The following is a 52,878-nucleotide window of genomic DNA, read 5'->3' as shown; positions in this document are numbered from 1 at the left end:
GTAAAGATCCCCTGTGGGAGGGGGCTTGCTCCCGATGGCGGCGTGTCAGCCAGTGTATTTCTAGCTGATGCACAGCCATCGGGGGCAAGCCCCCTCCCACATTTGGATCATCAACACGTTCGCGCTAGCGCAAGGCCCGACGCAGCACTTTGCCCACGGTGGTCTTGGGCAATTCGGTGGTGCGGAACTCCACATACTTCGGCATCTTGTAACCCGTCAGGTACTCCCGGCAATGCGCCAGGAGCTGCTCCTGGGTCAGGTTCGGGTCCTTGCGCACCACGATGATCTTGACCTTCTCCCCGGTCACGCCATCTTCCACCCCAATCGCCGCCACTTCCCCCACCCCAGGGTGTAACGCCACTACATCTTCGATTTCATTGGGGTACACGTTGAAGCCGGAGACCAGGATCATGTCCTTCTTACGATCCACCAGCCGGATGTAACCGCGCGCGTCCATCACGCCGATATCACCGGTCGACAGCCACCCCTCGGCATCCAGCACTTCGGCGGTGGCCTCCGGGCGTTTCCAGTAGCCCTGCATCACCTGCGGCCCGCGCACTTGCAGTTCGCCCGGCTCGCCGATCTCGGCCAGCGCGCCGTCTTCGCGCAGAAAGCGTACCCAGGTCGACGGTAATGGCACACCGATGCTGCCGGTGAACTCCATCTCGCGCATGCGTGCAATGTTGATCGGGCTGATGCTCACCACCGGCGAACACTCGGTCAGGCCGTAGCCCTCGATGATCGGCAGTCCGGTGACTTCCTTCCAGCGTTTGGCCACCGCCGTGTGGGTGGCCATGCCGCCCGCAATCACCATGCGCAGGTCGGAAAAGTCCCGCGCGCAAAACGCCTTGTTCTCCAGCAAACCGTTGAACAAGGTGTTGACCCCGGCAATGCCGTTGAAGCGCTCCTTGCGCAGGATCATCTGCACCCGCTTCACGTCCCTCGGGTTGGCGATGAGGATATTGCGCCCGCCCAGGCACATGAACATCAGGCAATTCACCGTCAGGGAAAAGATGTGATACAGCGGCAGCAAGGTGACGTTGGTTTCCTGTTTGTCCTGGTCCAGTTGATCCCCCACCCAGGCCTTGGCTTGCAACAGGTTGGCGATGATATTGCGGTGGCTGAGCATCACGCCCTTGGCATCGCCGGTGGTGCCGCCGGTGTATTGCAGGAAGGCCAGGTCGTCGAGGTGCATCTCCACCGGGAAGTGGTTCAGCGCCCGCCCCTGTTTCAACACCTGGTTGAACCGCACCGAGCCACGCAGGTTGAACGCCGGCACCTGCTTTTGCACGCTGCGCAGGATGAAGTTCATCGCCGCGCCCTTGAAGGTGCCGAGCAAATCACCGATGGCGGCGATCACCACGCGTTTCACGCTACTGCCGGTAATGACTTTTTCCAGGGTATGCGCGAAGTTTTCGAAGATCACCACAGTTTCGGCGCCGCTGTCCTTGAGCAAATGCTTGAGCTCATGGGCGGTGTACAGCGGGTTGACGTTGACCACCACCGCGCCGGCCAGGATCGTGCCCAGCAGGCAGATCGGGTACTGCAAGCAGTTGGGCATCATCAGCGCGACGCGGTCGCCTTTCTTGACGCCCTGCCCTTGTAGCCAGGCGGCAAAGGCAATGCCTTGCACCTGCCAGTCGGCGTAGGTCATTTCGGTGCCGATGCTGACGTAGGCCACTCGCTCGCGAAACTTCTCCAGGTGTTCCAGGAACACCTCGCGCAGCGACGGGTAGTCTTCGATACCGGCATCGATATCCGCCGGGACGCCAGGCAGGTAAGCGTTCAACCAGATCCGTTCGGTGTGTTCCAGGCTTACAGCGTTCATGGCAGTCTCCTTGTTGTTGTTTTTGATAGAGCTACTTTTCGACGATGGCGGTAATGCCCAGCCCGCCCGCCGCGCAGATGGAAATCAGGCCGCGCCCGCCGCCGTTCTCATGGATGAGCTTGGCCAGCGCCGCCAATTGCCGGCCACCGGTGGCGGCGAACGGGTGACCACAGCCGAGGGAGCCGCCGTTGACGTTCATTTTGGCGCGGTCGATGGCACCCAGCGGCGCGTCCAAGCCTAGACGGTCGCGGCAATAGTCGGCGTCTTCCCAGGCCTTGAGCGTGCACAGCACTTGGGCGGCGAAGGCTTCGTGGATCTCGAAGAAATCAAAGTCGTTGAAGCTCAGACCTTCGCGCTTGAGCATGCGCGGCACCGCGTACGCCGGGGCCATCAGCAGGCCTTCGGTGCCGTCGACGAAATTCACGGCGGCGGTTTCGCCGGTACGCAGGTAGGCCAGCACCGGCCAACCGTGTTCGGCCGCCCATTCCTCGCTGGCCAGCAACACCACCGAGGCGCCATCGGTCAGCGGCGTGGAATTGCCCGCGGTGAGCGTGCCGTTTTGCCGGTCGTAGGCCGGGGACAGGCCGGCGAGCTTCTCCAGGCTGGCGTCGGCGCGCAGGTTGTTGTCCTTCGCCAGGCCACGATGGGGGCTGATCAGGTCATCGAAGAAACCGCGTTTATAGGCTGCATCCAGGCGCTGGTGGCTGGTGAGGGTCAATTCATCCTGGGCCAGGCGCTTGATCTGCCAGCGCTTGGCCATTTCTTCGCAGTGTTCGCCCATGGACAAGCCGGTGCGTGGCTCGCCATTGCGCGGCAGCAACGGCTTGAACAGCATCGACGGTCGGACCTTGAGCAGCGCCTTCAACTTGTCGCCCATGCCCTTGGCGCGGTTGGCCGCGAGCAAGGTGTGGCGCAGGGATTCGTTGATACCGATGGGCGCGTCGGAGGTGGTGTCGGCACCGCCGGCGATGCCGACCTCGATCTGGCCGAGGGCGATCTTGTTGGCCACCAACAAGGCCGCCTCCAGGCCGGTGCCGCAGGCTTGTTGCACGTCGTAGGCCGGCGTGTCCGGGGACAACGTGGTGGAGAGCAGCGACTCACGCGCCAGGTTGAAATCCCGCGAGTGCTTGATCACGGCCCCGGCGGCAAACTCACCCAGGCGTTGGCCGTGCAGGTTGTAGCGGTCGACCAGGCCCTGCAGGGCGGCGACCAGCAGGTCCTGGTTGCTGTCGTGGGCGTACACCGTGTTGGAACGGGCGAACGGGATACGGTTACCGCCGATGATCGCCACGCGGCGAACGGGGGCCGGGTTGAAGCTGTAGTCAGTCATTCCACGCTCTCTTTCCAGATGAACAGTCCACGCATATGGGGTTTGTCGCCGGCGAAATTGCGCACTTCGAATTCGCGGCGCGGGCCGGTCACAGGGTGACTCCACAGCGCAACCTGGCCAGGCAAGAAGATCGGCAGCTTGAAATCACAATGGGCCTCGGCCTGGTCCAACCCACCGGGCGGTTGCTGCGCGGCGAGTGCACGCCCCAGGGTCCACATGCCATGGGCGATGGCGCGGCGAAAGCCGAATATTTTTGCGCCGATCACAGACGTGTGAATCGGATTGAAATCCCCCGACACCTTGGCAAAACGCCGGCCCAGGTCGGCGGGTAGCACCCAGCGTTGGGTGCGCAACAGCCCCTCTTCCTGCAACGGCAGCCCGTCCTCCCACGGTTCGCCGACCGGGCCCTTGACGTCCCGGCGCAGGTACAGGCTGTCGCTTTCCCATACCAGTGTGTCGGCGCCGTAGGCACGGGTGGCGATGCTCAGCGCCTGGCCTTTGGGATGGGCGACCCAGCGCTCGCAGTACACCTCAAGCCGCAAGGCCTGGCCTGCATGCAGGCGCTGATGCTGACGAATGCGATTGGCCAGGTGCACCATGCCGCTGGCCGGGTACGGGAAGCTCGGTCGCGTCAGCAACATCAGGTGCAACGGGAACGCCAGCACGTGCGGGTAGGACAGCGGCACGCCCTGCTCGCGACGAAAACCACAGGCGCGGCCATACGCCTCAATGCCAGCGGCGGACAACTGCGCTGCCGAGCGCACGAGACGTTCCTTGGGTAGCACCGGCGCACCGTCGAGCGTGGGTTTGCGCAGGGCACGCACGCCATCCATCAGCAAGCGCGTACGGGATGGCGGCGGGTCGATGATCTGCGTTATGTAGTCCATGGCTCAGGCTCCCAGCAGGCTTTGGCCGCACACGCGTACGACCTGGCCGTTGACCCCGCCCGACGCGGGGTGCGCCAGCCAGGCGATGGTCTCGGCGACGTCGACGGGCTGCCCGCCCTGGGACATCGAGTTCATGCGCCGCCCCGCTTCGCGGATCATCAGCGGGATTTTCGCGGTCATCTGGGTCTCGATAAACCCGGGCGCCACCGCGTTCACCGTGACGTGCTGCGTCGCCGCTTGCGGTGCCAGGCCCTGCACCAGGCCGATCACACCGGCTTTGGAGGTGGCGTAATTGCTTTGCCCAAGGTTACCGGCGATGCCGGAAATCGACGACACACACACGATGCGCCCGCCGGGGTTCAAGCCCTGGCTGGCCAGCAACGCATGACTGAGCTGCAACGGCGCCTCTAAGTTCACGGCCAACACACTGCGCCAGGCGTCCTCGGTCATCTTCGCGATGGTTTTGTCCCGGGTGATCCCGGCGTTGTGCACCACCACATCGAAGGCGCCGTATTGGCTGACGTGGGCCTGCAACAGCGAGGCCGCGTCGGTGGCGGTAATGTCCAGCGGCAGCGCCGAACCGCCGACACTGTCCGCCGCCTGTTGCAGCGACGCCTGAGCCTGGGGCACGTCCACGCACACCACATGGGCGCCGTCCCGCGCCAACACCTGGGCAATCGCCAGGCCGATGCCACGGGAGGCGCCGGTGACCAGCGCGCGACGGCCGGCGAAGGGTTTGTCCCAATTGACGCTGACGTGGCCGTCCACCGGTTTTTCCAGGCGTATCACCTGCCCTGAGATATACGCCGAGCGACGCGACAGGAAGAACCGCAGGCTGCTGTCCAGCGCGTCTTCGGCGCCGGGTGCGACGTAGATCAACTGTACGGTGATCGCCCGACGCAGCTCCTTGGCCAGCGAACGCACCAAGCCTTCAAGGGCGCGCTGGGCGATGGCCTGGGGCAGGTCCTGGCACTGTTCCGGCGCGGTACCGAGCACCACCACGCGGCCGTGCTGGCCAATGCGCTTGGCGTTGGCGTGGAAGAACCCGTACAGCGCGTCCAGCTGCTGCAGATCCGCCACGGCGCTGGCGTCAAACACCGCGCCCTGCACCTTGACCGTGGACGGCGCCTTGAGCGTGGCCGGGGTGGCGGTGACCGTGTCGGTGGCCGCGAACACCCGCTGCACTTCGGCAACCAGGCGCCCTGCCCCGGCGACGATCACCGGGTTGGCCAGGCCGTGCTGGCCGCTGCGATGGCGTTGCAGCGGCAACGGTTGCGGCAAGCCGATGGCCTGCGCCAGGCGCCGGCCCCAGGGGGAATTGACGAAAGAAAGGTAACTGTCACTCATAGATAGATCCACTCACAACACATACTGGCCGTGTAAACCCGGTCTGTGTGGGAGGGGGCTTGCCCCCGATAGCGGTGGTTCAGCCCCCTCCCACATCGATTGGTTTTTTCCTAGTTGACCGAGGCGTTTTCGCTTTGGCTGTTGCGGCGTTTGGGGGCCGGTTCCAACGCGTGCTTGCGTTGCTGCAAGGCCTCCAGCAACCCGAAGTCCTGCGGGAAGTCGTCCACCTGGATACCGTGATCGGCGTATTCCACATAGCGCCCCAGCAGGGTGTCTTCTTCGTCGCTGATCAGGTCCAGCGCCCGCGCCTTGACGCGCCAGACGGTGAAGGCCGTGGCGGAAATCGGCATCGGTTCGATCAGGCCTTGTTTGACGGCGGACTTGAGACGGGTCTCGATCAACTCGACTTGCGGCAACAAACGGAAACCCAGTTCGCCGTAGGCCAGCTTGTCGATTTCCGGGCGTGGGACGTAGGAATTGGCCAGCAAACGGTCGCGGGTGTCGCCCGGTGTCTGCACCACATCGGCCACTTGGGCCAGCAGGCGGTCCGAGGGTTTGCGCAGCGGTATGCCGAACGGGAACGTCAACGCCCTGATGACCACGGCGGCGGCTTTCGACGGGTAGTTATCGAGCACTTCGGCCAGCGCTTCATGGGCGCGCAACAACGCGTCCTGAGCCGACCAGTGCACCAGCGGCAGATCCGCCTGAGGCCGGTCGTCATCCTCAAAGCGCTTGAGCACGCAGGACACGATGTACAGCTGCGACAGAATATCCCCCAGGCGCCCGGTGATACTTTCCTTACGCTTGAGGGCACCGCCGAGCACGCCCATGGAAATGTCCGAAATCAGCGCAAGCACGACCGACAGACGATTGACCTGGCGGTAGTAGGACGCCAGTGCCGGGTCAGTCTTGGCCGGCGCGGAAAGCAGCCGCCCGCCGGTCAGCGCATGCACCGCCGCGCGCACGGTGTTAGCCAGCACGAAACTCACATGGCCGAACATGGCCCGGTCGAAGTCTTCCAGGGCCTTGCGCCGGTCCGGGTTACGCGCCGCTTCCATCTCGCTGAACACATAGGGATGGCAGCGGATCAGCCCCTGGCCAAAGATGATCAGGCAGCGCGTCATGATGTTCGCGCCTTCCACGGTGATGGCGATGGGGCTTTGCTGGTAAGCGCGCGCGAGGAAGTTGTTCGGGCCCATGCAGATGCCCTTGCCGGCGACGATGTCCATGCCGTCATTGACGATCATCCGCGCGCGCTCGGTGACGTGGTACTTGGCAATGGCCGAGATCACCGAGGGTTTCTCACCGGCATCCAGGGACGCCACCGAGACTTTGCGCACCGCATCGCAGGCATACAGGTGCCCGGCCATGCGCGCCAGGGGCGCCTGCACGCCTTCGAACTTACCGATGGGCAAGCCGAACTGTTTGCGCATCGCCGCATAGGCCGTCGTGCCGCGCACCGCGACCTTGCCCAGGCCGACGTTGGAGGATGGCAGGGAAATCGCCCGGCCGGCCGCCAGGCATTCCATCAACATGCGCCAGCCGTTGCCGATTTGCTCACGGCCGCCGATCACCCACTCCAGCGGAATGAAGACATCCTTGCCGGTGGTAGGACCGTTCTGGAACACCGCATTCAACGGCCAATGCCGACGGCCGCTGTTGACGCCAGGGTGGGACGTCGGGATCAACGCACAGGTGATCCCCAGCGAGCCGGGCTGGCCGAGCAAACCGTCCGGGTCTTCGGCGCGGAACGCCAGGCCGAGCACCGTGGCAATCGGGCCCAGGGTGATGTAGCGCTTGTCCCAGGTCACACGGAAACCCAGCACTTCCTCGCCTTCATGCAGGCCTTTGCAGACGATGCCCAGGTCGGGGATCGCGCCGGCATCCGAGCCGGCATACGGGCTGGTCAGCGCAAAGCACGGGATGTCCTCACCCCGCGCCAGGCGCGGCAAGTAGTAATTGCGCTGGGCATCGGTGCCGTAATGCAAGAGCAATTCAGCCGGCCCCAGGGAATTGGGCACCATCACCGAAATCGCTGCCGCCGAGCAGCGCGTCGACAGCTTCATGATCACTTGCGAGTGCGCATAGTGAGAGAAACCTTTGCCGCCGTACTGCTTGGGAATGATCATGCCGAGGAACCCGGCATCCTTGGTGTACTGCCAGCCTTCGGGAGACATGTCCTGCCAGACCTGGGTGGTTTCCCAGTCGTTGGCGATGTCGCAAAGGGTTTCCACTTCGTTGTCGAGGAAGGCTTGCTCCTCCGCGCTCAGGCTGGCGGGAGCCGCCTGCAGCAGGCGCTGCCAATTGGGCTTGCCACTGAACAGCTCGGCGTCCCACCACACGGTGCCGGACTCAATGGCCGCGCGCTCGGTGTCAGACATGGCCGGCATGATCGTACGAAACAGGCCCAGGGCCCTGCCGGTCAGCACGCTGCGGCGCAGGGGTTTGATCGTCATCAGCAACGCGGGCAGCACCACCAGGATCGCCGCAACGGTGGTGCCGACACCCGCCACCACGTTGAACAGGTAACCCGCCGCCAGCCAGAGAAGGCCAGCGCCCAACCAGAGGGTGGCGAAAGCTTGTCGATACGCCAGGGCAATCGCGATTGCGACGCCCACCAATAACCAGATAACCATGGGGATACCTCTATTCGATTCAGGGTATGGCCTACGTGCAACAGGTCGGATGAACTGCGGCGTAACGCCACACTACAAAATTCGAAAACTATATTCAAATTTTGTTTTGAAATTATTATTTAATGCGCATCCAAAAAAAACGGCCGAACCGGCCGCTTGGTCAATCACGCCGAAAAGAGGTCTCCCCTGAAACCTCAGAACGCGTAGGTAGCCGAAAGGCTGACGACATCGCCGGACGAGGCAGCCTTGCCATCAAGGCTTGCAGCCCCCAGCCGATCGACGTTCTTGGTCTTCAACTTGACCTCTTGGACGAACTGGTGGGAATAGGCAGCATCCAGCGTCAATCCCTTGATGGCTTTGACCTCATACCCCGCTCCGAGCGACAAGAATGTGCGATCACCATCGGGGATCCGAGGGTCACGGGTCGAGTTGCGGGTCGGTGTCTGGTCAATCGCCACACCGGCACGCAAGGTCAGCTCATCGGTCGCACGCCAGTCTCCACCGACGGAGTACATCCAGGTGTTTTTGTAATGGTAGGGAATCGAGACAATCGTCATGTCGCCGGACTTGAGCGTCAGGTCTTCGAACGACGACCACTGCGTCCAAACCACACTCGCGCCCAGAGTGAATCGATCATTGAACCGGTGCACCCAGTCAACGCCCGCCGTGGCAGGAATATCCAACTGAGTGCTGGCGTGGGCACCGTCCGGAAACAGCTCAAGCCCCGGATACGCCGTGCCCACCAGCGTGCCGCTACCGCCAAACGGGCTGGGTTGTGTCAGGAGGTTGTAGGAAAACTGGTCAGCACGGATGGAGTACTTGCCGGTCATCTTGTTCTTGATCCTGGCGTGGTAGTTCAGGCCCAGCGTGTCTTTTTCCGTGGATTTCCAGACGACGCCGGTAAACCAGCCGGCCGAGATATTATCGACCTTGATGCGCATCAGGGCGCCACCGACGTCCGACGGGAACGTTGTACCGCCCAGTTCGGAATCGGACACCGCTGCCGCTGACAACAGGTCGACGTTCTGGCTGACAAAACCTTTACTGTGCTGAATGATCACGCCGCCACCGAGGGCGAACTGATCGTTGAGCTTGAACGACAAGGACCCCGTCAACCCCACGGTTTCAATTTTGGTATCCACGGCAAAGCCGCGCAGTTTGGAGTCTTCATCCCAGGTGGAACGCATGCCTTGGGGCACGACCTGGCTCAAACCGAAGGCGAATCGATCCCCCAGCGGCATCACCATAAACCCCGTGGGCAACCAGGCCGTGAATCCACCTTGTCCACCCTCATTGTTGTTGGCTGTGGTCGCCGAGCCGTCGGGAAAGCCGTCGCCGCCCAACGGCGTGCTGGAAATCGGATTGCCTGCATAATCAAAGGCGGCGCCTTTGTACTGGATCTTGACGCGTGCGTAGTCGATCGTGAATTGCGCAATGCTGCGGTCCACAAAGGCCATGGCCGCGGGGTTGTTGAACGCCGAACTCGGATCGTTCTTGAACAGCGAGCCGCCAGCGAACGCTCGCCCCCAACCGGGAGCCCCATACGTCGGCGTGGAAAAACCGCCAGCCTGCACAGGCACTGCGGTCGTCAGCCCGCCCATCAACGCCAGTCCCAGGAAAACCTGTAGCTGTCGTTTCTTATCATTCATACCCCACTCCTTACTGCTCTCTCACTCAACCGCCCGAGCCCTATCGTCGACAGGCGCCTCGTTGAGGCGCCCGTCTTTCAGCGGGCGATCAGCCCTTGGTTTCAGTCGCTATCCAGGAACAGTCAGGGAACAACGGTGAATGCCGGAGTAGGCTTGACGCTCAGGCTCACCACCGTGCAGTTGCCTGCCAGGGACTGATTGGAAGCCGTCAACACGCCACCGCTGTAGTTGGCGCTGATGGTGGAAGCGCCACAATTGGAGACGGGGTAGAGAATCGAACCGGCGATGGTGTACCCGACATTCGACACTGAGCCGACCGCGGCACCATTAGCCGTCAATGTCCAAGGCAGGCCAGTGATCTTGGGCAGGTCGCAAAGACCACCGCCGGTGATGGCAACGCCGGTGATTTTCGCGACACCGGAGGCGTCGACGTTACCGGTGAAGGTAGCCCCACAGTTAACGGGGGCCTGATAGGAGGACGGCGATTTCACCGAGATCGTGCCTGGCGCGGTGAAGTTGGTGTTGATGGGCGTGATGCTGTACGCATTGGCCATGGAAGCGGCACCCATGCAAACAACCAGGGCAGACAACGACACAAGAGATTTCAAGTTCATCATTGCTATTCCTTACATAGAAAGGCGAGTTATTCGCCAGGGGTAATGACCTAATTAAGAAGTCACGATAAGACAACGAAACTTCTCGACCAGATCAAATCATCAACTCAATTATTAAGCCCCAGTAAAACGGGATTTCTCGGACAACTTTGAATGAGGGTGCAATCGGCGGCGATGACCGTAAGGGCCATGGCAATAGGCGATCAGGCCGGACATACGCAATAGAACGTGCGTGGGCAATTTGCTGGGCAATTGCATAGTGAGTGTTCTTCCCTTGAAATTGTATTTGTTCGGGTAGAACAACTTTCTTGCAACTAAGCATGCGCCGGAATAGGAAAAATCTGAGCGATAAAAAACTATGTTACCGCCAAATTTTGTTACATAGGCAGGGAAAACGATATACCGCTGTATCGCGATATGAGGGGGCAATAAGGCGAGAGAGGTGGCACAGCGAGCGGTGATCAACACCGATGGGGTGACAAGCAGTACACGCCCAGCCGCAGGAGCGTTGAGCGTCGAGGTAGGCAGCGGCGGACTAGGCCGGGGCCAATGTAACCGGACGGGTCGCCAGGGCGACCCGTCGATGCAGTGAGCGCGTGAACCCGCAGAAAGAGGCGCTGACTAGCCGCTCACACGGGCATTGCGGGGTGTTGCGGGGATCAGAACTCGTAGGTGACCCCCAGGCTGACGACATCGCCGTAGGCATCGGCTTTCCCATCCAGCGTTGCACCGCCTAGACGGTCCTGGTTGTGCGTCTTCAACTTGGCCTTTTCCACAAACTGGTGAGAGTAGGACCCGTCGATACCCAGGCCTGGGATAGCCCGGATTTTGTAACCGAAGCCCAGGGACGTGAAGATGCGATCACCGTCCGGGATACGCGGGTCACGGGTGGAGTTACGGGTGGGTGTCTGGTCAGTGGCTACACCGGCGCGCAGGGTGAAGTCGTCGGTGAGTTTGTAGTCGCCACCCAGCGAGACCATCCAGGCATCTTTGTAGTTATAGGGAATCGCAACAATCGTCGAGCCCTCGGACTTCAGGGTCAGGCTCTTGAACGATGACCACTGGGTCCAGGTGACGCTCGCACCAAGGGTAAAACGATCAGTGAACTGGTGCACCCAATCGAAAGACGCATTGGCAGGCACATCCAGTTGCGTCGTGGCTTTACCCTGCATTTGAAGATTCAGGCCCGGGTACAAAATACCCGGCAATCCGCCTTCAATCAGGGCCTGCGACCCTGGGTCGGCGTAGATGTTGTATTTACCCTCAAGTTTATTCTTGATCTTGGCGTGGTAGTTCAAGCCCAGGGTGTCTTGTGGTGTGGGCTTCCAGGCCAGGCCGGCAAACCAGCCTACCGAGGTATTATCGACTTTGACTCGCATCAACGAATAACCAACCCCCGCCGGGAATGGGATCGAATTCGGAGCAAGTGCGGCAGCAGCATATAAGTCAACGTTCTGGCTGACGAAACCTTTGGTGTGCTGAACAATGGCACCACCGCCGATGGAAAATTCATCATTGACCTTGAATGACAGCGATCCTGTCAATCCGACGGTTTCGATACGTGTGTCAACCGCGAAGTCCCGCCCTTTCCAGTCCTGATCCCACGTCGTACGCGCGCCCATGGGCACGACCTGACTCAGGCCAAACGCGAAGCGGTCACCGATGGGCATGACCATAAACCCAGTCGGCAGCCAGGCGGTAAAACCACCCTGCCCGCCGTCACCCGTGCGGGGCACCGAGTTGAAAGCAAACGTATCCGGGTCGATGGTCGTTGTTGAAGTAGGGTTGCCCGTATAGTCTTTGGCAGTTCCCTTGTACTTGATATTGATGCGCGCATAGTCAACGTTGAACTGCGAGATATTGTGGTCAATGAACGCCATCGCCGCCGGGTTGTTATAGGCCGCTGAGGGGTCATTTTTAAACATGGAACCACCACCAAACGCACGTCCCCACCCTTCCGCCCCGAAAGTCGGAGTTGAGAACCCGCCAGCTTGCACGGTGCCTGTTGCAGCCAGGAGCCCCCCCATGATCGCCAGGCTCAACAACGTGCGCGCCGGTTGTTTCTTATTATTCATGATCCACTCCTTATTATTTTTATCCACCAGAGTCGGGCGTTCCTATCTGGCCTGCCGCAACAAGTGCCTCTTTCGAGGCACTTGCTTTTTTCAACGTGTGATCATCACGTCAAGCGCGTTACACCGCTTATGGAGAAACGGTAAAGGCAGGGTTTGGCACCGCGGTCAGCGCCGTGATCTTGCACGAGCCCACGGTCTGGGCGCTTGGCACGCTCAGGGTATTGGTGCTGTTGTTGAAGCCAACATTGATTGTCACGGGTGAAGCGCTGCAGTCAGACAGGATCTTGAATTTCACGCCCGAAACCGTGCCGGTAAAGGCAGTCGGGCCACCGCCGGTGACGGCGAGCGACCATGGCAGACCCTGCAACACCGGCACGGCGCAGAGCGAGTTGGAGCCACTGACAGTGGCGCCGGTGATGGATGCGCCAGAGCCGTTGGCTGCAACAGTCCCGGTAAAGACGATGCTGCAAGTGACCGGAAGGTTCAGGGAGGCAGGCGAGGTAACAGTAATCGAACCTGCCGTCGTGAATGCAGCACCGGCCGGTGCGATAGTGGCCGCATTGGCCATCGAAACGGCGCCGAAGCATAGGGCGAACGACGTTGCACAAACGAGGGTTTTCAAGCTTTTCATTGTTTTTCCTCACATGTTATGGCGAAGTCATTTCGCCAGGGGTAATGGCCATGAACGAGAGGTCACGGTGAAACTGCAGAACTTCCCTTTCCAGCCAAATTTCAATTCAATTACCGCAGTCGCATTCGACGCTTATTCAACAACCTTGAAGTTCGGCGGCATCTTGATCGACACCGTCTTGATCTTGCAGTCTTCGCCGATCGGGACGTTGGCGGCTTCCAACTTGCCGGTGGCGTTGTCCCACGTGCCGTTGGCGGTAGAGGGCCCGCACTTGCCGCCCAGGCCAAACGCGTGCACGTCCACGCTGATCTTCGACATGGAGCCACTTTTGGTGTCTTTGGCGACTAATACCCAGGGCAAGTTGATCGCTTCGACCCGGCTGCACTTGAGGCCGCCCTCGAATTCGACGGTGTCGACATTCACCGAAGTACCATCCGCCGCGACTTTGCCCGCCACCTTGATGGTGCAATCGGCGCTGATCAGCGCGCCTTTGGAAAAACTGATGGGGCCTTGGGCCGTAAAGGCGCTGCCGGCGGGTTCGATGCGCGCAGCCTGGGCCTGGTGATAGGCGATCAGGCCCAGCGCGGCCAATACGATATGGGTGGTGAACTTGGCAGGTGCTTGCATGGTGTACGTCCTTCCCTTTAATTATTTTTGTTCGGGTCAAACAACTTTCTTGCCACTGATCTGGAAAATCTCGGGCGACAGAAACCTGCACGGAACACAGGCCCCGAGTGCGCAAACAACGTGGTACTTGAACTTAGAACGGTGTGGCGCTGTTGCTGTACTTCTCCAAATACTTCAACCGCTGTGACGGCTGAAGATTCGCCAGGGTGATATCCCCGCCGTAATGATTCAGCACTCGATGGTCCATGCGACGGCGCCACAAGTAAGGCACGTACGCCCAGACAATCATGCTTGCGTAACCGTAAGGAAGTTGCGGCGACTCATCAAAATGGCGCAACGACTGATAACTACGGGTCGGGTTGGCATGGTGATCAGAGTGACGCTGTAACTGGAACAGGAAGATATTGGTAACAATGCGATTACTGTTCCACGAATGCCGTGGCGAACACCGCTCATAACGCCCATTGGGTAACTTCTGGCGTTTAAGCCCGTAATGTTCGACGTAGTTGACGACCTCCAACAGCGAGAAACCGTAGATGCCCTGGATAATCAGGAACGGCATCACGGCCACCCCCAGCCAGGCGATCATCGCCCCCCACAGCACCACGCTGTACATCCACGCGCTGAGCACGCCGTTCTGCCAGTGCCACGCCGGCAGGCCGAGTTTACGCAGGCGTTCACGCTCCAGGTTCCACGCCGAACGGGCACTGAACCATACCGAACGTGGCAGGAAGGCCCAGAAGCTCTCCCCGAGGCGCGAGCTGGCCGGGTCTTCCGGCGTGGCGACGCGCACGTGATGGCCACGATTGTGTTCGGTGTAGAAGTGCCCGTAGAACGTCGGGGCCAGCGTGACCTTGGCGAGAAACACTTCCAGCGCATTGGGTTTGTGACCCAGTTCGTGGGCGGTGTTGATCGCGATGCCGGTGGCGGCACCGGTCGACATCGCCATGCCCAGGTAGGTGAACCAGCTCGGTTCGCCATGCAGCTGGGTGCGGGCGGTGATGTAACTGGCGGCGTGGGACAGCCAACTGGACGGTTCCAGGTTAGCGGTAGCCTGCAACAGGCCACCCTGGATGATCCAGTCGATACCGCCGGCGGCGAGCCAGCCGGTGATCACCACAGAGGAGATGACGAACAGCACGCCGGTGTAGACGATCCAACGGTAGTAGCGTTGGGACTCAAGGTGGCCGACGGCGGATTCGGGCGGGTTGCTCACGTCTTCACCGAGCAGGCCGTCGATCAGCGGGATCAAGCCGAAGATCACCAGCACACCGACCCACCAGAGGGATTGGATACCGGTGGTGATGGCCAGGGCACCCGAGAGCAATGGAGTGGCCAGGGGCGTGATGCCCAGCCACCACAGATGACGCTTGCCGTCGGTCCATATGCTTGGGGCTGCCAGTGTCTGATTCATGGCAACCTCCGTGGCAGGGCAGCGGAAAGCAGGTTCAGGGAGCACTGAATGCTCCGGGCAATCAACCATGCGATAAAAGACGTTTTTTTCATTTTTATTCGCTCTTAGGCATTTCAAAAATCATTTCAAAACAAACATTGAAATATTTTTTTAAATAAATAGCGCGGAATCGATAGGTCGTCAACTATTTTTTCGAGGCCTTTCCTACGTGACCATGCAGTCTCTTTTTCAGCCGTTTGGTCAGGTCTCTAGCGCAAGCATTTCGGACCGTACAACCCGCAATGAAGGCCACGATTATTTGTTTGCCAAGGCAAACGGCGGATGCAGAATCTCGGCTGTTTCCAGCGGCCGCGCACGCTTGGCCAACTGGTGCACCGCCTCCACCACCCTCTCGGTGGCGGTAATCGGCAGCATATGCCCGCGCCCTTCCACGACCTGCAGCTTCAGGCCCGGGACCTTGTCGGCCAGGGCCTGGCCGTGTTTACGAAAGTCCAGGACCTTATCGCGCGCGCCATAGATCAGGCTGATGGGCAGCGTCAGTTGCGGGTAGCGCTTGACCATGTCCGGCAGCTCGTCGTTGACCAGCGCAATCTCGCTGGACGCGGCATAGAAGTTCTCGGGACGCATGCCCAGCAGCCCGCCGCCGCGGGTGGCGAAGTCCTCAGGGGCACTGTCCGGTGCGAACACCCCCTTGACCACCGCACGGCGCGTCAACAGCCCCATGGGCACGGTCAGCGTGTAGGACACCCACCGCCGCAGCCAGGCCGGTCGCACGGCCAACGACCAGAACACCAAGGGTAAGGTGGGTTGCGGATGGGTCAATGGCGCCACCAGCACCAGCCCGGATACCGTGTGGGGATGGTTAAGGGCCAACGCCAGGGAAATCGCGCCACCGAGGGAATGCCCCAGCACCAGCGGTTTATCCAGGCCCAGGGTGTGAATAAAGGCTGCCACTTGCCGCGCCTGGGCCGGCAGGTCGGCGGCGGTGCCTGTATGGCGCGTGGAATAGCCCGACCCCGGTCGGTCGAGGGTGATGACGCGAAAGTGCTCACGCAATTGCCCGGACAAGGCATAGGTCAAGTTGCGACTGCTGCCCATCAGCCCATGAATCATCACCAACGGACGGCCCTTGCCTTCCTCGTAATAATGAAAGCGCTCGCCGTTGACCTCCACAAAACGCCCATTGTTCGGAACGGCGGCTTCAATGCGCCGCGTCATCCAGACGCTGAACCCCCATAAAACGGCGCTCGCGCCTATCAACACAGCCGCCGCGATAACCCATTCAACAGCCATAGCTCGGTCCTCTGCATCCCCGCTGCTGGCGACCCGACCGGTATTGATCAAGGCCTCAGCCATCGTCCACACCCTGGACCCGAACGTCGTGCCTGTCCGTCGGACAAGTCGCACATGAGGAACCTGGGACTAGCGTAGGCGATATTTTCAGGTAGATTATTTAAAATCTTTTTTAAAATAAGTAATTCAATTTTTCTTTGCAATGGTGTTCTATCTAAAAGACACAACAAGAAAAGGAGCACCCCGATGCCCACGAAGGAATGCTTATGAATGCCCAGAGTGATTCAATCGACATCGCCATCATCGGCTCAGGCTTTGCCGGGCTCTGCATGGCGATCAAGCTCAAGGAAGCCGGGTTCACCGACTTCTTTATCGCCGAGCAGGCCGACACCCTCGGCGGCACGTGGCGGGACAACCACTACCCCGGCTGCGCCTGCGACGTGCAGTCCCATGTGTATTCGTTTTCGTTTGCGCCCAACCCGGACTGGACACGGCAGTTCGCGCCGCAAGCGGAAATCCGTGCTTACCTGGAGCAATGCGCCACGCGCTTCGGGTTGGCGCCCTACCTGCGTTTTGGCATGGGCCTCGAGCGCGCGGTGTTCGATGAGCCCCAGCAACGCTGGCAACTGAGCTTCAGCGATGGCCGCCAGGTCAGTGCGCGGGTGCTGGTGTCGGGCATGGGCGGTCTGTCGCGCCCGGCGTTGCCGGACATTCCAGGTCTCGACAGCTTCAAGGGCAAGCGCTTTCACTCCCAACAGTGGGACCACGACTATGCCTTGAAGGGCAAACGCGTCGCGGTGATCGGCACCGGCGCCAGTGCCATTCAGTTCGTGCCGAAGATCGCGCCGCACGTGGCGCATCTGGACCTGTTCCAACGCACCCCACCGTGGATCATGCCCAAACCCGACCGGGCGATCTCGCCTTTTGAACGCTGGCTGTTCAAGCACCTGCCCTTTACCCAACGCCTGGTACGCGGCGCTTTTTACTGGGCACTGGAAGGCCGTGTCGTCGGCTTTGCCTTACACCCACGGCTGATGAAAATGGTGCAGAAAATCGCCCTGCGCCACCTGCACAAACAAGTGGCTCGCCCGTCCCTGCGCAAGACCCTGACCCCGGACTACACCATCGGCTGCAAGCGCGTGCTGATTTCCAATGACTACTACCCCGCGCTGTCGCGCAGCAATGTCGAGGTGGTCACCGAGCGCGTGCTGCGCATCGAGGCCGACGGCGTGATCACCGCCGACGGTATCAAGCATCCGGCGGACTGCCTGATCTTCGGCACCGGCTTCCAGGCCACCGATCCCCTGCCCCGCGACTGCATCATCGGGCGCGGCGGCGTGGACTTGATGGACACCTGGCAGGACGGCGCGCATGCCTACAAGGGCACCACGGTGCCCGGCTATCCCAACCTGTTCCTGATCATCGGACCCAACACCGGCCTAGGGCATAACTCGATGATCCTGATGATCGAAGCCCAGGTGGCCTACATCCTCGACGCCCTCCAGCGCATGCAACGGCACGGCATCGCCACGGTGGACGTCAAAGCCGGCGTGGAGAGCGCCTACAACCAGCAGTTGCAAGCCAAGCTCAAACGCACCATCTGGAGCACCGGCGGTTGCCAAAGCTGGTACCTCGACCCGCGCACCGGCAAGAACACCACCCTATGGCCCGGCTCGACCTGGCGTTTCAAGCAGGTCACCCGGCAGTTTGCGCTCAACGATTATGTCGCCAACCGGCAACCGGGCGACGTGCCCAACCGCCCCCTGGCGACGCCCCACTCCACGCCTGAAGGGAGCCTGTCATGAAATCATTCAACGACCGCGTAGCCGCGATTACCGGTGCGGCATCCGGCATGGGCCGAGCGCTGGCATTGGCCCTGGCGCGGGAAGGTTGCCACCTGGCGCTGGCCGACAAAAACAGCCAGGGGCTGGAGCAGACCTTGGCGCTGATCAAGACCTCAACCCTGGCGCCCGTATTGATCACTACCCAGGTGCTCGATGTGTCCGACCGCCAGGCCATGGAGGATTGGGCCGCGCGCTGCATGGCCGACCACGGCAAGGTCAACCTGGTGTTCAACAATGCCGGGGTTGCCCTGTCGAGCACCGTCGAGGGCGTGGACTACGCCGACCTGGAATGGATCGTCAGCATCAACTTCTGGGGCGTGGTGCACGGCACCAAGGCATTCCTGCCGTATTTGAAAGCTGGCGGCGAGGGCCACGTGATCAACACCTCCAGCGTGTTCGGCCTGTTCGCCCAGCCTGGCATGAGCGGCTACAACGCGACCAAATTTGCCGTGCGCGGCTTCACCGAATCCCTGCGCCAGGAGTTGGACATGCAACGCTGCGGTGTCTCGGCCACCTGCGTGCACCCCGGCGGCATTCGCACCGATATCTGCCGCAGCAGCCGTATCGACGCGAACATGACCGGTTTCCTGATCCACAGCGAACAGCAGGCCCGCGCCGACTTCGAAAAGCTCTTCATTACCGACGCCGACCAGGCCGCCAAGGTGATCCTGCACGGCGTACGTAAAAACAAACGTCGCGTGCTGATCGGCCGCGACGCCTATTTCCTCGACCTGCTCGCCCGTTGCCTGCCGGCGGCCTATCAAGCCTTGGTGGTGTTCGCCAGCAAGCGCATGGCCCCGAAGCCCCGCACGCGGGTGTTTGAAACCAACGACGAGTCCCGTCTCTGAACAGGAGCACGCAGCATGTTGCCGATCCGCCGTGACATCCATTTCGCCCTCCCTGCCGAACGCATCAAGGACTGGCACGAGCAAGGCCCGTTCATCACGCATTTCTTCAATGCCCTGTCGCTGCTGTTTCCGCAGGGCGAGCTGTTTTTCATGGACAGCGTGCGCCACTACCGCCAGCGCATCGACGACCCTGAGCTGAAGAAAGAGATCCAGGGTTTTATCGGCCAGGAAGCCATGCACAGCCGCGAGCACGTGGCCTACAACGACTTGCTGCAAGCCGCGGGGCTGCCCGCGCACGCCCTGGACCGGCGCCTGAAGTTCATCCTCGACCTGCAGAAAAAACACTTGCCGGCGTCCTTCAACCTCGCGGTGACCATTGCCCTTGAACACTACACGGCGATGCTTGCCGAAATCCTGTTGAGCGACCCGTCGCGCTTCGGCGACTCACTCAAGGGCTACCAACAGATGTGGTACTGGCACGCCTTGGAGGAAACCGAACACAAGGCGGTGGCGTTCGACGTCTGGAACAGCGTGATCAAGCCCGGTCCCAAGCGCTACTTGCTGCGTACCGGGACCATGCTGTTCACCACGCTGTTATTCTGGCTGGTGGTGTTCGACTTCCACGTGCGCCTGCTGATTGCCGACCGCAAGTCGGGCGGGCACCTGAAAGGCTTCTGGCGCATGCTGAAGTTTCTGTATGGGCCCAAGGGAGTCTTCCCACGCATGCTGGTGCCGTGGCTGCACTACTTCAAACCCGGCTTCCACCCCTGGGACCACGACAACCGTGCGCGCCTCGCCGGTATCGACGCACTGGTCGAGGACATCGAGCAGGTCCGGCGCGGTTATTAGCCCTGCGCCAGGGCCTCGCGCTCACGCACAAAGCCTTGCAACTGATCGTCCGGCAGCGCCTTGCTGAAATACCAGCCTTGAATAATCAAATCGGCACCCGTATTCAGGAAGGCCAGCTGCTCGGCCGTCTCCACCCCTTCCACCACCACGCCCAGATTCAACGCCTCGCAAAAGCGCAGCATGCCGGTCATGACCTGGGCGCCCTTGGGGTCATGCTGCGCCACCACAAAGCTACGGTCGATCTTGATGAAGTCCACGGGGAATTGGTGCAGGTAACTCAGGGCCGAGAACCCGGTGCCGAAATCATCGATATAGACCTTGGCACCGATGGCTTGCAGCTTCTGAATGGTCTGGCGTGTGACCTGGATATCACTCACCAGCGCATCTTCGGTGATTTCCACTGAGACCTGCCCGTGGGCCTGGGCGAGGATTTCCACCAGGCGTTCGCCATAGGCGGCGTCGGTCAGGGTCGCACTGGAAATATTGATGGTCATCGGTAAGCTGAAACCGAGTTTCTGCCACTTCTGGTAGTGGCGAACCGCCTGGGATGCCACCCATACATCCACATCCGGCATCAAATGCGCCTGGGCCAGCCACTGCAGGAACTCCCACGGCGAATGCACTTTTCCGTCGGCATCACGGGCACGCATCAGTGCTTCACAGCCGGTGCACAAGCCAGTGCGGGTCGAGACCTGTGGCTGGAATTCAAGATAGAACTCGTAGTCGCTGATCTGCTGGATGCGGCTCAGTTCATTGGCCTGGCGCGCCAGGGTCTTGTGGGACGCGAGCACCGGGTCCAGCTCGCGCAGACGGCCCTTTTCCTCAAGGCCACGGAAAGTCATGTCCAGGGACTTGAGGTACACCGTGCCCCCTTCGGTGGCCTGGCGGTGGATGGCGCGCACATACGGCGCATACACCAGCGTACCCAGCCCCAGCAGCGCCACTTGCAGGGCCACCGCCACCCAATCACCGTGGGTGCTCAGATAGGCATTGAGCAGCACCGGCGCCGTAAACGGCACGCTGACCACCGCCGGCGACACCCACCCCATCTGCACCACCGTCAACGCCAGCATGGCGTTCAACGCGGGTACGATCAGAAACGGTATGAACAATCGCGGGTTAAGGATGATCGGCAAACCGAACAACAGCACTTCACTGACATTGAACAGTGAGAGCGGCAAACTCGCCACCGCCAACAGGCGCATGGACTGGCTCTTGGAGAACAGCAGGATCGCCAGCAACAGGCACAATGCGCCGCCCGAGCCACCGATAAACGCAAAGCTGCCCAACAGACCGCTGTTCAACACATACTTGATCGGCTCACCCGCCGCCAGTGCAGCGCTGTTCAGCACCACCGCCTGATCCAGCACATCGAACAGCGGCTGCATGGCGTAAACGCCGTGGATCCCGAAAAACCACAGCAGTGAATTCATCAAAGTCACAAACAAACCGCTGCCGTACGGCGACTCCAGGGCATCGAGTACCTGGGGCCCTTGGAGCTGTGCCACATAAGGGATCTGCAGCAACAAGGACAGCACGCTCACCAACGCCAAGGCGGTGATGACGCCCGGCACGACCATATTGATGGTGCCCCGCAGGTTGTGCCCTACCAGCTCTTCGTTGACCAGCCGAGTCCAGCGATAACGGTGCAGCCAGGCAATGGCCGGCACATTCAGCAGCGGCGAGGCAATCGCGATGAACAGCACGAAGGTGGCAGAGGCCCGGGGGTAGTCACGCAGGATAAACGTCGCAACCACCACATGGGCCAGGCACAGGAACGCTACGGGCAGCTGTGGGAGTCGATGCTGGATCGCCAGCATATAACCAATCGAAGCGGCTACCAGCAGAGGGATCACGGAACTGATCTGGTTGTGCAGCCCGGCCAGGAACGTCACCCAATGCGGGTCGAAGCCCAGCACGCGGGCAGATTCAGACAAGATCAGAAAGCCCGCCGACACCAGCAGGCACGGCAGGATCCACAACAGCCCTTCGCGAATCGCCCGCAGCGACTCGGTGCCGGCCAGGGCGGCCAGGCGCTGGGTGAAGAAAAGTTTGAACAGCGTTTGCGCCATGACCCATCCCTCTGCCCATCGCCCACTGTCCTTGGAAGGCAGGGCCGGAAACACTGGGCTAACGCTACACGTCCAGGCACGATGAGCGAAAGCCTTTTGCCACGCATCTAAGTGATTTTTCCGTATTGGATGACAGGCAATTCCGTGTTTTTTCCAAATAATTGAATGTTCCGACCTGGGCCAATGTCCGAATCTGCTTCAATGGGCATTATCCGAGTGTCACCCTACCGTTGCCTTTGTTTGGAGTAAGCCCTTGTCACAACCCGGTGATAACCATCAGCTCGCGCTGGACAGATTCCTCGACGCACATCCCGATGTCGCCACTGAACTTAATACCCTGAACCCGCTGGCCGCCCAGGCCAAGGGCGAAACCCTGGCGCAATACCGTGCCGAACGGCTGCATGAAGCCTTCGAAGCGGAAGCCGAGCGCCAGGGCCTGTTTGCCTGGGAGTTAACCCTCAAACTGACCGCCGAATCCGGCGAAGCCTTTGAAGCCCAGCGCCTTGAGGTGCATAAGGAAGTGGCGCAGATGGCCGGCCTGAGTTGGGTCGAGTACTGCCAACTGCATGACCTGGCCGGTTGACGCGTTACCCCAGGAACCAGCGACGTCGCCTGCCGCCCAGGACTTCGCGCAACTCGGCGATACATACCCTTCGCTGCTCCGGGTCCATCGCCAGTGCGGTGCACAACGTTGGCCAGCAATGCCTGGGCAGTTGCCGAGGTCTCGGCAACCGCTGATTGCGTTGGCGCTCGCCGGGACGCCGTCCCTCGGCCAGCTCATACAACACACACGCAACCCCATACAGGTCCGCGCTGGCTGATGGCAACCCTCCGGCCATCAGCTCCGGTGCCGCATACGCAGGCGTCCAGGCATTCAAGCGACTGCGGCTCAAACCCGGTAAACCAACCCCTACCTGCGCCTCGGCATGGCCCAGGCCAAAATCAAACAAGCGCACCCCCTGCTCCCCCACCATGATATTCGCCGGTTTCACATCGCCATGCAGGACGCCTTGCCGATGCGTGTAAGCCAGCGCATCCAGCAATTGCACGGCCATAGGTTGCAGCTCCTGCCACGGCAGGCCTTGCGGGCGTTCCGGGAGCATGCGGTCGAGGGTCAGGCCGGGCATCACTTCCATGGTGAAGAATGCCACCTGGTGGGCCGTGTCTACCTCGAAAGAAAATGCGCGCACCACGTGATCATGGCGCAGGCTGCGGGTCAGGGCGAACTCGCTGTACAACAATAAATGCGCATCGGTGCACGCGGAGAGTGTCTCGCCCAACAGCTTCAGCGCCACACGGCAGTCCGGCTCGCCGAACGCTTCATGCAGCAGGTCCCGGGCGCGATACACCACGCCCATCCCGCCTGAACCGAGGATCCGTTCAAGCTGATAGCGGCCCGCAAGCAGGCTCGGCGGGCCCGCTGCTGCGTTCATGGCTGGACCACCACGGCGGTCAAGTCATCTTTCGCCGCCGCCCGTAACGCGCCGCTGAACAAGCGCTCCACCACCTTGCGCGGCGTACCTGCACTCATGGCGCTCCCCAGCTCACTGTGGCTGAGCCCCTGGTACAGGCCATCACTGCACAGTAAAAACACATCCCCTGGATGGGCACTGAACTCCAGTATCTCGAGGCTCAGTGGCTGTCGGGCACCAATGGCGCGTGTCAGGGCCCTGGCGTCCGGATGAGCCCGAGCGCGTTCCAGGCTCAGTTGCTGCTTATCCATCAGTTGTTGCTGCAAAGAGTGGTCGCGCGACAGTTGATACAGGCACTGACTCCGCCAGAGGTAGCATCGACTGTCACCTGCCCAGATACAGGCTGCACGGTCGTGTTCAAGTAACAGCACAACCACCGTACTGCCCATGATGCCCGCCAGGCCATCGGCGGCTTGCAATTGGCTGTCGAGGTCACGCAAGCAGCGTCGCACCGCGTCGATCCGTTGCTCGAAGCCCCCATGGGCTGGCAGTGCGGCAAGACTGCTGACCACCCGTTGACTGGCCACATTCCCGGCACGATGGCCGCCCATGCCATCGGCGACCGCCCAACACCCGCGTTGCGGGCAATCAAGCCATGCATCCTCGTTGCGCGCACGGCCCTTGCCTTGCGCCGTGCGCCCTGCACTTCGCCAACGCAGCGCCCGGTTCACAATTGCTCCGGCAGGCGGAAGGTGCGCCATGTCGCGATCTGGAAAGGGCTGGGGTTACCCTGGCTGGTGAGCAGGTAATTGGCACGGAGGCCAGCCAGGTCGGCCTTGAGTATCTGCGCGTCCCTGCCGCTGGCAGGCTCGCTTTGCATCAGCTCGAAGAACCGGAACAACGACCAGGTGCCACTGTCTTTTTCGATGCCCAATGGCCGCTCGGCGCCGCGTTCCAGCACCAGGCTGGTGCGCCCATTTCCGGACGCGTTCGGCCAATGGAACACCATCGGCACGATCGGGCCATGCCGGTACTCCAACTGCTGACTGCCCACCTGCAACGTTGCCCGGCTGACGGCTTGATCCAGGCTATAGGGCGCCAGCGTAAACCTGACGGCCCAATCACCCCGCTCCTCGTTGAAAAAACCTTGGCGAATGGTCTGGGCCCTGGTCAGTTGGTCCAGCAACGAACGTGACATCGGCAAGCTGCGCCCCTCCAGCGCACGCAAGCGATAGCGGGTGCCCTCGACACTGACAAACGGCCGCAGATAACCGTCATAAAAACGCTCCATGGCCCCCTTCGGTTTGAAGAACGCCTGGAAATCGTCCAGGGCGACATCGCTGCCAGCATGGGCATTGAACGGGTAGCGGTGTTGGATCGCCTTCGTATAAAAGCCGTAGACCTCGCTTTGATAACGCTGATTCACGTACCCATAGGCGTTATCAAGCAGGTGGCGCCAGCTTTGCTCGGCAATACCTTCGAACCATCCCCTGAGCGGTTGCGGCAAGCGCGCTGCCGCATCACGCAGGTTGCCCAGTAGCGGCTGCTGCCCATCCATCCGCTGCCTGGCCAGCTTGAACGCGGCCTGCTCCGGTGAACTGTCCCGGTTCAGTGTCGACAATTGCAGGTACAGCTCATCGAGCAGGCGCAATGCCTGCGTCAACTCGACCCCGGGGTTCTGCTCTTCATCGAGCAACTGATGCAGAGGCTCGAAGCGGCGTTGCAACGCGCGCCGGGCATTATCGGGCAGCGTTTGGCGCGGTAACGCCTTGGCCAGCGCGCCGGATACCTTCTCGCCTGAGTCTGCAAGCTGTTGGCTCACCGTACCCAGTTGTTCGTGAAGCGGCATCAGTCGTGTGTTTTCACGCACCTGCTGCAACAGCTGCACCAACGCCGACTGAGCGGATGTAAGGCTCGCAAGCTGCTCCGTGCTGCGTCTCAGACTGTCACTTTCCAGCAGCCTGATTCGCCCCAGGGCATCACTCCAGGCATCGGCGTATTCGCTGAAATAGCGCTGTTCCAGCTCCAGCATGAGTTTGCGTAAGTCCATGACACTCAGGTCGGTGGCTTCCCCCAGCACCCAGTTGTCCTGGGCAATGGCATTGACCCACTGAGGGCCCTGCGTTTCGAAAAACTGCAGGTATTTTTTTGTGTAGAAACCCGGGATGGGTCGCTCAACCCTGGAAAATGCGGGGCCTTCGGCCAGGCGGTAAGGCTCCAGGTTCCGGGCTTGCTCCCGCAGTGCCCGGTAGACCACCTCTGCCAGTGACTCACCCCGTAACGCCAGGCGAGCCTGGGCGACCAGTTCATCGTTCAACGGCGCCTGGAACCCTTGCTCAAGAAGCCGAGCAAAGTGTCCGGCCAGGCGTTTATGCGCCGCAGCCTCCCCCGCGTACCCGGTAGCCCACTGCCCAGCCACCTGCTCCGCCAGCCAACTTGCATCACGTCGTTCGGGCAGGTTGAGCATCAGGTAGGCGCGCAGGCTGTCCAGCAGCCGTTCACGGTCTCCCAGGCTCGCTCGCACCTGTTCTCCGAGCAATGTGGTCACGTAGGGCAGCAATTGTTGATGCAAAGCGTGTTCATAGGCACTAGTCAACGGTGGACGACTGACATCCCCTTGATACAAGCCCGCCCGATCAACCCATCGCACTTGCACCGGCAGTGGAAATACGGTTGTCGCCGCCAAGCGACTGTCCAGCAGCGCCAGCAACGTCTGGCTCTGGTCCGAACCGGGGTGAATGGCGGACTCGGGTTGGGTCAACGCCTGAAGCTGCACCAGTCGCTGATGGTTGAACGAATAACTGTGCAGCCACAGCGCCCCCGCCGCGGCGATCACGACAGATGCGGCCAGCGCCAATAACCCATGGCGTCGACGTAGGCGCCGACGCTCCGGCGTATGCAACCCGGCAAGATCGGCCTGCGCGAAAACCACGCGATTGAACAGGCCCTGGACAAAATGGGGACGTACATCGCCGCTCTTCGCACAGGTCAGGTAGAACCCTCGCAAACCGTTGATACGCTGATGGCGATGGGCGGAAAACGCAGCCTCGATAAACACGCACAGACAGTCGCCGAGGCGTGCAACCTGCCGAGGAAAATCCAGCATCCGGCCACGGCGCTCAAGGTTTCGCTCCTGGTGCAAGCGCGGGATCAACTCGGCTCCCAGGCGTTGCAGCAGGGCTTCGAATGCGTCGCGTACCTGCTCAATATCAGTGCCGGCCAGGCCTGCAACCAGGCGCTCACCCAGCACATCTTCGGTGCTGTCGCCCTGCAGCGCATCAAAGAACTCGGCAAACCCAGCCAGCCGATCAGCCTGGGTCAATACCAGGTAAACCGGCACATCCACATGCAGTGTCTGCTGGATATCCTGCAAGCGGGTACGCACGTGACGCGCATGAAGCTCCAGGTCGTGTTCACTGCTGCGCAAAAGCGTGTCGACGCACAGCGTCACCACCACGCCATTGAGCGGCCGTGTTCTGCGCCACGCCTTGAGCAGGCCCAGCAATGTCGACCATCCTGCGCCATCTACCGCGGGATCAGGCTGGTCCAGGTAGCGGCCGGCCATCTCGACCATCACGGCTTCGTCGGCAAAATACCAGTCACAGTAAGCCGCACTCCCTGGGAACGCCGCTTCGGTCCGATCGAGCGGAGCCTGCAGGCCACTGGCGGCCAACAACGAGGTCTTGCCGCTGCTCCGCTCGCCAATCAACAGGTACCAGGGCAGTTCATTGCGCCAGCGCTGACTGTGCTCGCCGTAGCGACGAGAGGTCTTCAACGTCAGCAGGGCCTCCTTGAAACGCCCCCGTACGTGGCTTATTTCGTTGTTGACCAACGCCTGCCGCTGATGACGGTCGAGGTGTTCAGGCTGATCCGCCCGAGCGGAGCGGCGTGCGCCCACCACGACCATCGCCAGCCCCCACAGCAGCAACAACCCGCAGATGGTCAGCAAACGGGAGGTCGGGCTTTGCCAGAAACGGTAGTCATCCACCGCCAGCAAAGGCCCCAAAAACCACACCAACAGCGTACTCGAGAGCACCAGTAACAGGCTCCAGACCCAACTCTTGCGCAGTACCGCGCCCGCGCCCTTGAAGAATGCGTTCATACCTAGCTCCCAGCGTTACAAGGGCGTCCGAGACGGGACTGACACCGAAGATTGAAAAGGTTGCAGCGCCGTCATGCGCTCCTGGCCCAACATCCAGGCGAACCCTGAATACATCGCAAGCAAACAGGCCACTACACAGATGACGACCCAGGTGGTGGAGACAAGGCGAATCCGCGCCTGAGAGGCCCTACCGGTTTCCGGCGAAATGCATACCGGCAGCCGATCACCGCGCACATGCCTGATCTGGCGGTACACCGCATCGTGCAGGGTTTCCAGCTGCACCCGCCCCCGCTCCATGACGCGATATTTACCTTCGAAACCCAACGACAGGCACACGTACATAAGCTCCAGCATGGCCACATGCTTGACGGGGTCGCGGGACAATCGCTCCAGCAGTTGGAAAAATTTTTCACCGCCGAAAGTTTCGTTATGGAAGCGGCTCAGCAGGCTGGTCTTCGACCAGTCGCTACGACTGCCCCAAGACGTCGTGACCACAGCCTCATCAATGACACTGCACAGCACATAACGCGCCGACATCACCTGACTGTTCTCTACGCCTTGGTGCAAGGCACGCGCCTCAAACGCGTTGACGCCCGATGACAGCTGGTCATTGAGTGCCTGCAGGCTTTCCCGACCAGGACCGGCCTTGAGCTGAACAACCTGCAACAAGAGCTCCCAGGCGGCTGCCAATAAAATATTCGAACCCATCTTGAATGGCGGTGCGCCCTGCAGGTGGGCGGTATAGATCATGCGGTCTTCCAACTGCTCGAAGCGAGGCGGCGACGGGTAGTCCGTGACGGCGCCCCGCACCGGGCCCAACCCTTCACGGTCAAGCAGCACGGTTTTTTCATCCTGCGGGTATTCACTGTCCATAGTCATGGTGTTCAGTTCCTGATAGCCCAGAAGTTGAGTTCCAGCTCGGCGAACTCGCCGCTGGCGTGGAAGGCGAAACCACCGGATTGCTCCAGCTGCGTGATATCCCGTGGACTGAGCTCGAGCATGAAATAGGTCTTGCCGGCGTGGAACGGGATCTGCCGCGGCGCTACCGGCAGCGGCTTGACCTTGATGCCTGCGAGGTGCAGGTTCACCAGTTCACGGATGCGTTCCACGGGGCCGATCTTGAGATGGGCCGGCAGGCGATGGCGCAGCTCCTCCGAATCGCACTGGGCGGTGGCCGCCAGAATAAACGTGGCCGCACCGAGTAATTTGAGATCGCTGACTGGGCAGACCAGCACTCCGTACTGGCGCTGCTGCAGCGTCAGCTCAATGGCATGCTGTTCCAGGACCAGCGACAGCACCGTGCGAAGGCCTTCCATCAGCCCGCGAAAGCTCGCCCCTTGATCACCATGCCGGTAGTGCGTCGCCAATTGCGCACGTTTGTTGTCATTGGCGAACGTCGACAGCTCACCAAAAATCGCCAGCAACTCCCGATATAACGCTTCCGGACGGACCTGGGCCTGGCCCAGGTAATGACGCAATATCAATTCCGCACGATTGATCAATTGCAGCATCAGAAAGTCGCCGACCTGCGCCCCCGCCGACGCGCCGGAACCCTGGATGCGTGCGGCTATCGCATCGCCACGGGTGGCCAGCAGGCTGATCACTTCTTTGATGCATGACGACACATACCCCGAGCCCTGGAGATAGATGAACGTCGGCACAAAATCCACGTCCAGCGTCACGCCGCCTTCATGGGTCGAATCCAGGACCTGGGCGACCTGGAGTTTCACGTAGTAAGGATCACTCGGTTGTTCCCCCAGCATCAGGCGTAAATCCGGACGTGCACAGTTGATCTGGCAACGGGAATCCACGCCGGCATTGGAGTCTCCGATCTCCGTTTCACAGGCGACATAACGTGCCAGCACATCGCCTTGCTCCTGCGTGCGCACTTCAACCTGATTGCCCGTCGCCAGGGGCAGCGCGAGGTACAGGGCTTGCCTGCCGGCGTTGGCAGGTACCTGCAACACCAGGGGTTCCATGGCGCCGCTCAGTTCGAACAGACTGCCATCCGGCAATACGCCACTGGCCTGGTTGACCACGACCTTGCCCAGGTTGAGGTATTGCACATCGACGTCCAAGGTCAGGAAACCCCAGGCATCACTGCTCAACAGGCGACTGCGGTTGAGTTGCCGATGGTAGTAGCGATCATTGTGCTGCAAGTGCTGGGGCCTCAGCAGCATGCCTTCCTGCCAGATAACGTTATGGATCTGCATCTCAATGCTCCGCCGTGTCGGTTTGAGGCGCCGCCATCCGGATACCCGCCTGGTCCAGCACAAGGTCGGCACGGGTCAGTTGGCTCGGGGCCACAGGCACTACCAGCCGCCATTGCACATGGGGCAAATCGCGATAGGCCGCCAGCACGCCGACATAACGGCCATGGGGTTCGACACTGAGTTTGAGCGCCAGCTGTTCGCCGGGACGCAGCTCCCATTCCTCGCTGCTGAGCCAATCCTTGGACAGTGTCTGCTCGGCCCGGTCGTAGAGGCTGAAGAAGTCGGCGTTTTCAAAAGCCACCGGGTGCCGTAACTCAAGCAGGCGCACCACTACGGGCGAGGGACGTCCGTGAAGATCGGGGTTGACCGCCTCGCTGGCCGTCAACGTCAGGTCCAGCTTGGTCAGGGTCGAGAACGGTGAAAGCGTGCTGCAACCCGTCAGCAGGCCCAGCGCTAACAACGTGGATGTAACAGCGACTCGCGACATGAATATCATCCTGGGTACCCGGCGTGCAGGGTGGAGACCAGGCGCACCTGCTCCTCGTAGGCTTTGGAAAAATCATTGCGTAACAACTGCTCGCCCAAGGGATCGTCGTCCATCAGCCGTCGATAGTGGCGTTGATACGCCCGCCAATGGACGCCATCGGTAAACAACTTGGCTGGCCTGCCCTCGCGCTCGAAGCAACACAGCAGGTGCCCAGGCGAAAAGGCCGCCAACGCGGCCCGTACGGTGGCTCGGCAGGCCACGACCAAGGCCAGTTGATGAACTTGCAGGTCCCGACAGGTCTGGGCAACCGCGTGCTCGGCAGCGCGTTGGTCCGGCGCGCAAGCATCCAGCAGCGACGTCAGGGCTGACTGGGTGTCGGCAGCATCGTTCAACGGGTTACGGGTATTGAGGACCGGGACAACCAGCGTCCCGTTGATCTCACTGTTCAGCTCGTGGCAAGTTCTCAGGTTTTGCTGCAACCCTTCGACGGTTTGCCTGAGTAAGCCCGCCACCTTGATCGCCAGGCCCTCACGACCCGATGTATCAAGCGTGTCCATAGGCATGCCCAATGCTTGCGCGAACTGTGCCCAGAATGCTTGCGAAGCACCCGATGCAGCGGTAACGGGCTCTGGAGATAGGACCTCCTTGACCGGTTCAGCCCATGTCGGTACGACCAAATGATCGCGGTCCACGCGCCCCTGACAAAGCGCTTGGATCGGCGCCGGCGCTGATGTGTCCAAGGCGTCCAGTTCTGCTGATGAATCGCCACGCCGTTGCTCGCGATCCAATGCTTGGACAGGGTCAAGCCCCAGGAACGCATCGTCTGGAATCATGTCATCCCGCGCAAACGTCTGCCGGGCATCCATCACCAGGCGGGCACGGATATCCAGCGCCCCCAGTTGGTACACATCACCGTTACTGATGAGCCGTGCCTGGCCCTTGCACAGACGCTCCATGCTGCCTGATACGCCGATGCCGTTGCTGCTGATGTCCGTCAGAAAGTAGTGGCCTTCCCGGTAACTGACCAAGCCGTGGTGGCTGGAAATCAAGCGATTGGCATCAGGGATGATCCAGTCACACCCCGACCCACGGCCGATCACGCCGCCAATACGATCAAACGTTTTGCCGACAGACAGCACACCGCTTGCGGTACTGCAGACTTCAAACACTAATTGCATGGCAGCGCTCCCCTGCTCACTGCCCACGACGGGTCGCCTGGGGGTCACCCAATGGACGGTAGTCGGCATCATCAAAGACATAATTGGCGTTACAGCCGCTCAACAAACACAACGCAAGCACCACGGCTCGCCACGGATGAAAAGACATCAGGTATCTCCCATGAAAGTAAGGTGCCCACACGTCGCCCGTTCAGCACTCCTCACGGGCATCACCGACGGGAATCTTCAGACGCGCCAGGCGGTAGAGCAGCGTGCGGCGTGCGACGCCCAACTCACGTGCGGTACGGGTGCGGTTGCCACGATTTTTGTGCAGGCAATCGATCAGGACTACGCGCTCGACGCGCTCCAGGCGTTGGCGCAACGTCGCGTCGACTGACTCACTGGTCGCGGGTGCAGACAACGACAGATGGGCCGGCAGGATCACGCCGTCATCACACAGCAGTACCGCACGCTCCACCAGGCATTTGAGTTCACGGACATTGCCGGGAAAGGCGTGACTGGAGAGTTGATCCAGGGCTGCACTGGACCACCCCACCGGCGCACGCCCAAGCGCAGTAGACGCCTTGTGTGCAAATTCGCGCGCCAACAGCAACACATCGCCGTCGCGCTCACGCAACGGCGGCAGCTCGATAGGAAATTGCGCAAGCCTGTAGTAAAGGTCCTCGCGAAAACTGCCTTGGGCCACCATTGCGGCGAGGTCACGGTGGGTCGCGGCGATGATGCGCACATCGACCTTGTGGGCTTCACTGGCCCCCAGTGGGCGTACTTCTCCTTCCTGCAAAACCCGCAGCAACTTGGCCTGCAGCGACAGTGGCATATCGCCGATTTCGTCCAGGAGCAGCGTGCCACCATGCGCAGTGTCAAATAGCCCCGTGTGGTTGCGCTCCGCCCCCGTGAATGCACCTTTGCGGTAGCCAAACAACTCACTTTCCAATAGCCCTTCGGGAAATGCCGCGCAGTTCTGCACCACGAACGCTTTGCGCTTTCGCGGCCCCGCAGAATGGATCTCTCGTGCGACCACCTCCTTGCCTGTACCGGTCTCGCCGCGCAGCAATACGGTATAGGGTGTATTCAGCACCTTACCGATCAAGCGATACGTCTCATCCATAGCCTTGCTGCTGCCAATCAACCCAAACGCAGCACCGGGGGATGGTGTGCCGTCATGGGTTGGAGCGACACCCTCTGCGGAACGCTTACACCGCAGCAACGCCAGTTGCATCAAGGTAAAACTGCCCAGTTGGCTCAAGGAGGCGGTGTGGTCCGGCCAGTTTTTTTGGCGCTGGCTGGCACACAACAACACGCCGTTGATGGCTTTGCCTCGATTGAACAACGGCACGCATGACAACGCTTGCCAAGGTGACGCCATCGCCGGCAGGAACCCGTATTCGTAAACGCTGCCCGTTAGATCTTCCAGGCTAAGGGCGCTTTGATGGCTGAGCACGTACTGCAACACTTGCTCATGCTGAAAGTCCTGGGTGCAGGCCGGGTCACTGGGGCATAGCACGCCGGGCAAATGCTGGGCGATCAGTTCGAGCCGACCGGTGGACTCATTGCGCCAGTACAACTGGCTGAGTTCGCACTGGCTCAGTTGCGCCACCGCTGCGACACAAAGACTGGGCAAGGTGGCTTCGTCGCCCTCGATGCCCAGGCGGATAAACCAGCCGAGCAGCGCATCGGCGCAGGCCAAAGGATGAGGGATCTGAGTGAGCCGGCTATCCCTCATTGGCTGAACTCACAGATGGGATGGCCATTACCCTGGACGCGGGCATGCACCTGTGACAGGGGTTCACCTTGAGCCATGGCCTCCAGCAGCCTGTCCACCACTTGCGGCAACAAATGGAGTTCGATCCATTGATCGATGTAACGAGCACCGCTGTCACCGTGGGTACACCGCTCGGCCATGTGTGCAACCAGCTCCGGCGTATAGCTGAAGGCCAGTTTGCGCAGATGCAAGCGCTGGCCCAGACGCTCCAGCTTGAGCCTGGCCAGGTCATGCAGAATCTCACCCGTGACCGGGTAATACGGCACCACACGCATCCGCGCCAACAACGCAGGCTTGAAGTGATCGCGCAACAACGGGTGGATCGCCTCTTGCAGCACGTGCACATCAGGTCGCTGGTCGCCAGCGCATAAACGGCCGATGCACTCGCTGCCCAGGTTGGACGTCATCAGGATCAGCGTGTTGCGAAAGTCGATTTCCCGGCCCTCCCCATCATTGGCCAGGCCCTTGTCGAAAATCTGGTAGAACAGGTTCAACACTTCCGGGTCGGCCTTCTCGACTTCATCGAGCAGCACCACCGAATACGGACGTTGGCGCACGGCCTCTGTCAGCACGCCGCCCTCGCCAAAACCGACATAACCGGGCGGTGCGCCAATCAATCGAGACAGCGAGTGCTTTTCCTGGAACTCCGACATGTTGAGGGTGGTGACAAACCGCTCACCGCCATACAACAGGTCGCCAAGCGCCAACGCAGTTTCAGTCTTGCCCACACCACTTGGGCCAACCAGCAGGAACACACCGACCGGGGCCTCGGCCTTGTTGAGCCCAGCTGCGACGGCGCGCAGGCAACGGTCCAGGGCTTGTACCGCCTGCTCCTGGCCGAGAATGCGCGAGCGCAGCGCATCGGCAAAGCCCAAGACCCGTTCACTGTGCTCGAGCGCCAGTTGTTCAACCGGGATGCCTGTCCAGGCACTGATGACCTGGGCCACCAGGCGCGGACACACCTGCTGCGCCGTCTTTTGCTGTTCAAGCCAGCGTTGCTCCAGATGCTCGCATTCGCAGCCCACCGCCTCCATGCGCTGGTTCAGCGCGTGCAGGACCTGCTCATCCACAGAAAGCCCCGAGTCGTGATCCCGGCTCAGTGCCTGAAGCTGCCGCGCGCCTTCAGCCTGTTCCGCGTGCAGACGCTGCAATGCTTCCGGCGCCATCTCTTGACGGGTACGCAAGCGAGCGCAGGCGGTGTCGAGCACATCCACCGCTTTGTCAGGTAACTGCCGCCCGGCCAGGTAACGGGCACTCATCTGCGCCGCCGCGACGACCGCATCGTCCCGCACGTAGACGCCATGGCTTTGCTCATACACCGAAACTAATCCGCGCAGTATCGAAACCGCTTGCTCGACACTCGGTTCACCGACCAGCACAGGCTGGAAGCGCCGGGCCAAGGCCGGATCTTTTTCGAAGTATTTCTTGTATTCCGTCCAGGTGGTGGCAGCAATGGTGCGCAGCTCACCACGGGCCAGGGCGGGCTTGAGCAGGTTGGCGGCATCCGACGTGCCCGCCTGGGCGCCCGCCCCTACCAGCGTATGCGCTTCGTCGATAAACAGGATCACCGGTTTTGCCGAGGCATTCACCTCATCGATCACACCCTTGAGGCGTCGTTCGAACTCACCCTTGATGCTGGCACCCGCCTGGAGCAGGCCCATGTCCAAGGTCAGCACCCGGACATCCTTGAGAGCGCCCGGCACCTGTGCGCTGGCAACACGCAGCGCGAAGCCTTCGACAACCGCGGTCTTGCCGACTCCGGCTTCACCGACCAGTATTGGATTGTTCTTGCGCCGGCGCATGAGGATGTCGATCAACTGGCTGATCTCAGCGTCACGACACAACACCGGGTCGATACGACCTTCATGGGCCTGGCGTGTCAGGTCATGGGTGAAGCGCCCCAGCAGCGATTGGCCCTCAGGCGCAGGATCGGTCGCCGCCACCTGACTCAACACGAAACCGTGCACACGCTCGACATCCAACCGGTTCAAAAACGCCTGATAGGCACTGCCTGCATGCTCCAGCGGATGACGTAACAACGCCAGCAACAGGGCGCCCTGATCGATTTCAGTCTGTCGCAGCTCCAAATGAGCAACCATCAAGGCCTGTTGCAGCCATCGCACCAGTGCCTGGGCAAATACAGGATTGCGCGAAGCACTCGACTCCCCCTTGGGTTGCAGGGTGGCTTGTAGCTCTCCGGCGTCGAGGCCCGCATCCGCCAGTGCCCTTGCCAGAAGGCCATCGTGATGTTCCAGCAGGGTCAACAGCAGGTCTTCCACCAGCACTTCCCTGCCGCCGCGCGTCACGCAGCGTTCGGCCGAACGCTCCAAGTCTCGACGGGCCCGGGGGGTCAATGTCTGGATCAGTTGTTGCAGGTCCACATTCATCATAACGATTCATCCCTAATGAGCATTGCTCGGCACAATGACCACACCGTCGGCGCATTCATGTGCCAGCCAACTGGTCCAGCCCAGGCGGCAGACGTTGTGTTCGCCAATGTGCAGCGGCCTTATCTCGTCCTTGGCCAGCACCAGGCGCAGGTCATATTCCAAAGGATCACGCGCCGTCAGCCGCACCAATGAACACAGCTGCGGGTAGTCCTTGCCAGTGGGTAGAAACCCATGGAATGCTTGCCAGCCCAACGCCTGCAGATGCACCCTGAACTTGCCGCTGCGATCGTCGACCTGGCCCCCCAGTACGTGGTCATGGCCAAGCACGCTGTTCGCGGCACCCAGCCGATTTCGCTGTGAGTCAGCGATAACAACCCGGCGCTGGACCCATTGCTCGACGAACAAGCGGTTGTGCTTGAAGTAGTAGCGCAGCACCGTCTCGATCAGGGCTGCCGAATGCGCCCGCAGGCTGAGCAACCCCAGGTAAGGCAAGAGCCGCTTGCAGTTCAATTGCGCAGCACTGCGAATCTGCTCTCCTCTTAACCCGACCAACGCAAACATCTGTTCGGAAAAGGCGTCACGTGCGCCTGCCTGGAAACACGCCCGGTAACGATATTTTCGCCAGATCGGCAGCATCAGCCGTTGCAGGCGGTGGTGAAACACATCGAGAAAATCGCGGGTAGCGTTGCCGCCTGCCCCGTCCGCACACGCCTGCTCGCCATAAAACGCGGGCAACGGCGACCCTGCACCACACAGGCCCAGCACGTTAAGGCGCAGACGCGCACGCAACTGGCCGTGCTCGACAAAAAAAACCACCCGGTCAATATCGTGGCCGGGAAACCCCAGGCCTGGGTTGGCTTGAAACTCCAACAGGTCATACAGCGCGTCGTCGTCCAGCAGCGGATGAGCATCACGCAGACGCTTGACGACCTGCAGAACCGCCTGGAACAGCGAGTATTCGCGGATAACCCGAGACAGTTGCGTTAAAGCAGGGGCTGCTGCCCCATCCGTGGTGGCCATAGGTACACGTCTCCTTGTGTGCTGATGACTCTTAGTTCGTGATAGGCATTGAGGCTGGCGTAGAGCGCGAAGAATTCGTTGAGTACCGAGGCAAATACAAATACTTCGCCCTGGCCCAGAAAGCCCTGGGGATCGACGGTCAGGTCAATTCGCACCCCCCGAAACGGCAAGCCACGGTGCAATCGGTCGACGGCTGAGTGACTGACTGAGCGCATCGCGCCCAACCTTCTCTCGCTGACCTTCTGTGCCTGTCGGTCGTGGTAGCGCGCTAAGTCATAGGTTTGGAGGATCACTTTCAAGGCATTTATGTCGCTCAATGACAGGTAGTTGAGCGACATATTGCTGATAAGCCGCCAGAGAAAATCCTGGTCCAGCGGCGGAGAAAAACTGGTGGTGGGTGCGCAGATATTCTGGAACGACACCCCCTGCGGCGTCTGCTCGCAAGGCTGGTTGATGTCACCGACCTGCAGCCTCCGTGGCAGGTTGTGATTGGTGCACGTCAGTTCGATCGAGAGTGTTTGCGGCTCCAGTTTCAGGCCGTTACCAAACCCAAGCCAGGTATCGAGGCCGGCATGCTGTGACGATGGCCGTTGGCGAATGCTGTAGCTCGGGGGGCCCTCCGATCCCTTGGTGTCGCCATCATGTTCAAAGGATTCGAAAGGTACGTAGGTCTGATAGCCAAGCCCTCCAGGCTGCCACCCCGTGACACTGTCGACGGAAAATACACTGGCGCTCTCTCGTGAATAGTCGCCGGGAATCAGCAGGTACTCATCCTGCTTGCCGTCCAGGCGGATGGGCACCGCGTCATGTTTGAACAGGTTGACGATGGGCGTGCAGTACAGCTTCACGTTATCCAGGGTGGGCAGTTGGGATTCACGCCAGGGATTGCGCAATTCGAAGCGCAACACCATGCCGCCTACTTGTTTCAGCAACTCGCCGGGCAGCCTGTGCAATGCGCCCAGCCCGCCCACATCAACAAACAGATACTTCTCAGGAAAGGCAAAATACTCCTGCAGATGGCGATACCCGCGAAAGGTATTCGACGGATACGGAATCAACGCCTGCTCCTCGCTGAATCCCACCGGCTGTACCTGGTCAGCCCCCAGCCGCAGGGATATTGCCTGCCCATCGGCCCCTGTCACCGGCAGGCCATCGTGGCCCAAAGGCTGCAACTCGATACCTTCAAGATGACGCAATAAGCTCAGGTACAGCGCCTGGCTGATGTAGCGGTCTCCCGCCAGATGCAGGCGCAGCTGATCGAAGGTCAACTCACCGAAATTACCTTCGGCACTCATGCCCAGACGCAGGCTCAACACCCCTCGCTCTGCGTGGGCGCTGTACTCCAGCGCACTCAGTTGCAGCGGCAGAATCTGCGTGGCGTAACAGGTGCGAAAGCGGCAGCGTTCGTCATTGACGGCGGCACTTTCAACCGGTGTATCACGCGCCACCCACACGCCGGGGCCTGAATGCTTCAACGGATCAAACTGCAGGATGCTGAACGCGGGCATCGGTCGCATGTAATTGGGCCAGAGCAAATGCATCAACGAATGCGTCAGCTCCGGAAGCTCGTCATCCAACTTCTGGCGCAAGCGGCCAGTGAGAAACGCAAAGCCTTCCAGCAACCGCTCTACATCCGGATCCTGGCCGGACTCCGCAAGAAAAGGCGCGAGCGCCGGATTGCGCTGGGAGAACCGCCGCCCGAGTTGGCGTAACGCACTGAGCTCGCTTTGGTAGTAACGGTTAAAGGACATCCGGCAAGACCTCTACCCGACCGGCGTCACATAACCGCGCGGTAAACACCACGGGTTGCTCGGCACCCTTGATCACCAGTGTGGCTTCGATAGCGAACGCCAGGGCCAACGGATCATGATCCCGTGGCAATGTCTTGACCCGCACCTGCTTCAAGCGCGGCTCGTAGGCGCGGATAAATCGCTCGATCAACACGCGCGACTGACTCAATGATTCATGCAGGCTCTGATTCATATCATTCAGGTCGGGCAAGCCGTAGTCGGGCAGTGTCTGCACACTGCCCGCACGGATGCTGAGCATTTTCCCCAGATGGAGTGCAACCGATGTCACGCCACACGCCCGGGTCGTCGCCGGACGCTCGAGTCGCTCGAAAAGGCTTTGGTAGTGGGGCATTCCCTGGCCTCGGCTCATTCTTTATCGAGCTTGCCAACCAGGGACAGCGTGAAATCCGCCCCCATGTACTTGAAGTGCGGTCGCACACTCAGGTTGACGCGGTACCAGCCAGGCTCACCCTCGACATCACTGACAACGATGCGTGCTGCGCGCAAGGGGCGCCGCCCGCGCACTTCGGCACTGGGGTTTTCCTGGTCGGCGACGTACTGGCGAATCCATTTATTGAGCTCCAGCTCCAGGTCGGTGCGCTCCTTCCATGAACCCAGTTGTTCGCGCTGAAGGACCTTGAGGTAATGGGCCAGGCGATTGACCACCATCATGTAGGGCAACTGTGTTCCCAAGCGGTAATTCAGCTCTGCTTCCTTGCCCTCGGGACTGAGGCCAAAGTGTTTCGGCTTTTGTACCGAGCTGGCAGAGAAGAACGCGGCGTTGTCACTGCCCTTGCGCATCGTCAAGGCAATGAAGCCCTCTTGCGCCAGTTCGTATTCACGACGGTCGGAAACCAGCACTTCGGTCGGGATCTTGGTTTCAATCTCCCCCATGCTGTGGAAGTGATGCAACGGCAAGTCTTCTACCGCGCCACCGCTTTGCGGGCCGATGATGTTCGGGCACCAGCGAAAGCGCGCGAAGCTGTCGGTCAGGCGCGTGGCAAAGGCGTAGGCTGTATTGCCCCATAAGTAATGTTCGTGGCTGTTGACCACGTTTTCCTGGTAGGCAAAGGTCTTGACCGGGCATTCGAGGGGGTCATAAGGCGTACGGAGCAAGAAACGCGGCACGGTCAACCCGATGTAACGCGCGTCCTCGCTCTGGCGAAAGCTTTGCCACTTGGCAAACTGCGGGCCTTCGAAATGGTCCTTCAGATCTTTAAGATCCGGTAAGCCGGTGAAGCTTTCCAACCCGAAGAACGCTGGCCCGGCTGCGGCGATAAAGGGCGCATGCGCCATGCAGGCCACACTGGAAGCGTATTGCATCAGCTTTACATCAGGCGCGCTGGGCGACAGAAAATAGTTGGCAATGATCGCGCCCACAGGCTGACCGCCAAACTGGCCGTATTCAGCACTGTAGATATGTTTGTACAAACCCGACTGGGTCACTTCCGGAGAGTCTTCAAAGTCTTCCAGCAGGTCTTGCCGGGAAACGTTCAAGAGTTCGATCTTGATGTTTTCGCGAAAGTCGGTGCGATCGACCAACAACTGCAGCCCCTTCCAGGACGCTTCCAGGGCCTGAAAGTCCGGGTGGTGCAATATCTCGTCCATTTGCAGACTGAGCTTGGTGTCGATCTCGGCAATCATCCGGTCGACCAGGCGTTTTTTTACCGGCTCGCCACGGTTCTGCGGCTTGATCAACTCTTCGATAAACGCCGAGACACCCCGTTTGGCAATGCCATACGCTTCGTCATCGGCACTCAGTAGCGTCTGGGCAACGATGTTGTCGAGGATGCTGTATTCATCAGCGGTTTGTGCCGGTAGCGCGTGTTGTGGTGTGGTCATGCGGTCAGTGTCCTTTTACTGAAAATGTCAGGCGTCCGGGCTGCCCAGGCCCAGCTCCGCCAGTACCCGCGCGCGGGACTCGTCATCGGCAAGGGCCTGTTCGATGGCCTTGCGAAAGCTCGGGGTGTTGCCCAATGGGCCTTTGAGAGCCATCAGTGCCTCGCGCAACGCCATCAGCTTGTGCAACTCCGGAACCTGCTCAACCAGGTTCGCGGGATTGAAATCCTTCATGGCGTTAATGCGTACCTGAATGGCCAGTTCTTCAACGTCCGCATCCTCCTGCAGACGATTGGGCACATTCAGCGTCAGGCTCAACGCCTGTTTGGCCAGCACGTCATCAAGGGTGTTTTTGTCGATCGCGATGGGTTTGCGATCTTCGAGCTTGCGCGCGTCCTCACGTTGGGTGAAATCTCCCAGCACCAATAGTTTCAACGGCAGTTCGACTTCTTCCTGCGCCCCGCCGATGGCGGGTTTGAACGTGATATTGATACGTTCCTTGGGGGCTACCGAACCTTCTTTGGCCATGGTGTCTCTCCTTTTCAAGTGGCTCGAAAGCCTATTCAAGTACCGCTTCCAGATCGAAGAGGCACAGCCTGCGATGGGTGTCTTCCTTGCGCTCGCGCACGGCGTGGTTTTGTGGCAACAGGTCGCAGCAGCGGTAGAGAAGCTGTGCCACTTGAAGGGCCAGCTCCGGCTCCCAGCGCTCCAGGCCTGTGTGTTGCAGTTCGTGGTCCAGCTGTTCGAGCTGGATCTTCGCCAGCTCATGCTTGCCCGCCAATACACACAGACGCGCTTGGGCCAACCGCCAATAAAAACGTGCGCGATCACTGCGAGCGGCATACATGCCTTGTTTGAGTTCATGGATGGCGGCCTTGAGCCCGTCCTTGCGTAAGCGGGTTGCGACCGCCTGTAAGGCGATCTCCCACGGCTCGGCGTCGGCATCAACTATCAATGCAGGTGATTCGGGTATTTGCAGGTGACGGGTAACTTGCAGCGCTATCCAGTCACGGGTCGCGGGGCCGGCAAAAGGAGCCCCGTCGTGAAAGCGAAACTCCGCCAGGTTTGGCAAACGTTGCAGCAACAGAGCGAAGGTCACCTCCAGCTCAGTCATGGCCTGTTCGGCCTGCAAGGCCTCCAGGCATTCCCAGAGCAGGTGCAGCCCATCGAACCAGAACATCGCACCGGCGAGACTGGCTTCAAGTTCGAGCACCAGATCGGCGTGATGACCTTGGGCAAAACGCTCCTGATAACGCTTGAGCTTGTCGGGAGCGGGCCCACGCAGGGCGGTGAGCCGTTCGTTGTCGGCATCCGGATAATTGGCCAGCGCCAGCCAGGTCAATGTTCGGTTCAGGCGAAAAGCGCGTAGGTCGGTGGCGTTCTGACGCAACCACCATACGCACAGCGTGCGCGCGTGTTCCTGCAAGGTGCGCAACAACCTGTGGGCGTCTTTTTCGTTGTCCACCCGCGCTTCGGGCTTGAGCAATTGGGTGGTCGCCTGCTTGACGTGCGCAATGACACCACTCAGCCCTGCGACCGGGGCGTCGTCCTGCGCAGCGCGTTCCAGTCGCTGAGCCAATTGCCTGCGAATCGGCAACAACATTGGCGCGGCATCCCCCAAGTGCTCGGCCCACAGCTCATCGAGGCGTATCAGGTGTTCAAGCACCGCCTGGAACAAAGGCTGCTGGTTCTGGAGCGGCAGGCTTAGCGTGAACAAGGGCTCAAGGCGCAACACCAACCATCCGAATGCCGCGCCACGGGTGCGTGGTTTTCCGGGGTGGACCTCCGACCAGTGATGCTCGCAGAAATAGCGCAACAACCCGAGCCCGGCCAACAACCCCGGGTAGGATTCCCTCTGGTGCAGCGCCCAGGTCAGCCAAACGGCGACCCGCAGGTCCTTGGATTGCTGGCGCAACAGGATTTCGCCGGCTTCCAGGACCTTATGCCAATCGGGTTGGCCACTGCCATGAATTGATCGTGCCTTGGCAAGCTCGAACTCCAGGACGTCATATTCACTCGAAAAGCGCATATCACTGCCCGCAAAACTTGTTGGCATGCAGGGCGACCGTGCAAGTTCAAGGTAATAATCATACAGCTTGTCCGAATAAGCCATTTGGCACCGCACGCAACTAAACAAGACTATAAGCCCACAAAAAACCAACTAAGCGCATTTAATGTGCGCCTCAGAAAGTCATCTTCGCATCGCTGGAATTCCTGCGAAGCTCACGAACCTTAGCCATGCCTAAAACATTCAGCAAGCGACGGAACCACACTTAATCCTTTTCCTACAAACACCTAAAAGCTTGGACTGCGCAGCATTTTGCGCACTCACCCCCCACATAAACACCCGATATCCCCACCCACCTCAACAGTTACAAAACAACTTAACTGAGCAATTAAATGCGCACCGTTGCGCAATCAAATACTTAACCAACCCCATCAATCCTGGCTAATCACACTGGAAATCCGAACTTATAGAATGCAACACCCTTGTTTTATTGCGCCCAACACTTTCAGGCACGCTTCTTGTTATAGGCACTTGCCCAGCCGATGCAATTGTCGGTTGGAACTACCTCATCAATCAGGCAAGGAAACCCGTCATGCCAACACCCGCGTATCTTTCCATCACCGGTGTCAAACAAGGTTTGATTACGGCAGGCACGTTTACCCAGGACTCGGTAGGTAATATTTACCAGGAAGGCCATGAGGATCAGATTCTGGTCCAGGCTTTTGCTCATCAAGTGATCATCCCGCGCGACCCACAATCCGGCCAGCCAACAGGCCAAAGGGTCCATAAACCGTTGATGATCAGCAAAGTGTTCGATAAGTCCTCGCCCTTGCTGTTCAGCGCGTTGACCAGCGGCGAAGAGGTCAAGTGCCGGCTGGAATGGTTGCGCACCTCGTCGGCCGGCACCCAGGAGCACTACTTCACGATTGAACTGGAGGGGGCAACCATCGTCGACATCCAGTCGCGCATGCCCAACTGCCAGGATCCGGACAACGCCCATTTCACCCACTTGGAAGATGTGTACTTCACCTATCGCAAGATCGTATGGACCCACGAAGTGTCCGGCACTTCCGGGTCGGATGACTGGCGCAGCCCGGTAGCGGGTTAAACCGCTTTAACGCAGGTACGGCGCCAGGGAAGGCGCCGTTACTGCCATCCCGCTACACCATCGCCAACGGGTGCTTGCGCTTGGGTGCGCCAAACACCCGGTCGATAGCATCCAGGTCGTGCTCATCCAGCACGAGTTTGGCTGCGGCTGCGTTGAGTCGCACGTGTTCCGGGGTGACCGCCTTGGGGATCGCGATCACACCGTCCTGGCGCAATACCCAGGCCAGGGAAACCTGGGCCGGTGTCACCTCGTGGCGATGGGCGATCTGCTTCAGGGTCGGGCTGGCCAACAGCTCGCCACCCTGAGCGATCGGGCAGTACGCCATCAAAGGCAAGTGATGCTGTTGCCACCAGGGCAGCAGGTCGAATTCGATGCCGCGCTCTTCGATGTTGTAGAGCACCTGGTTGGTGGCGCAGGCCGGAGAGGCGAGTTCCTGCAGGTCGGCCACGTCGAAATTGGAGACGCCCCAGCGGCCGATCTTGCCGGCTTCGCGCAGGCGCTCGAAGGCCTCGACGGTTTCTTCAAGGGGATATTGGCCGCGCCAGTGCAACAGATACAGATCGATAGAGTCGGTACCCAGCCGCTGGAGGCTCGCTTCACAGGCACGAGGCACGCCCTTGCGGCTGGCGTTGTGCGGGTAGACCTTGCTCACCAGGAAGACTTGGTCGCGCCTGCCACGAATGGCTTCGCCCACAACCGTTTCGGCGCCGCCCTCACCGTACATTTCGGCGGTATCGATCAGGGTCATGCCCTCATCGATGCCCAGTTGCAGCGCCGCGACTTCGACGCGCTGCTGGTCGGGGTTCTCGCCCATGCGCCAGGTCCCCTGGCCGATGACAGGAACGGGGACGCCCGCCAGATCAATGGTACGCATGACAATCTCCTGATGAGTTCGCGGATTAACAGTGTGGCATTGGCCGGACAAAAGGGTTCAATCGAAGTATGGTTACCCTCTGCCAAGATGCCAGGAAGGACCTGCAATGCTGTTTGTCGTGATGCTCGGGGGCAAGCACCCACGGGCGAAAATCGAAGTGCACGATGTGGTGTTTGCTGTGGCGGACACGCTGGAGGCTACCTACCCACAATTGCGTGACGGCTGGTTCGGCAGCCCTAAGGGTGTGCATATCGATGCATGGATGGGGGTGGATGGCGTTGACGGCTGGAAAGTCGAGTTCAGCCCGCTGGCGCCTGCTGCCGGCGCGCATCACCTGTACTTCCTCAACCTCGGCGGTTATGAAGCCGACAGCTTTGGCGAAGCCCACCACTACCTGTTGGTGGTGGCGCGCAATAAACAGGAGGCCACCCGCCAGGGCAAGCAACAGATGCTGCGCCATTGGTCCCAGGCCCACACCGATGGGGTATTGGACCTCGACGACTGCCTGCCCATCGACCTGGTGGACGGTCGATATGTCCACCTGGTGCAGGGCCCGCACCGGCCAATCCTGCAGCAGAACGACTACATCGTCCTGGCCTGAACAACCGGCGTTGAAGGAATCGAGCCGTTTCACACACGTTTGAGCTTCAAGGGAGGGTTTGGCTAAACGCCGCGCTCACGGTTTTACCAGCTCCCGGACGCCCCGCCGCCGCCACTGGAACCGCCTCCTCCCGATGAACTGCTACTGGAACTGGAGCGGCTGGAGCTTGAACCGGAACCGCCACCCGAGCCCGAGCCCCCATTGGAGATGCTCTGGACAAACACGATAAACGCCACGATTGACGCGGCCGGTATCGCCAGTAACCAACCTTGATAACCATGCCCGAGCAAAACACCCACCCCCGCATAAATCGCCAACACCGCCAGAACACGCACGATAAAGAAGCGCGGGCTTTTTCTTAAGGACTCGCGGATAACGAAAAACAGCCCAACGTACAGCCCCACCACCAAGGCGCCGCCAAACGGCCATGCCAGCCAATGCACCAAGTTGACTTCAACGAAGTGGTTCACTACCAGCACCGCGACGATATACGCCAGCAGTCCTGACACGCAGTAAAACACCCCACGCGCCAGCCACAATGCGCCGAATGTCGCGCCGCCGATCAGCAGCGTCAGGGGCAACACCAGCAGAAACACCAACCAGTCACGGCCGCCGCCAAAAATAGCCAGCAGCACCGTGACTGCCACGGTAGCAATCAAGGCGCGGCGCCACTGCAACTTGCCGGCGGCGATCAGCACACCGCCAATCGCCCCGACGATGAACGCCAGCAATACGGTAATCGTCTGGGGATTGAACGCAGGGCCCACAACCGGGGGCAATTCACCGCCGTCCACCAGCACGACCAGGTCATTGACGCCTTGGACAACCCCACCCGCATAGTCACCCTGGCGAAACGCCGGGGTGATGTGTTCTTCGATGATGCGGTGAGCCAGCAAATCGGTGACGGTGCCTTCCAGGCCGTAACCCACTTCGATGCGCACCTTGCGGTCGTCCTTGGCGACAACCAGCAGGATGCCGTCGTTGACGTCCTTGCGCCCTAGTTTCCAGGCGCGGAACAGTTGGTTGGCATAGTCCTCGATGCTCGCGCCACCGGTGCTGGGTACCAGCAGTACGGCGACTTGTGCGCCTTTGCGCTGTTCAAGGTCGGCAAGCTGGTTTTTCAGACGGGTGGTGGTGCCGGCATCCAGCGTGTGGGTGAGGTCAATCACCCGTTGGTCGAGGGCTACACCGATAGGTGAGGTATCCGCCTGGACGGTGGCAAGCAGGCTAATCAACACGAGCACCAGCAGACTCAAGACGGATTGCCGCACACGCTGCATCATGTTTTGTTACCTGAAGTTTCTTCCTGAAGGCGCCGACTTTACCTTATCGGCGCTATAACGCGTGACCCAAAGCGTTTGACTATCTAAACTGCCCGCACGCATAGCAATACGCCATAACCGGGAAGCCCATGGATCTACGTCACCGTAACAATGTCAGCGTGATGGGCACCGGGACCTCGACCCTGGTGTTTTCCCACGGGTTCGGTTGCAACCAGGCCATGTGGAACTACCTGGCGCCGCACTTCCTGGAACGCTTTCGCGTCGTGATGTATGACTTGGTAGGCGCGGGCCTGTCTGACCTGAGTGCCTTCGACAAGGCCAAGTACAGCACGCTGGACGTTTATGCCCGGGACCTCAATGAAATTATCGATGCCTATGCCGTCGGCCCCGTGATCCTGGTGGGGCATTCGGTGAGCGCGATGATCGGTGCCCTCGCCGACCGCCTGGCTCCGGGCCGAGTAGCGGCCCATGTCATGATCGGGCCGTCGCCGCGCTATATCGATGACGACGGGTACATCGGTGGTTTCAAGCACAGCGATATCGACGACTTACTCGATACCCTCGACAGTAACTACCTCGGCTGGTCAAGCGCCATGGCCCCGGTGATTATGGGCGCGCAAGGTCAATCGGCGCTGGGTGTAGAGTTGACCGAGAGTTTCTGCCGCACTGAACCCGAGATCGCCAAGCAATTCGCGCGGGTCACGTTTATGTCGGATAACCGCCAGGACGTGATCGGCCTGGCGACCCCGGTGCTGATCCTGCAGTCGACCGATGACCTAATCGCCCCCGTGGCCGTAGGCGAATACCTGCACCGCGTGCTACCCAACAGCAGCTATTGCCTGGTGGACAACATCGGCCATTGCCCGCACATGAGCGCGCCACAAGCCTGCGCCACGGCCATGGACAGTTTCCTGGCCCCTTGGGCGGCTGCACGTGCAAGCTGACCTGTTCGACAGCGCGGCCTGCGCCCTGGCCGTCACCTCGGAAGACGGCATGATCCTGCAAGCCAATGCGCGCTTCAGCGAGTGGCTGGGGTTCAGCACCACCGCGCTGTGCGGCAAGCGTTTCCAGGATTTGCTGACCATGGGCGGGCGCATCTTCCACCAGACGCACCTGGCGCCCATGTTGCGCATGCATGGCAGCGTCACCGAAGTGAAGCTCGATATGCTGCACCATGATGGGCACAAGGTCACCGTGCTGCTCAACGGCATCAAGCGTGAACACGCCGACGCCGTGGTGTACGACCTGGCCCTGTTCGGCACCACCGACCGCGACAAGTACGAACGCGAGCTGCTCAACGCGCGCAACCTGGCCGAAGCCCTGTTGCAGGAAAAAACCGCCGCCGAACTCGCCTTGAAGCAAGCCCAGGCCGAACTGAGCGAGGCCTATACCATTTCCCAACGCCGCGCGTTGTTCGCCGAGCAGATGGTGGCGATTGTCAGTCATGACCTGAAAAACCCACTCACGGCCATTCGCATGGCGTCCGACTTCCTCAGTCGCGGTGAGCGCACGCCCAAGGAGCAGCAGTTGCTCGGGCATATTGGCCAGTCGTCCGAGCGTGCCCAGCGCATGATCGCCGATCTGCTGGACTTCACCCAGGCGCGGCTCGGCCAGGGCATCGTCATCAAGGCCACCTCCATGGATCTGCATAGCGTGATTCATCGCACCGTGGATGAACTGCGCGTGGCGTTCCCCAAGGCGACGTTGGAGCACCACGCGATTGGCAGCGGCAACGCCCATTTGGACGCAGACCGCGTGCAACAGATCATCGGCAACCTGGTGGCCAACAGCGTGGCTTATGGCGATTTGCAACGGCCGATCAGTATTACCTCGCGGCTGGGCGAAGGCCGCTGCGAAGTGTCAGTGCACAACCACGGCGCAGCCATACCGGAGGCCTTATTGGCCGGGCTGTTCGAGCCCATGACCCGCGGCACCGACCAGGGCAGCGATGTGCGCAGTGTGGGCCTGGGCCTGTATATCGTGCGCGAGTTGGCCAAGGTACACGGTGGGGATGTGGCGGTGACTTCCTGTGCAACCGGTGGCACCACCTTTACCGTGACATTTCAGGGCACGTAGGCGCTGCCCTGCATCACCGGCTCCACACTGCCGGTCAATACCACACCGCCCTCGCCCGTCCAATGCACGGTCACCGTGCCGCCGTCACACTGCACCTGCACCGTGGCATCCAGCAGCCCGCGCCGGATCCCGTTGACCACCGCCCCACAGCAGCACGACCCCGACCCCAACGCCACGCCGCCACCGCGCTCCCAGATGCGCAGGCGGATATGGCTGCGGTCGAGCACGTGCACGAAATGCACATTGGTCCTGGCCGGGAACAGCGGGTGAATTTCCAGCGCCGGGCCCAGGCCCGCTACGTCGACAGCCGCGATGTCATCGACGAAAAACGTACAGTGGGGGTTGCCCATGCTGCACGCCGCCGGGCTGCCTTCGACAGGCAATGTCAGGGTGTCCATCGCGTTGGACAAAGGCACGGCCGCCCACTCCAGCGAGGGCTCGCCCATGTTCACCGACACTTGCCGCCCCGGCGCACGCACGCAGGTCAGCAGGCCGCGGTCGGTACGCAGCACGATCGAATCCTTGCCGGTTTCATGCATCAACCGATCGGCCACGCCACGGGTGGCGCTGCCGCAAGTGGCCAGCGGCGTGCCGTTGGCGTTCCAGAAGCTGATACGTGCGGCCGCCTCTTCACAATCGTACACAACGGCCAATTGGTTGAAGCCGATACCGGTGTGACGGTTGCCCAACTGACGGGCAATGGCCGCGGTGATCGGATCGTCCAAGCCACGGCGATCAATGATGATGAAGTCGTCGCCGTGGGCGTGCATCTTTACGAACGGCAAAAGCATGGGCTGTCCTGTGGTCGACTCGTGGGGGAACTGAAGGATACTCTGAACGCGCACGCCTTTATCGAGAGCCCCCCATGCTAATTGTCTTCAGCGGACTGCCCGGCACCGGCAAGACCACGATAGCCCGTGAACTGGCACGCCGGACCGGTGCGGTTTACCTGCGTATCGATGTGATTGAACAGGCGATCCGCGATGCCGCCGTGCTGGCCGGCGATGTCGGGGCCAGCGGCTACAGCGTGGCAAACGCGCTGGCGTTGAGCAATCTGCGACTGGGCCACTGCGTGGTGGCCGACTGTGTGAACCCGGTCAAGGAAAGCCGCGATGCGTGGAAGGCTGTGGCGGCAATGGCAGCGGTCGAGTTGACGGATATTCTGGTGATTTGCTCTGACCGCCAGGAACATCAACGGCGGGTGGCAACCCGTAAAGCCGATATTCCCGGCCTGACGCCTCCCACTTGGCAGTCCGTCCTGGCGCATGAGTTCGAGGCGTGGGACGAGGTGCCGCTGACGGTCGACACCGCCCTCATGACCCAGGATGAGGCTGTCGCAATGACGCTGGCGAACCTCAGAGCAAACTCCCCATAGCCTTCATCAACACCAGATCGCGCGCGTAAATATCCGGGGCGTACACCAAGCCGCCCTGGCGGTCGACCTCAACCGTCCAGTAGCCCAACAGCACCGGCACCGGCGTGGCCAGCCTGAACTCATGGGTCACGCCGGTGGCCAGCAACTCATCGGTGCGCGCGCGTTCGGCCGGGCTCACCAGTAAATCGCGCAGCAGCAGTGGTTGCTCGACCCTCACACACCCCGAGCTGAACGCCCGCGGCCCCTTGGTAAACAGGGGCTGGCTCGGCGTGTCGTGCAGGTACACCGAATACGGGTTGGGGAAGCGCATGACGATCTTGCCCAGCGGGTTACGCGGACCGGCTTCCTGGCGCAGCAGGATATTGCCGGGACGCGCCCAGTCGATTTGTTCGGGGGCCAGCGGGTGGCCTTCGGCATCAAGCACTTGCAGGTTTTGTTGGCGCAGGTATTCGGGGTTGAGGCGGATGGCCGGGAGTTTGTCCTCGCGCATGATGGTAGGCGGGATGGTCCACGTCGGGTTGAGGGTCAGCCGGGTGATGCGCGATTTGAGCAGCGGCGTCTGGCGTTCGGCGCGGCCGACTTGCAGGCGGGTCTGCCACACGGGGATGCCGCTCTGGTACACGCTCAGTTGCGCGGCGGCTACGTTGACCAATACGCCTTCGGGCTCCAGGTCCTGGGCCAGCCAGCGGAAGCGCTCAAGGTTGATGCGCAGCTGTTCTCGGCGCATCGCCGGGCTGATATTCAGTTCGGCCACAGTGCCTGCGCCGATCACGCCATCGGCTTGCAAGGAGTGGCTGAGCTGGAAGGCCTTTACCGCCTTGACCAACTCATCGTGGTATTGCTGGCCGCTCGACGCCTTGGCCAGGTAGCCGCCGCTGATCAAGCGCCGTGCCAGCTCCGGTACACGCGGGTCTTCCATGCCAGGGCGCAACAACGGGCCACTGCCGACCGGGTCCCAATGCGGCAACGGCTGCTGGCGCACAGTGGCATAGGCGTTGCGCAGGCTGCGGTATAAGTCGGCGCTGGGACGTGCCTGGTCGAATGCCTGGGCCATGTCTTGCAGGCCCGCGGCGGCAAAGGCCAGCACTTCAGTGTTGGGGTCACGGGTGGGCGGCTGCGAATGCCACAGCGGTTCGAAACGCGATTGCTGAAGACGTCCGTAGTGCAGGTCCCAGAGCGCTTGCAGGTAATGCTGGCTGGTACCGATATCGCTGCACAGCACGTTGGTCGTGGCATCCAGCGCAGGCAGGCTATAGTGGGTGGGGTCCAGGCCGTCATCGGCGAGCATCAGCAACTGTGTTTGCAGGGCTTGCCGGCGTTCGTCGGCGGACCACAGCGGTTCATCACCCTGCTGCTGATAAAAGGCTTGCAGACGCGCTTGGGCGGCGCCGTCGATCTGCGGCGCGAGGCTGGGGCAGACGCTGGGCAGTTGGGTCAACGCCTGTTGCACGGGGGCGGTATTGACCAGGGCCGGGGGTGCGACGGGCAAAGGCTCATCGGCTGTCGCGACCAGTGGTGCAACGAGCAGGCAAATGCTCAAGTAACATGCGTGTTTTTTGAACAATTGGCTTAGCTCCAATCCACAGCGGGGGGAATGTACTGTAGATGCTGACTTTATTGTGTCGCTTAGGCCTGATCGCCTTGTCCCTGGTTACGTTGAGCAATTCTGCGCTCGCGGCCAATGGGATTCCTCCTAACTTATATAGCAGCCTGGCGCGCTCGGCTCCAGAACTCAATCCCACTGTACTGAAAAGCGCCCTGAGCGCCATGCAGTGCGCCGTCAGTAATGGCGAGGAACGTTCCGAGCGCCTAGCGGTTATTGACTATTCACAGCCCTCGACCGCCCGTCGGCTGTGGATCTTCGATTTGCGCAAGAAGACCCTGGTGCTGCGCGACCTGGTCGCCCACGGTGCCAACTCCGGGGAAAACTTCGCCACCCAGTTCTCCAATCGCGAAGGCAGCCACCAATCAAGCCTGGGCCTGTTCCGCACCCAGGAGAGTTACCTGGGCACCCACGGCTACTCGTTGCGCATGGATGGCCTCGAGCCAGGCTTCAACGACCAGGCACGCGACCGCGCCCTGGTCATCCACGCCGCCGACTACGTCAGCCCGCTGTGGAGCAAGCGCGAAGGCCGTATCGGCCGCAGCCAGGGTTGCCCCGCCGTGCGCCCGCAGGTGGCGCGCCAGGTGGTGGATAAGCTCAAGGATGGGCAGTTCATGTTTTCGTGGTACCCCGACCAGCGCTGGTTGAAGTCCTCGACGTACCTCAATTGCAAACCCCAACAGGTGGCGAGTAGTCGTACAATCCGTGGCGGATAGTCTGTTCCCATCGATAAAAAAGAGAGCCACGCATGCTTCTACATCAATCCACCTGGATCGAGATCGGCCAGTTTCTGGAACGCAGCCGCACGGTGGTAATCCCCATCGGTTCCAACGAGCAGCATGGCCCCACCGGCCTGCTCGGCACCGACTGGATGTGCCCGGAAATCATCGCCCATGAAGCACAGCAGCACGCGGACATCCTGATCGGCCCGACCTTCACTATCGGCATGGCCCAGCACCACCTGGGCTTTCCCGGCACCATTTCCCTGCGCCCTTCCACCTTCATCGCCGCGATCGGCGACTGGGTGCGCTCGCTGGCCGGGCATGGTTTCGAGAAGATTCTGTTTCTGAACGGCCATGGCGGCAATATCGCCACCATTGAAGCGGCGTTTTCGGAGCTATACGCCGAAGCCAGTTTCGCCCGCCGCCCGGCCGGGTTCGCGCTGAAGCTGGTGAACTGGTGGGACCTGGAAGGCGTGACCGACCTGGCCCAACGCCAATTCCCGGTGGGCCACGGCAGCCATGCCACGCCATCGGAGATTGCGGTGACGCAATGGGCGTACCCGGAGTCGATCAAGACCGCCGACTACTCGCCGCAAATCGCCAACACCGGGCCGATCCGTGAAGCGCTGGACTTCCGCGCACGCTTCCCCGACGGTCGCATGGGCTCGGACCCGGCGCTGGCAACGGTGGAGAAAGGTGGGGAGTTGGTGGCGCTGGCGGCGCAAGGGTTGGTCAAGACAGTCAACAGTTTCAGTAACGAAGCCAAACCCTGATCCCTACCTGAATCAAACTGTGGGAGGAGACTTGCTCCCGATAGCAGTGTGTCAGCTAATGCACCTGTGACTGCCCCACCGCTATCGGGAGCAAGCCCCCTCCCACAGTTGACCGAGATCGACAGTAAAAAACCGGCCGACTAGATCAATCAGCCCTGCTTTTGCTCCACACCACTCAGGTCGGCTACCAGGCCGCCGTGCTCTTGCTTTTGATCTTGATCTTGATCTTGATCTGAGGCGCCCCGTCAAACACGCTGGCCGAACGCAGGCTTGAATCCGTGGGTAACCCGGCAGGACGCCGGGTTAGCCGCCCCGCGC

The 52,878-nt window shown here is 60.8% G+C and carries 44 protein-coding genes; 11 read left to right on the top strand and 33 right to left on the bottom strand.

Translation table 11 applies throughout. The annotated features are described in order from the left end of the window. Nucleotides 1-124: 124 nt before the first annotated feature. The 12 genes from AO064_RS01095 to AO064_RS01040 form a co-directional block, all read right to left on the bottom strand. Nucleotides 125-1,828: an AMP-binding protein gene (locus AO064_RS01095; RefSeq protein WP_064052151.1), complete on the bottom strand. Its 1,704-nt coding sequence runs from the start codon at nt 1,826-1,828 to the stop codon at nt 125-127. Nucleotides 1,829-1,859: 31 nt separating this feature from the next. After that, a complete protein-coding gene (locus tag AO064_RS01090) occupies nt 1,860-3,158 on the bottom strand; it encodes an acetyl-CoA C-acetyltransferase (RefSeq protein ID WP_064052150.1) in 1,299 nt (432 codons plus the stop codon). Beyond that, a complete protein-coding gene (locus AO064_RS01085; protein ID WP_064052149.1) occupies nt 3,155-4,045 on the bottom strand; it encodes a MaoC/PaaZ C-terminal domain-containing protein in 891 nt (296 codons plus the stop codon). Before AO064_RS01085 ends, AO064_RS01090 begins: the two co-directional genes overlap by 4 nt. 3 nt (nt 4,046-4,048) lie before the next feature. Continuing rightward, a complete protein-coding gene (locus AO064_RS01080; protein ID WP_064052148.1) occupies nt 4,049-5,392 on the bottom strand; it encodes a 3-oxoacyl-ACP reductase in 1,344 nt (447 codons plus the stop codon). A gap of 110 nt (nt 5,393-5,502) precedes the next feature. After that, nucleotides 5,503-8,028, bottom strand: coding sequence for an acyl-CoA dehydrogenase (locus AO064_RS01075; protein ID WP_064052147.1), 2,526 nt, complete (start codon nt 8,026-8,028; stop codon nt 5,503-5,505). Nucleotides 8,029-8,222: 194 nt separating this feature from the next. Then, complete coding sequence (locus tag AO064_RS01070; RefSeq protein WP_064052146.1) at nt 8,223-9,677, bottom strand: outer membrane protein transport protein; 1,455 nt, start codon at nt 9,675-9,677, stop codon at nt 8,223-8,225. Nucleotides 9,678-9,799: 122 nt separating this feature from the next. Next, nucleotides 9,800-10,294, bottom strand: a complete 495-nt coding sequence (gene praB / locus AO064_RS01065; RefSeq protein WP_064052145.1) for an alkane oxidation protein activator PraB — start codon at nt 10,292-10,294, stop codon at nt 9,800-9,802. A gap of 656 nt (nt 10,295-10,950) precedes the next feature. Further along, nucleotides 10,951-12,366 (bottom strand): outer membrane protein transport protein, encoded by a 1,416-nt coding sequence (locus AO064_RS01060; protein ID WP_064052144.1) that lies wholly within the window; start codon nt 12,364-12,366, stop codon nt 10,951-10,953. Nucleotides 12,367-12,493: 127 nt separating this feature from the next. Further along, on the bottom strand, nt 12,494-12,997 hold the full coding sequence (praB, locus tag AO064_RS01055; protein WP_064052143.1) for an alkane oxidation protein activator PraB: 504 nt from the start codon (nt 12,995-12,997) through the stop codon (nt 12,494-12,496). Nucleotides 12,998-13,129: 132 nt separating this feature from the next. Beyond that, entirely contained in the window at nt 13,130-13,624 is a 495-nt protein-coding gene (praA, locus tag AO064_RS01050; protein WP_012724682.1) for an alkane oxidation protein activator PraA, read from the bottom strand. 133 nt (nt 13,625-13,757) lie between these two features. Further along, entirely contained in the window at nt 13,758-15,038 is a 1,281-nt protein-coding gene (locus AO064_RS01045; RefSeq protein WP_064052142.1) for an alkane 1-monooxygenase, read from the bottom strand. Nucleotides 15,039-15,332: 294 nt separating this feature from the next. Then, nucleotides 15,333-16,331: an alpha/beta fold hydrolase gene (locus tag AO064_RS01040; RefSeq protein WP_244159436.1), complete on the bottom strand. Its 999-nt coding sequence runs from the start codon at nt 16,329-16,331 to the stop codon at nt 15,333-15,335. Nucleotides 16,332-16,597: 266 nt separating this feature from the next. On the opposite strand from AO064_RS01040, the gene AO064_RS01035 reads away from it, so the two are divergent. From AO064_RS01035 to AO064_RS01025, 3 genes are read left to right on the top strand one after another with little or no spacing between them, the layout of a single operon-like run. Further along, a complete protein-coding gene (locus AO064_RS01035; protein ID WP_064052140.1) occupies nt 16,598-18,136 on the top strand; it encodes a flavin-containing monooxygenase in 1,539 nt (512 codons plus the stop codon). Continuing rightward, nucleotides 18,133-19,023: an SDR family NAD(P)-dependent oxidoreductase gene (locus AO064_RS01030; protein WP_064052139.1), complete on the top strand. Its 891-nt coding sequence runs from the start codon at nt 18,133-18,135 to the stop codon at nt 19,021-19,023. The genes AO064_RS01035 and AO064_RS01030 overlap by 4 nt, the downstream gene beginning before the upstream one ends. Nucleotides 19,024-19,038: 15 nt before the next feature. Then, on the top strand, nt 19,039-19,872 hold the full coding sequence (locus AO064_RS01025; RefSeq protein WP_046034769.1) for a metal-dependent hydrolase: 834 nt from the start codon (nt 19,039-19,041) through the stop codon (nt 19,870-19,872). On the opposite strand, the gene AO064_RS01020 is transcribed toward AO064_RS01025, so the two are convergent. Beyond that, nucleotides 19,869-21,944 (bottom strand): PTS sugar transporter subunit IIC/EAL domain-containing protein, encoded by a 2,076-nt coding sequence (locus AO064_RS01020; protein WP_064052138.1) that lies wholly within the window; start codon nt 21,942-21,944, stop codon nt 19,869-19,871. The two genes, AO064_RS01025 and AO064_RS01020, sit on opposite strands and share 4 nt — an antisense overlap. A 253-nt stretch (nt 21,945-22,197) precedes the next feature. Between AO064_RS01020 and AO064_RS01015 the strand changes: the two genes are divergently transcribed. Then, nucleotides 22,198-22,527, top strand: coding sequence for a DUF6388 family protein (locus AO064_RS01015; protein ID WP_064052137.1), 330 nt, complete (start codon nt 22,198-22,200; stop codon nt 22,525-22,527). Between the two features lie 4 nt (nt 22,528-22,531). On the opposite strand, the gene AO064_RS01010 is transcribed toward AO064_RS01015, so the two are convergent. From AO064_RS01010 to tssA, 16 genes are read right to left on the bottom strand one after another with little or no spacing between them, the layout of a single operon-like run. Next, nucleotides 22,532-23,377, bottom strand: coding sequence for a serine/threonine-protein kinase (locus AO064_RS01010; protein WP_064052136.1), 846 nt, complete (start codon nt 23,375-23,377; stop codon nt 22,532-22,534). Next, on the bottom strand, nt 23,374-24,117 hold the full coding sequence (locus tag AO064_RS01005) for a PP2C family protein-serine/threonine phosphatase (RefSeq protein ID WP_064052135.1): 744 nt from the start codon (nt 24,115-24,117) through the stop codon (nt 23,374-23,376). The genes AO064_RS01010 and AO064_RS01005 overlap by 4 nt, the downstream gene beginning before the upstream one ends. Beyond that, nucleotides 24,084-27,458: a type VI secretion system membrane subunit TssM gene (gene tssM, locus AO064_RS01000; RefSeq protein WP_064052134.1), complete on the bottom strand. Its 3,375-nt coding sequence runs from the start codon at nt 27,456-27,458 to the stop codon at nt 24,084-24,086. The genes AO064_RS01005 and tssM overlap by 34 nt, the downstream gene beginning before the upstream one ends. A gap of 15 nt (nt 27,459-27,473) precedes the next feature. Further along, nucleotides 27,474-28,337: a type IVB secretion system protein IcmH/DotU gene (gene icmH / locus AO064_RS00995; protein WP_064052133.1), complete on the bottom strand. Its 864-nt coding sequence runs from the start codon at nt 28,335-28,337 to the stop codon at nt 27,474-27,476. 5 nt (nt 28,338-28,342) lie between these two features. Next, nucleotides 28,343-29,671, bottom strand: a complete 1,329-nt coding sequence (gene tssK, locus AO064_RS00990) for a type VI secretion system baseplate subunit TssK (RefSeq protein ID WP_064052132.1) — start codon at nt 29,669-29,671, stop codon at nt 28,343-28,345. A 1-nt stretch (nt 29,672) separates the two neighbouring features. Continuing rightward, nucleotides 29,673-30,158 (bottom strand): type VI secretion system lipoprotein TssJ, encoded by a 486-nt coding sequence (tssJ, locus tag AO064_RS00985; RefSeq protein ID WP_064052131.1) that lies wholly within the window; start codon nt 30,156-30,158, stop codon nt 29,673-29,675. Between the two features lie 5 nt (nt 30,159-30,163). After that, complete coding sequence (gene tagH, locus AO064_RS00980; RefSeq protein ID WP_064052130.1) at nt 30,164-31,336, bottom strand: type VI secretion system-associated FHA domain protein TagH; 1,173 nt, start codon at nt 31,334-31,336, stop codon at nt 30,164-30,166. Nucleotides 31,337-31,352: 16 nt separating this feature from the next. Next, nucleotides 31,353-31,484 (bottom strand): type VI secretion protein, encoded by a 132-nt coding sequence (locus AO064_RS29915; protein ID WP_080943345.1) that lies wholly within the window; start codon nt 31,482-31,484, stop codon nt 31,353-31,355. Between the two features lie 42 nt (nt 31,485-31,526). Further along, entirely contained in the window at nt 31,527-33,059 is a 1,533-nt protein-coding gene (locus AO064_RS00975; RefSeq protein ID WP_064052129.1) for a sigma-54 interaction domain-containing protein, read from the bottom strand. Further along, entirely contained in the window at nt 33,056-35,488 is a 2,433-nt protein-coding gene (locus tag AO064_RS00970) for an AAA family ATPase (protein WP_064052128.1), read from the bottom strand. The genes AO064_RS00975 and AO064_RS00970 overlap by 4 nt, the downstream gene beginning before the upstream one ends. A gap of 12 nt (nt 35,489-35,500) precedes the next feature. Beyond that, entirely contained in the window at nt 35,501-36,508 is a 1,008-nt protein-coding gene (gene tssG, locus AO064_RS00965; RefSeq protein ID WP_064052127.1) for a type VI secretion system baseplate subunit TssG, read from the bottom strand. Continuing rightward, nucleotides 36,472-38,259 carry a type VI secretion system baseplate subunit TssF gene (tssF, locus tag AO064_RS00960; RefSeq protein WP_064052126.1) on the bottom strand — a complete coding sequence of 596 codons (1,788 nt, stop codon included), beginning with the start codon at nt 38,257-38,259 and terminating at the stop codon, nt 36,472-36,474. The genes tssG and tssF overlap by 37 nt, the downstream gene beginning before the upstream one ends. Beyond that, nucleotides 38,249-38,650 (bottom strand): type VI secretion system baseplate subunit TssE, encoded by a 402-nt coding sequence (gene tssE / locus AO064_RS00955; protein ID WP_046034757.1) that lies wholly within the window; start codon nt 38,648-38,650, stop codon nt 38,249-38,251. The genes tssF and tssE overlap by 11 nt, the downstream gene beginning before the upstream one ends. Nucleotides 38,651-38,664: 14 nt before the next feature. Next, on the bottom strand, nt 38,665-40,140 hold the full coding sequence (gene tssC / locus AO064_RS00950; protein WP_046034756.1) for a type VI secretion system contractile sheath large subunit: 1,476 nt from the start codon (nt 40,138-40,140) through the stop codon (nt 38,665-38,667). 27 nt (nt 40,141-40,167) lie between these two features. Continuing rightward, nucleotides 40,168-40,665, bottom strand: a complete 498-nt coding sequence (gene tssB / locus AO064_RS00945; RefSeq protein WP_064052125.1) for a type VI secretion system contractile sheath small subunit — start codon at nt 40,663-40,665, stop codon at nt 40,168-40,170. A 31-nt stretch (nt 40,666-40,696) separates the two neighbouring features. Further along, the gene (tssA, locus tag AO064_RS00940) at nt 40,697-42,250 is read right to left on the bottom strand and encodes a type VI secretion system protein TssA (RefSeq protein ID WP_082893847.1); all 1,554 of its coding nucleotides are present in this window, start codon (nt 42,248-42,250) and stop codon (nt 40,697-40,699) included. 487 nt (nt 42,251-42,737) lie between these two features. Here tssA and AO064_RS00935 point away from each other — a divergent pair, with 487 nt between their 5' ends. Then, on the top strand, nt 42,738-43,253 hold the full coding sequence (locus AO064_RS00935; RefSeq protein WP_012724698.1) for an Hcp family type VI secretion system effector: 516 nt from the start codon (nt 42,738-42,740) through the stop codon (nt 43,251-43,253). A gap of 52 nt (nt 43,254-43,305) precedes the next feature. Here the strand turns inward: AO064_RS00935 and AO064_RS00930 are convergent, their stop codons facing one another. Continuing rightward, entirely contained in the window at nt 43,306-44,127 is an 822-nt protein-coding gene (locus AO064_RS00930; protein WP_064052123.1) for an aldo/keto reductase, read from the bottom strand. A gap of 106 nt (nt 44,128-44,233) precedes the next feature. Between AO064_RS00930 and AO064_RS00925 the strand changes: the two genes are divergently transcribed. Beyond that, nucleotides 44,234-44,728, top strand: coding sequence for a DUF1543 domain-containing protein (locus tag AO064_RS00925; protein ID WP_064052122.1), 495 nt, complete (start codon nt 44,234-44,236; stop codon nt 44,726-44,728). Between the two features lie 83 nt (nt 44,729-44,811). On the opposite strand, the gene AO064_RS00920 is transcribed toward AO064_RS00925, so the two are convergent. Next, entirely contained in the window at nt 44,812-46,011 is a 1,200-nt protein-coding gene (locus AO064_RS00920; protein ID WP_064052121.1) for a TPM domain-containing protein, read from the bottom strand. 128 nt (nt 46,012-46,139) lie between these two features. Here AO064_RS00920 and AO064_RS00915 point away from each other — a divergent pair, with 128 nt between their 5' ends. After that, a complete protein-coding gene (locus AO064_RS00915; protein ID WP_064052120.1) occupies nt 46,140-46,955 on the top strand; it encodes an alpha/beta fold hydrolase in 816 nt (271 codons plus the stop codon). Further along, nucleotides 46,945-48,087, top strand: a complete 1,143-nt coding sequence (locus AO064_RS00910; protein WP_082893846.1) for a PAS domain-containing sensor histidine kinase — start codon at nt 46,945-46,947, stop codon at nt 48,085-48,087. The genes AO064_RS00915 and AO064_RS00910 overlap by 11 nt, the downstream gene beginning before the upstream one ends. On the opposite strand, the gene dapF is transcribed toward AO064_RS00910, so the two are convergent. After that, on the bottom strand, nt 48,075-48,878 hold the full coding sequence (dapF, locus tag AO064_RS00905) for a diaminopimelate epimerase (RefSeq protein WP_064052119.1): 804 nt from the start codon (nt 48,876-48,878) through the stop codon (nt 48,075-48,077). The genes AO064_RS00910 and dapF overlap by 13 nt on opposite strands. A gap of 74 nt (nt 48,879-48,952) precedes the next feature. Between dapF and AO064_RS00900 the strand changes: the two genes are divergently transcribed. Next, nucleotides 48,953-49,462, top strand: coding sequence for a P-loop nucleotide/nucleoside kinase family protein (locus tag AO064_RS00900; RefSeq protein ID WP_064052118.1), 510 nt, complete (start codon nt 48,953-48,955; stop codon nt 49,460-49,462). Here the strand turns inward: AO064_RS00900 and AO064_RS00895 are convergent. Beyond that, nucleotides 49,443-51,026 (bottom strand): L,D-transpeptidase family protein, encoded by a 1,584-nt coding sequence (locus AO064_RS00895; RefSeq protein WP_064052117.1) that lies wholly within the window; start codon nt 51,024-51,026, stop codon nt 49,443-49,445. The two genes, AO064_RS00900 and AO064_RS00895, sit on opposite strands and share 20 nt — an antisense overlap. Before the next feature lie 41 nt (nt 51,027-51,067). Between AO064_RS00895 and AO064_RS00890 the strand changes: the two genes are divergently transcribed. Next, nucleotides 51,068-51,781, top strand: coding sequence for a murein L,D-transpeptidase catalytic domain family protein (locus tag AO064_RS00890; RefSeq protein ID WP_012724707.1), 714 nt, complete (start codon nt 51,068-51,070; stop codon nt 51,779-51,781). Between the two features lie 32 nt (nt 51,782-51,813). Further along, nucleotides 51,814-52,560, top strand: coding sequence for a creatininase family protein (locus AO064_RS00885; protein ID WP_064052116.1), 747 nt, complete (start codon nt 51,814-51,816; stop codon nt 52,558-52,560). Nucleotides 52,561-52,878: the final 318 nt, after the last annotated feature.

It is taken from the genome of Pseudomonas marginalis, from assembly GCF_001645105.1.
In the GTDB taxonomy this organism is placed as follows: domain Bacteria; phylum Pseudomonadota; class Gammaproteobacteria; order Pseudomonadales; family Pseudomonadaceae; genus Aquipseudomonas; species Aquipseudomonas petroselini.
This window is presented reverse-complemented; position numbering and strand designations above follow the sequence as displayed.

Excerpts from the sequence above, each read along its gene's own strand:
- tssF (WP_064052126.1), bottom strand. The coding sequence starts at position 38,259 with ATGTCCTTTAACCGTTACTACCAAAGCGAGCTCAGTGCGTTACGCCAA.
- AO064_RS00970 (WP_064052128.1), bottom strand. The coding sequence starts at position 35,488 with ATGATGAATGTGGACCTGCAACAACTGATCCAGACATTGACCCCCCGG.
- AO064_RS00900 (WP_064052118.1), top strand. The coding sequence starts at position 48,953 with ATGCTAATTGTCTTCAGCGGACTGCCCGGCACCGGCAAGACCACGATA.
- AO064_RS01060 (WP_064052144.1), bottom strand. The coding sequence starts at position 12,366 with ATGAATAATAAGAAACAACCGGCGCGCACGTTGTTGAGCCTGGCGATC.
- AO064_RS01045 (WP_064052142.1), bottom strand. The coding sequence starts at position 15,038 with ATGAATCAGACACTGGCAGCCCCAAGCATATGGACCGACGGCAAGCGT.
- AO064_RS00885 (WP_064052116.1), top strand. The coding sequence starts at position 51,814 with ATGCTTCTACATCAATCCACCTGGATCGAGATCGGCCAGTTTCTGGAA.
- AO064_RS01085 (WP_064052149.1), bottom strand. The coding sequence starts at position 4,045 with ATGGACTACATAACGCAGATCATCGACCCGCCGCCATCCCGTACGCGC.
- AO064_RS01090 (WP_064052150.1), bottom strand. The coding sequence starts at position 3,158 with ATGACTGACTACAGCTTCAACCCGGCCCCCGTTCGCCGCGTGGCGATC.
- AO064_RS00935 (WP_012724698.1), top strand. The coding sequence starts at position 42,738 with ATGCCAACACCCGCGTATCTTTCCATCACCGGTGTCAAACAAGGTTTG.
- AO064_RS00930 (WP_064052123.1), bottom strand. The coding sequence starts at position 44,127 with ATGCGTACCATTGATCTGGCGGGCGTCCCCGTTCCTGTCATCGGCCAG.
- AO064_RS01020 (WP_064052138.1), bottom strand. The coding sequence starts at position 21,944 with ATGGCGCAAACGCTGTTCAAACTTTTCTTCACCCAGCGCCTGGCCGCC.
- tssA (WP_082893847.1), bottom strand. The coding sequence starts at position 42,250 with ATGGCTTATTCGGACAAGCTGTATGATTATTACCTTGAACTTGCACGG.
- AO064_RS00975 (WP_064052129.1), bottom strand. The coding sequence starts at position 33,059 with ATGAGGGATAGCCGGCTCACTCAGATCCCTCATCCTTTGGCCTGCGCC.
- tssK (WP_064052132.1), bottom strand. The coding sequence starts at position 29,671 with ATGCAGATCCATAACGTTATCTGGCAGGAAGGCATGCTGCTGAGGCCC.
- praB (WP_064052145.1), bottom strand. The coding sequence starts at position 10,294 with ATGATGAACTTGAAATCTCTTGTGTCGTTGTCTGCCCTGGTTGTTTGC.
- AO064_RS01010 (WP_064052136.1), bottom strand. The coding sequence starts at position 23,377 with ATGAACGCAGCAGCGGGCCCGCCGAGCCTGCTTGCGGGCCGCTATCAG.
- tagH (WP_064052130.1), bottom strand. The coding sequence starts at position 31,336 with ATGCAATTAGTGTTTGAAGTCTGCAGTACCGCAAGCGGTGTGCTGTCT.
- tssB (WP_064052125.1), bottom strand. The coding sequence starts at position 40,665 with ATGGCCAAAGAAGGTTCGGTAGCCCCCAAGGAACGTATCAATATCACG.
- dapF (WP_064052119.1), bottom strand. The coding sequence starts at position 48,878 with ATGCTTTTGCCGTTCGTAAAGATGCACGCCCACGGCGACGACTTCATC.
- AO064_RS00915 (WP_064052120.1), top strand. The coding sequence starts at position 46,140 with ATGGATCTACGTCACCGTAACAATGTCAGCGTGATGGGCACCGGGACC.
- AO064_RS01080 (WP_064052148.1), bottom strand. The coding sequence starts at position 5,392 with ATGAGTGACAGTTACCTTTCTTTCGTCAATTCCCCCTGGGGCCGGCGC.
- AO064_RS01005 (WP_064052135.1), bottom strand. The coding sequence starts at position 24,117 with ATGGCGCACCTTCCGCCTGCCGGAGCAATTGTGAACCGGGCGCTGCGT.
- praA (WP_012724682.1), bottom strand. The coding sequence starts at position 13,624 with ATGCAAGCACCTGCCAAGTTCACCACCCATATCGTATTGGCCGCGCTG.
- AO064_RS01035 (WP_064052140.1), top strand. The coding sequence starts at position 16,598 with ATGAATGCCCAGAGTGATTCAATCGACATCGCCATCATCGGCTCAGGC.
- AO064_RS01025 (WP_046034769.1), top strand. The coding sequence starts at position 19,039 with ATGTTGCCGATCCGCCGTGACATCCATTTCGCCCTCCCTGCCGAACGC.
- icmH (WP_064052133.1), bottom strand. The coding sequence starts at position 28,337 with ATGACTATGGACAGTGAATACCCGCAGGATGAAAAAACCGTGCTGCTT.
- AO064_RS01075 (WP_064052147.1), bottom strand. The coding sequence starts at position 8,028 with ATGGTTATCTGGTTATTGGTGGGCGTCGCAATCGCGATTGCCCTGGCG.
- praB (WP_064052143.1), bottom strand. The coding sequence starts at position 12,997 with ATGAAAAGCTTGAAAACCCTCGTTTGTGCAACGTCGTTCGCCCTATGC.
- AO064_RS00920 (WP_064052121.1), bottom strand. The coding sequence starts at position 46,011 with ATGATGCAGCGTGTGCGGCAATCCGTCTTGAGTCTGCTGGTGCTCGTG.
- AO064_RS00925 (WP_064052122.1), top strand. The coding sequence starts at position 44,234 with ATGCTGTTTGTCGTGATGCTCGGGGGCAAGCACCCACGGGCGAAAATC.
- tssJ (WP_064052131.1), bottom strand. The coding sequence starts at position 30,158 with ATGTCGCGAGTCGCTGTTACATCCACGTTGTTAGCGCTGGGCCTGCTG.
- tssM (WP_064052134.1), bottom strand. The coding sequence starts at position 27,458 with ATGAACGCATTCTTCAAGGGCGCGGGCGCGGTACTGCGCAAGAGTTGG.
- tssC (WP_046034756.1), bottom strand. The coding sequence starts at position 40,140 with ATGACCACACCACAACACGCGCTACCGGCACAAACCGCTGATGAATAC.
- AO064_RS29915 (WP_080943345.1), bottom strand. The coding sequence starts at position 31,484 with ATGTCTTTTCATCCGTGGCGAGCCGTGGTGCTTGCGTTGTGTTTGTTG.
- AO064_RS01040 (WP_244159436.1), bottom strand. The coding sequence starts at position 16,331 with ATGGCTGTTGAATGGGTTATCGCGGCGGCTGTGTTGATAGGCGCGAGC.
- AO064_RS01070 (WP_064052146.1), bottom strand. The coding sequence starts at position 9,677 with ATGAATGATAAGAAACGACAGCTACAGGTTTTCCTGGGACTGGCGTTG.
- AO064_RS01095 (WP_064052151.1), bottom strand. The coding sequence starts at position 1,828 with ATGAACGCTGTAAGCCTGGAACACACCGAACGGATCTGGTTGAACGCT.
- tssE (WP_046034757.1), bottom strand. The coding sequence starts at position 38,650 with ATGCCCCACTACCAAAGCCTTTTCGAGCGACTCGAGCGTCCGGCGACG.
- AO064_RS01030 (WP_064052139.1), top strand. The coding sequence starts at position 18,133 with ATGAAATCATTCAACGACCGCGTAGCCGCGATTACCGGTGCGGCATCC.
- tssG (WP_064052127.1), bottom strand. The coding sequence starts at position 36,508 with ATGGCCACCACGGATGGGGCAGCAGCCCCTGCTTTAACGCAACTGTCT.
- AO064_RS00890 (WP_012724707.1), top strand. The coding sequence starts at position 51,068 with ATGCTGACTTTATTGTGTCGCTTAGGCCTGATCGCCTTGTCCCTGGTT.